We start from the raw sequence: 50,422 nt of genomic DNA on the forward strand, positions 1-50,422 counted from the left end.
TTAAAGACAGCAAAAACGCTCGGAACAGAATTGGAATTACAACATAGCTCATTCCTGCTTAAAGCAAATTTAATACAGAATCATATAATAAGCTGCTCCGTTTTCCAGGCGAGCAGCTTTTCTATTTGAAATTCACTTATCGTTTTCCTATAATTGAGTAAGAAAATGATAAATTTACTAATACATTCGAGGAATATACTTAACGTAAAATAGTACAAATGCTTCCATACAAATCACTGATACAACTCAATAGAGATTCAAATGTTTCTCTTTATGTTCAATTGTGTAATAGTTTTATTCCATTGATCACCAATGGTACTTTTAAACCTTCAGATATTCTGCCAAGCACAAGAGTATTGTCTGAACTCACGGGAATTAGCCGAAATACTGTGAAAGTCGAATACGAAGAACTTATGAGCCAGGGCTGGGCAGAATCTGTTGAGCGTAAAGGCATATTTGTACTCTCTAAGCTTCTGAACTCTCAGAAAAGAGAAAATACAATTCTATTTCAGATGTAGAAGAAAAAGCAGATTCGTTTATGTGGAAAAATCCTTTTGTCGAAAAAATTGTAGTTGAGGATTTTCAAAAATCAATTTTCACAATTGATGATGATTTCCCTGATGTTCGCCTCACACCAGTAGATCTGCTGATGCGTGAATATAGAAGTATATCCAAAAGATTCTATGGAAAGAACTTTTTTTATAAAGCAATGTAAAATGAGTAATGGCGAGGCCGTTTTTACTTTTCGCGATCTGGCAATTTCTGAGATTCCTTTTGTCACTGAAAGCTGGATCGAAGCATCATCAAAGAAAAAACAAAGAAATGAGCATGATAATGACATACTTAAAATTAGTGACGTTTATATTGAAGAAGTGAAAAGTACAGATATTATTGTTCTTGGTTCCCCTATGTATAATTGGTCCATACCGGGAACTTTGAAAGCATATTTAGATCAGATAATCAGAGTTAATGAAACCTGGAAAATTAATACTGATGATTCCAAAAAACCTTTGAAACAATTTGTTTTGAAGACTTTTTTTTTCTTGATTATGTCACAATTTTATATTCTCAGGTTTTAAAAATTTAATATTTTGTTCCATAACATAACTTTTAATTACCAGTCAATTTTAGACTATTTTGACAATAGAATTACAAATGATTCAGCAGAATCTTTTAATGCAAAAATAAAAGCGTTTAGATGTAAACTTAGAGAAGTGAGAAATGTAGATTTCTGTTTAATCAGATTAAATACTCTTTTTGCTTAATCTCTAACTATCCTTTTTCCAAATTTATCTTATGAATTTCGTCTCCATTTGAGTCAAAAAACGCAAAAAAATGTTTTTAACAACCAATTTATTAATTCCTTTTTACTACAGGCTAGTAGATTAGTTAAGTCAAATGCTCTAATTAGCGAGCATTATTGTACTGGTGTTTTATGATTTCCTATAATGGATTAAAAATTCTAATCGATAAGTTTACCATTATTAAAACAAAGCTGCTTTAGGAAGACGTTAATACAAGAATATTAATGTTATTTGTCTGGCAGGGTAATTATTAATCTTTTTATATTCCTTTTTTCTTGGTATGCCAATATATTTTGGTTAAATTGTATATCCAAAAAAATGATCTATGAAAAAGTTAGCTATTCTATTATTACTTATCTGTTTTTTTATTTCCTGTGAAAGTAAAAAAGAACTTGAACTCCAAAATAGGGAAAAAGCTGTGATTTTAAAAGAAGAGGAATTTAAAAAGAAAGAGGCTGACTATAAAACTTTATTATTGATGCGTGACAGTTTAGCTGCTTTAAAAAATACCATTAATGACAATAGTGACTTAATTAAGAGGTGGCCCGAATTCCTTAAAGGTTTTTGGAATAGTAAAACGCTATGCAGAGAATCTAACTGCAACCAATATGTAATAGGGGATCAGCGTAATGAATCCTGGGAATTTGTGTCTGATTCTACCGGAATTTATACCAATGTACTAAATAATAAAAAGCTGGTACGGGTATTTAAAGCAAAATACATCGAAGATAAAATAATGCTTGAATTCACCAGTGACAGTATTTCAAAGAACAGAGTAAAAATGAATGTTGTTCTTGATGATATTAAAGAAAATATTATTAAAGGAACACAAACCATAACCGGACAGGATAACTGTACTGCTAGATTCTCTGTAGAACTTACACTTGCCAAAAAATAATAATTTATGTTATTAAGTATACAACACGTTAGTCTTCCTATTGAAGATCCGGTGCTAAAATTTCTGATCGAGCTCATTATAATTTTATGTATTCCCCTTTTATTGAATAAAATAAAAGTGCCTCATTTGTTGGGGCTAATTATAGCCGGGGCAGTTATAGGTCCAAACGGATTCAATGTTCTTGCTAGGGACAGTAGTGTGGTTGTAACGGGAACCACAGGACTGTTATATATCATGTTTCTGGCAGGACTTGAGATTGATATGGGCGACTTTAAAAAAAACAAATGGAAGAGTATTACTTTTTCATTATATACTTTTACAGTACCATTTGTACTGGGGCTTATAGGTGGTTATTATGTATTGCATTTTTCGCTTTTAACCTCAGTATTGTTTGCCAGTCTTTTTTCCTCACATACCCTTATTGTGTATCCAATGATAAGCAAACTGGGAATAGCCAAAAAGCTGGCAGTAAATATTACAGTAGGCGGAACAATGATAACAGATGTACTTTCACTAGTAGTACTAGCTGTTGTAGTAGGCATGTCACAGGGTGAGGTAGGAACATCATTTTGGGTTAAACTCTCTGTTTCCATGTTGGTATTTGCCTTAATTGTTTTACTTGTTTTTCCTATCGTAGCACGCTGGTTTTTCAAGAATGTTGAAGATAAGATTTCGCAGTATATTTTTGTAATTGTCATGATCTATCTAGCAGCTTTACTGGCAGAATTGGCAGGAATAGAAGCTATTATTGGCGCATTTTTTGCGGGCCTTGCTCTAAACAGGCTTATACCTCACACTTCATCACTTATGAATAGGGTCGAATTTGTGGGAAATGCTATTTTTATTCCCTTTTTTCTTATCAGCGTTGGTATGCTAATTGATTTTAATGCTTTTATACAGAGTTGGGAAACCCTTGGAGTAGCTTCCATTATGTTGGTAGCTTCTATAGGTGGAAAATATGCAGCGGCTATCTTGACTAAAAAAACATTTAAATTTACAGATGATGAGGGCAGGCTTATCTTTGGAATGAGCGCCGCATCAGCGGCCGCTACACTGGCATCTGTAATGGTGGGGTATAATATTATCTTGTCTGAAAACGAAGCAGGAGAACCTATCAGGCTTTTAAATGAACATGTTCTTAATGGCAGTATTCTTTTGATATTGGTTTCCTGTACCATTTCATCATTCGTCTCAATGGCAAGCGCACAAAGAATTGCCGATACAGATAAAGAAGAAACGGTGGCGGGTACAGGTGATGAAGAAGAAAAAATTCTGCTCGCTCTTAATCATGAACATACCGTTGATAAAATGGTTAATCTGGGGCTGCTTATAAAAAATAAGACAAATATAGACAAGCTTTTTGCCCTTAATGTTATTAATGAGGACAAAAGCGAATCGTCTTCAAAAAATGCTGAAAAATTACTTGGTGCAGCCGTTAGTATGGCCGCTGCGGCAGACGTTAAACTAAATCCGATAACACGGCACGACAATGATGTAGTTGCAGGTATTAATAATGTAGTAAAGGAGCACAATATTACCGATCTGATTATTGGACTTGAACAAGACAAAGGTTTCTCCTCTTCCTTTATTTATAATCTTTATAACGGTTACCTGCAAAACAAGCAGATTAATGTGATTGTTTATCATGCAGTACAACCTGTGGCAACCATTAAAAAATATGCCGTTCTTATTCCTGGTAATGCAGAGCATGAACCTGGTTTTTTCCATTCCTTATTAAGGGTTTGGAATATAGGGAAAAATTCAGGGGCGAAAATGAGCTTTTATGCCAATGAGAAAACAATCAATGTATTGGAGAGTATCATTAGAAAGGCAAATATTGAAGCTGTTTTTAATACTGTAATAGCCTGGCAGGATGCTCAGAATGTAGCGTACAATCTCGAAGTAGATGAAGGTCTTATTATTTTGATGGCAGACAGAGGAATGAAATCTTATTTTCCCCAGATGCAGCACGTGCCTGAAATTTTAAATAAGAATCTGCATAATAACAATTACATACTAATTTATCCTTTTTCAAAAATAGATAATACTACAACTGAGAAAAGGTCCGTGAGTAATCTTGATGATTTTGCCGATATCGGGAAAATTATAAGAAAAATTTTTAAATAGCAAAAAGTTACATATTCATTTGGTATTGGCTGTTTAGTCAATACCAGTGAATTTTGCAATATAAGAACTATACTCATTGAAAAACTATCGATTTTAGCCTGTTTCTGTAGATTTCCAGTACATCTGATTTTGCAATAAAAACCATAGTGTTTTGCATTTTTTAATACCGGTAGGAAAACCTTATTGCTTTTTTAAATCTGTTCATTACGGTTTCTATGCTGTCAAAAAGCTGTATGCTGAAGAGGCTATACCATAATATCTTTTACAAGAAATATTTCGGTATTACAGTTCTATTTTTCTGACAAAAAAATGATCAATATAAAGGATTTCAGTGGTCGTATGATTTACAATAATTTCATGTAGAAGTGAAACTTATTATTCAACTTCAATCTTCTTTTTACATGGTTAATAAGCTTATTGTAAATAAATAATGATTTAAGCGATAAACAACTTATAATTTTGAAAGAATTTTATAAGTTTTGTGTAAAATTATTTATTTGTGCCCAACTACATTTATTCTCTAAATTTCTAAATAGATATTTCAAAAAATCAGTTCAGTTTAACCAAAAGACAAGGGGTTAAAAGTAATGTCTACACTTCAGTTTTAGTTGATAAACTTCGCATTGGTAAAATCGAAGTTATTGAGATGCCTTTAATTAATTATTTGAAACACTAAATCAAAGAACGCTTAATTACTAATAAAATAATCAAAATGCCTATATCTACTTGTACGATAAAAGATACACAGATTACCTGGATTGATGCTGTTGATCCTACCAGTGAGGAGCTCTCTAGTATTAGTAAAAAGTACAATCTAAATTCATACGCACTACTAGATTGCCTGGATCCGGATCATCTTCCAAAATTTGAGGAACACAATAATACCCACTTCCTAATTATAAGAGTTGTCAGTGAAAATAAGGAAAAATTGCAGACCGTCCAGAGTCTGAGTTGTAAAATTGCTGTTTTTTATAACGAATCCTTTATCATTACATTACATCGTACCACGCAGCCTTTAATTTCAACTATAAAAGAAACGTATGTCGATACTGGGAAAGTTAAAACAAGCACAGGCATTGTCATTCATATTGTTCGCGATGCACTGCATTCTTTTGAACAGCCCGCTATAAATCTATCAAATAAAATTGACGGTTATGAATCTAAATTATTTTTGAAAAAAAATATCCCTGCTGATATGATAGAGGCAATTTATTACCTAAAAAACAGGGCAGGATTATACAAAAAACTGCTTTTGTTGAGTAATGAAGTTGTAAATTCTATCAGGGCAGAAGGAGAAGAAGTACCGGCACTTAGAGATGTTCACGATCTGCATACTAAACTTTTGATGCTCAACGATCAGGTTCAGGAAGATGCAAAAGAGTTATTGAATATTTATTTGTCTTTATCTGCCAGGAAAACAAACGATGTTATGAAAGTGCTCACTGTGTTTTCTGTTTTTTTTATGCCACTTACATTTATAGCAGGGATCTACGGGATGAATTTCAAATTTATGCCTGAACTTAATTATTATTGGGCATATCCAATTACTTTAATTGTAATGGTTTTAGTTTCTATAATAATTTTTTTATGGTTTAAAAGAAAGAAATGGCTTTAGAATAGTATTTTATAAATTGAAAATTTACAGTTAAACAATAATAGAAACGTAATGAAAATGATGGAAAATAAAAAGAGAATTGCTATTTTAGGAGGAGGACCAAGCGGACTGTTTATGTATAAAAGATTGGTTGAATCAGGAAGCGCAAATTTTGAAATAGACATCTATGAACGAAAATCTACCCTTGGCGCAGGAATGCCTTATAGTCGAGAAGGAGCAAATGACGAACATGTAACCAATGTATCAGATAACGAAACGCCTGGAATTGCCACTTCAATTTCAGAATGGATTTTGACTGTACCATTAGATTTACTGGAAAGATTTGAAATTGATCCTGATAAATTTACTGAATATAAAGTAGTGCCAAGATTACTTTTTGGATATTATCTCGCCGACCAGTTTAAACTTTTACAGCAAAAAGGAGATGAAGCTGGAATAACAACACGAATTCACTATCAAAGCAATGTGGTGGATATTAGTTACAACGAACAAGACAATGAAGTATGGGTAGAAACAATTACTGAAAAAGATAAATTTGACCATGTAGTTATTTGTACAGGACACAACTGGCCACTGCGATATGAAGGAAAGGTCAAAGGGTATTATGACGCTCCATATCCGCCATCAAAGCTTTTGCTTAAACTCAATCACCCAGTAGCTATAAAAGGGTCGTCTTTAACCGCGATTGACGCCATAAGAACTCTTGCCAGAGAAAACGGTTCATTTAAAAAAGATGAAAATGGAAATATAAGTTTTCAAAGCCATGTAGAAAGCCCCGATTTTAAAATGATCATGCATTCCAGAAGTGGAATGCTACCTGCAGTAAGATTTCATCTCGAAGATTCTCATCTTAATAATAATTCGCTGCTGACGGAAAAAGAAATTGAATTGCACAGAAGAGAGAATGATGGTTTTCTCTCACTGGATTTTGTATTTCAAAAAGATTTTAAAGAAATATTCCGCGATAAAGATCCTGATTTTTACAATAGAATTAAAGATCTCAGTATTGAGGATTTTGTTTTGGAAATGATGGAACTCCGAGAACGTCTTGAACCATTTCAGCTTTTAAAAGCAGAATATATTCAGGCTGAGAAATCGATAAAAAGGCAGGAATCAGTGTATTGGAAAGAGATGCTGGCAGTTTTGAGCTTTGCTATGAATCATCCTGCAAAATACCTTTCGGCAGAAGATATGCAACGACTTCAAAAAGTACTTATGCCATTGATATCAATTGTAATTGCATTTGTTCCGCAAAAATCCTGTATCGAGTTACTGGCGCTTCACTACGCAGGAGTTCTGGATATTATTCCCGTTGGTGCAGAAAGTACCGTAGAACCGCAAAATGGTGGTGGAATCCGGTATAACTTCTTGGATCAGCATAACAAGCCACAATCCGTATTTTATGAAACTTTTATTGATTGTGTTGGTCAGCCACATCTATCTTACGCAGATTTCCCTTTTAAGAGTTTACTTTCACAAAAAGCAGTCAGTCCTGCAAAAATAAAATTCAAATCAAGTGAAAGAGGGCATCTTGCTTTTTTAGAAGGCAACGGCTCCGTAGAAAGTGACAGTACAGGAAGTTACTTTTTAAACGTATCGGGAATTGCAATAAATGATAATTTTCAAATTATTGACCAGTACGGAGCCTACAATGAAAACATATTTATTATGGCAGTTCCGTACATTGGAGGTTATAATCCGGATTATTCCGGACTGGATTTTTGCGAAGCGGTATCATTGCGTATTATAAATAGCATACAGGGAATAAATTAAAGTAAGAAATTGTACAGTAATATCTTTTTCCTACATATAGACATATTATCTTTTTTTTCAAAAAAAGCGAAAATAACTTTCTCTCGTTTAAAGTACTTCTCAGTGAAAATCTGAATTTTTAAAGATTAAAATAAAGATCCAGGAGCACAGATACCCTCAGTATTCGTTTAAACTAAGAGAATTTAATTTGAAATACCCCGTAAAATAAGAGTATATTTACTTACAAACAAATAACCGCTAGATGAAATTCCAACACATTTTACATGTTGATGATGATACTGACGATTGTGAAATGTTTCTTTTAGCGCTGCGAAAAGTGTCCGAAAAAGTGGGGTACACAGCGATCAATGATCCACTTTCGGCAGTAATACAACTCGAACAGAAGATAATCGTCCCTGACGTCATCTTACTTGATTTTAATATGCCACTGATGAATGGTATACAATTCTTGCAGCATATTAAAAAAAATATCGAACTCAGAGATATCCCAATTATAATGTTCTCTACTTCATCAGTAGATGAATTAAAAAACCGGACCAAAGATATGGGTGCCCATGATTATATTACTAAACCTATGGATTTTAATGGCCTGGTTGCCATATGTAATAAATTTTTAATTGGGTAAAATTTATGCAGACACTAGATAAGGAGAATAAAGACATGATAAATAGCAGGGACCAGATTTCTGACCACCGAAATGGAGAAATGGAACGCCTGACAAAAGCATTCGATTGGTCGAAGACCTCAATCGGATCGTCATTATATTGGCCGGCAAGCCTACATATCACAATAGATATCATGCTTTCTTCTAAATTCCCTATGTTTTTATGGTGGGGAGAAAAAAAAGTTCAGTTTTATAACGATGCTTACCGCCCAAGTCTTGGAGATCAGGGAAGACATCCGCTCGCACTTGGTCAGGAAGGGGAACCTTGCTGGGAAGAGATCTGGAAAACGATAGGCCCTTTAATTAATCAGGTATACACCGGGGGGGAAGCTACCTGGAGCGAAGACCAGCTGATTCCGATCTCCAGAAATGGAAAAATTGAGGATGTTTACTGGACATTTGGTTATAGTGCTGTGCGCGGTCTGGATAAACAAATTGAAGGAGTTTTGGTGATCTGTACCGAAACGACTAAAAAAGTACTGGCAATAAAGCAGATAGAAGAAAAGGAAGCGGAACTGCGCAATACTATACTTAAGGCACCAATTGGAATGTGCATTCTCACCGGTCCTGACCATGTTGTAGATATTGCCAATGAAAAAATGATTGAAGTGTGGGGAAAAACTGCTGAGGAAATAATGAACAAACCTATTTTCGAAGGCGTATTCGAGGCCCAGGACCAGGGGTTTGAAAAATTGCTTAAGCAGGTATATGAAACCGGCAAACCCCATGTTGCACATGAGATCCCAATTTTCCTGCCAAGGGACGGGAAACTGAAAAAAGTATATGTAAGCTTGATTTATGAGCCCTGCCGAAATGAGCATGATATTATAACTGGAGTATATGCGGTAGTTATTGACGTGACAGCTCGCGTGCTGGCGCAGGAACAAATTGAACAGATTGTAGAGGCACGAACGAAAGAGCTTAACGAGGTAAATTTAAAATTGCAAAAAACAAATGAAGAACTGGAGCAATTTGCTCATATTACATCACATGATCTGCAGGAGCCATTAAGGAAAATAAGTGTTTTTTCGCAGCTTTTGGAGCAGAAAGTTGGATTGATGGATAATGATTCGAGAACTTATCTGGGCAAGATAAATATTTGTTCTAACAGGATGGTTAATTTGATTCGCGATTTACTGGGCTACAGTGAAGTAGCAAAACAGGAAAGTTCTTATACAACTATTGACCTCAATGATGTAATTGGAGAGATCATATCTGACCTGGAGATTTTAATCCTGCAGAAAAAGGCTTTTATTGAACATGGAGTTCTGCCAACGATAGAGGCTGATCCTGTGCAGATGGCCCAATTGTTTGGAAACATTATCTCCAATTCATTAAAATACAGTAAAAGCGATGTTTTTCCAGTTATTACCATTAGCAGCAAAGAGGTAACATTACAAGAAATTGCCTTTAACTCAAATCTTATTGAGGGAAACACGTATTACAAAATTGAAATTGCTGATAATGGAATTGGATTCAGCCAACAATACAGCCAACAGATTTTTAGTATTTTTCAAAGACTTCACAATAAGACTGAATATGGGGGAACGGGTATTGGCCTGGCACTGTGCAAAAAAATAGTACAAAAGCATAGTGGAGATATTTTTGCAGAAGGAAAAACTGGCGAAGGTGCAAAATTTACCGTTATACTCCCTTTAAAACACAACTGAAGCAAAGTGCATAAAAAAAATTGTGGCTAACAGGTACTCTTATTTTATATTCTGAAAGACACCCCCAATTCGGCAAATTTATTATTATATCCATGCATAATTCCTGTTCCTGCCATAAAATCGAATTGCAGGTTTTTATTGGATAAAAACAAAACTCCTACATCCGCGCTGTTTTGCGCATGATGCTGTGAAACGGCCGTACCAAATGTTTCTACAAATAACTTTAATTTTTGGCTCAGGGAATGGTCGGCAGAAATTGAATAGATGTATTCAGGATCAGCTGATCGCGAAAGCCAGTGAACTCCTGCATTATATCCTAAATGAGTAGTTTTTGAAAGTGTATGCTGCGCCAGCAAACGAATCTCCGGACTGTAGTATTTATCTTTAAAAACTTTGTCTGCCATCCACGGAATACTCACACGACCTAAAATACCGATATCGGGAATAGCTACGCCTTTATGATCGAGAATGTGATATTTAAAACCCACTATAACTGGCGTAATACCAAAACCATGTTGTTGATTTTGATCGCTTATTTTTAAAACACTTTCAACTCTAATTTCTGTATTTTTAAAAATACCGTATCGCATCACGACTTGAGGAATTTCATAAGTCTTCTCGTTTTGCTGCCTTTCAAATGAAAATCCGTTTTCTACTTGCAGATGATGTGAAGTAACAGCATTGGGGCTTTCGGTTTCATTAGGGCGGTCAGTCTGCATTTGCTGTGCCGAAGCCATAAAGGGAAAGTAGAAAGTAACCATAAGGAAAGTGAATGATCTATAGAATATTTTCATGTTACATTTTGTTTTTATTTTAATCTGTTTTTTTTAAGGCTTGGCAGTCCTGATTAAATGGCAAAAAACGATCATATCATAATTCTGAGGATTCCTGGTATTGTAGAAAGAAACTTTTGATTGTAATTTTCCCTCTTGTGTTTGTACATTTCTTTGCATGGCGATAAGTTTGTTTAAGTCATTTAATATTAGATCATATTTACAATTTTGTAATTTTTTAACTTACCCAAAAGTAGCTTGCCAAGAGACAGTAAAATTATATGATTATTGAACTTTATTATACAATTATAATTTCTTATGTATTGATTTTTAAAGGTTTAAATGATGAAAGAATGCTGGAAAATTGTATAAGAAATTGGCACCCAGCAATGCTACATTTGAAATTCTAATTAAAAAATATCTATTATGAAAGATTCAAATACTAAAGCGTCCGCTAAAAAAGTAACGTCTGCAAAAAGCAGTTCAGCTTCTAAAAGTACAGTTGTTAAAAAAACAGCTGATAGTAAGTCAAAATCAGGTTCTTCTAAAACAACAGTGAAAGCTAAGGCATCAGCCGCAGAAGGATTGAGAGATTTGTTTGTTGATTCATTAAAAGATATCTACTGGGCTGAGAAAGCACTTGTAAAAGCACTACCAAAAATGGCAAAAAATGCTACTTCTCAAAATTTAATTGACGCCATCAACGATCACTTAGCAGTTACTCAAGGACAGGTCGCAAGATTGGAAGAAGTTTTTGCTTCAATTGGAGAAAAGGCAGCTGCAAAAAAATGTGACGCTATGGAAGGACTTATTAAAGAAGGCGAGGGTATTATGGAAGAAACTGAACCAGGTGCAGTTCGCGATGCTGGAATAATTGCTGCTTCGCAAAAAATCGAACACTATGAAATTGCTACTTATGGAACCTTGGCCTCGTTTGCGAAAACCCTTGGTGAAGATCAGGCTGTTTCATTATTGATTCAGACTTTAAACGAAGAGAAAGAGGCGGACATAACCTTAACCGAGGCAGCATATAACACTATCAATTTCGACGCTACTGAAGGCGATAAATGAAATATTTTTCTTTATAATAAGCCTGCAATCTCAAAATTGCAGGCTTTCTTTATTTATCACAAGATATAACGAGAGATTACATTTATGGTTATCTTCAGTTGTAAGTACTATTATACTAAAAAAGCCAAGTTAAAATTAATTTCAATTTTAATTCTATATAGAATTTCTATTTGTGTAATATTTATAAGAATAAGCAGATTCTGTAAATTTAATGGCTTAAATAAAAGTTACTTATTTTTCTATTAATTGTAAAAACAAAAAACATGAAAGTAGCAGTTATTCACCAACCCTGTTCCATGAAATATGATACAGTAGAAGATCCAAAAATAAGGATGATATTATCCTGAAGGTAGCCTCCACGGTTATTTGTGAACCGTACCTGTACATGCAAGGAGCGATGACTATTTTTAAGGTCAATTTTAAAAAGAATGATGAAATTGATATAATGAATTACTATATCTGTAAGGATTGTCCAAATGCCCTTCCATAAAATCAAAAATGGACGTGTATAGCTTCATATAATAAATAGATAAAGCGAAAAACGCTTATAACGTATCTTTTTAGATCTTATTATAAGCGCTTTTTTGTCTAAAAATAAATCTGATCAAAATAAGAGATGTTTTTCAGTACCCTCCCAAACGGCGCAGATTTTTTTATAATTGGTGAAAAAATAATTATTCGGCAGCGATTATATTAACGGCATTTAATGCAACATCGTTAAGTAAGCAGTCAGCCTCTTTTTCTTCAGCAAGGGTTTGTGTTAATAATTTTGCTGCATCATTCTCACCAAGTGTTTTAGCAAAGGCGACAAGTGTGCCGTAAGTAGCAATTTCATAGTGTTCGATTTTTTGCGAAGCAGCAATTATTCCAGCATCGCGAACAGCTCCGGGAACGGTTTCCTCGAGGATACTATCACCTTCCTTTAAAAGTCCTGCCATAGCTTCGCATTTTTTTCCTTCGGCCTTTTCTCCTACAAGTTCAAAGACCTGCTCCAGACGCGCCACTTGGTTTTGGGTAACCGCGTGATGTTCTTTAATAGCACTTGCCAGACTTGCAGAAGTTGCATTGGCTGCCATTTTTGGCAAAGCCCCCACCAAAGCATTCTCAGCCCAGTAAATGTCCTTTAAGCTGTCAATGAATAGCTCTTTTAGTTCTGTGGCAGCATCACTGGCCGGCTTTACAATCTCAGCACTGTTTTTTTTATTCGAATTAGAGCTGTTATTAGCAGCATTGATTTCATTTGGTTTTTCTGAATTTTTCATAAGGTTTGATTTTATGTATTAGTTATATAAGTTTTTTTCACGCTCCCAGATGCGGTGTTTCCCCATAGCTGTAATAAATTCTTGTGCAAATGCATCAGATCCTGCATCGCCTGCCAATATAATTCCTGGGTCATCATTAGTAATTTTTGATGCGAAAGGAGCTGCATTTAAGACCGTTATTGCCTGCCCATCTGCACCAATTACTTTGCAGTGTTTATAGGCATCGCTCAGGAATTCATTTACATCATCATTGTCAATTAACACTTTTATGCCCAAGCCATCAGCTACATAGACAGCGTCAAATAATACGGAAGATGCAGTAAGAAAACTAAAATCAACATGAATGGCCCCGTCGTTGTCTGTAAGCACCGAACCAAGATGCGGCGCAATAATACATCCTTTTGCATCTTGTTTTAAAAGCGCACTTTTAATATTCATGACACTTGTCTGTGAAACTCCATCTGCGCATATAATTGCTACTTTTCGCGAGGCAATAGTAGGGGAGTTAGTCGGGTTTTTCAGCATTGTCAGAGCATCCGAGAAGGCAACCGATTGATCCACAGTTTGAGGTTCTTGTTTACCTTCTGCTTCAGTTTCTGGTGATACACCACGATTTAATGGAGTTTCCAATACTGGTGGAACTGTCGCACCGAGTCCTATGGCCACTTTTTCTGCGAGTTCTGTATCAACTTGCGAGAGAAGTCCAAGCATTCTCAATCGGATAGCTGTCGTTTCCACTTTTCCAAGTTCAAAGCGAAGCGCCTTTACGATATGGCTCTTTTCTGTGGCGGTCTGACTATTGAAAAATAATTTGGCCTGGCCAAAATGATCGTTAAAGCTTTCGCTTCTTTCTCTTACTTTATGGGCATCGATACGTTCCTCAAAACTTGAAAAACCTCCTTCGGCAATCTTAGCCTGATAAGGACAGCCGCCTCCAAGGGAATTCGGGTGATAACTCACACGGCCCACGTTAATTTCCTGACGCATATGTCCCTCACGCTGATTATTGTGTACAGGGGCTACACTTCGGTTAATTGGAATTTCATGAAAGTTTGGGCTTCCAAGTCTGGATAACTGCGTATCGGTATAAGAAAACAATCTTCCCTGTAATAAGGGGTCATTAGAGAAATCAATTCCGGGAACGACATGTCCGGGATGAAAAGCGATTTGTTCTGTCTCTGCAAAGAAGTTATCAGGATTACGGTTCAGTACCATTCTCCCTACAATGGTTACAGGTACCAGTTCCTCGGGTACAAGCTTGGTTGGGTCAAGTAAATCAAATTCATATTTATTTTCATCAGCAGCGGGAATTATTTGCACTCCTAATTCCCATTCAGGGAAATTACCCATCTCGATGGCTTCCCATAAATCTTCCCTGTGAAAATCGGGATTTTTTCCTGAAATTTTTTGAGCTTCATCCCAAGCTACAGCATGCGTGCCTAATTTTGGTTTCCAATGGAATTTTACAAAAGTAGATTCGCCTGCTTCATTAATAAGTCTGAAGGTATGTACCCCGAACCCTTCCATCATACGATAGCTTCTTGGAATGGCACGATCAGACATTACCCACATGATCATGTGCATTGATTCGGGCATTAGTGAAATAAAATCCCAAAAAGTGTCATGCGCAGATGCAGCCTGCGGTATTTCATTGTGCGGTTCTGGTTTTACAGCGTGAATTAGATCGGGAAACTTTGATGCGTCCTGAATGAAAAACACTGGAATATTATTTCCCACCAGATCATAGATACCTTCCTGAGTGTAAAATTTCACCGAAAATCCGCGAACATCACGTGCTAAATCGGTAGAACCACGAGAGCCTGCAACGGTTGAGAATCTTGCAAATACGGGAGTTTTAAGTCCGGCTTGCTGCAAAAATCCCGCTTTAGTTAATTCCGGGATCGGGTTGGTTACTTCAAAAAAACCATGTGCTCCCGAACCTCGTGCGTGTACAATTCTTTCAGGGATTCTTTCGTGGTCAAAATGGGTAATTTTTTCCCTTAAAATAAAGTCCTCCAATAAAGAAGGCCCTCTTTCTCCTGCTTTCAAAGTGTTATTGTCATCGTTAATTCTGACACCCTGATCTGTGGTTAAAAACTTATTGGTGCTGTCAGATTTGTTGATAGACAGATCTCTCTGCTTTTCATCCTGCAAATTTTTCATATAAGTAATATTTAGTGGTTACAATTCAAAGCCTGAAACAGAAGTTCCTATAATTTCCAACTTCAGAGTATATGAAGATGAGCTCTTATATATTTATCAGGCAGTTCAAATTTACTTTAAACATAATGACCGCACTTACAGAATTACAGCGGGACATTATACAATTTTCAGTATGTAATATGTTTGATTGCAGTGTTTTATGAAATCTTTATGTCTCAATGAGAAAATAATATAATAATGAAAAGGAAAGTTGTAAAATGGTATCAAGCTACCTGGGTTAATTTTACTTTTGAAATGCAATTATAATATGTTTTTCATAATGGCTTTTTAGGATAAAGGGAAATTATTTATTAAACAATGATAATATGAATATGTTTAAGAAAGGACAAAATGTACAGCAGGAATTTGGCAATCAGATTATGAAAATTATTGGATTTGAGCCTGAACTTATTGAAAATGTAATTACTCAATGGGAAGATGAAGAGGGAACAATAGTGACGGGAAAATTTATGGAGTCACAACTGCTGCCGGCAGAGGAATAAAAAAAGAAGGTTTTACTATTATGCCGATCTAATAATTATTTAATGACCTTTAAAATGAATACAAAAATACATCCAAAGACCTTGCATTGCTATCAGAAAAAGGACATTGAAACTATTTTTGAGAAAATAGGGGAAACCAGCAAAAGTAAACTTTTGTACCAGCTGCCTACAGGAGCAGGCAAGACTGTTGTGTTTTCCGAAATCGCCAGACGATTTATAGACCAATACGGTAAAACGGCGGTTGTCCTTACCCATCGCAAAGAATTGTGCAGGCAGACTTCTGCTGTTTTAAAAAGTTTTGGTGTAAAGAACTGCATGATAAACAGTACTAGTGGTAATTTTAAAGCAGGCTGTGATTGTTATGTTGCCATGGTTGAGACGCTGCGCAACAGGATAAAGTCAAAAAAAATAAAGCCCCAGGTTGTAGGCCTTGTTATTATTGATGAAGCGCATCACAATTCCTTCAGGAAATTACTGGGAAGCTTTAAAAATGCAGTTGTTATTGGAGTTACCGCAACGCCGTTTAGCAGTGATATTTCCAAACCTATGAAACAGCATTATGATACACTGATAACAGGCGAAAGTATTGCTGTACTTATAAAGGAAGGATTTCTGGCCAAACCAAAATCTTTTGTTTATGAGGTAGAGCTCAATACATTAAAAACTGGCATACACGGTGATTATACCGTGAGTTCATCCAATGAATTGTATAGCTCTTCATCCATGCAGGAATTATTGCTAGAAGCGTACAGAGAAAATGCGCTGGGAAAAAAGACATTGATTTTCAATAATGGTATAGCTACTTCACAAGAGGTATTTGAGACTTTTACCCAGGCAGGAATTCCGATAAGACATCTGGATAACAAAACCCCTGATGACCGGCGCAAAGAAATCCTCAAGTGGTTTAAGAAAACAAAGGATGCTGTGCTTACCTCGGTGTCCATTCTTACCACCGGATTTGACGAACCTACCCTAGAGCATATTATACTTAACAGGGCTACTACATCCATTACGCTATATCATCAGATGGTAGGCCGCGGCTCGCGCAGGCTTCCTTCAAAGAAAACTTTTGGGATTACGGATCTTGGAAACAATATCCAGCGCTTTGGGGCATGGGATGCGCCGGTAGATTGGCAGTTTGTTTTTGAAAAACCGGACGTATTTGCAAAGCAGCTACAGTATCATGCCTCTGGTAATTCTGCCGTCCAGTCTCATGGCATGTCGGGCGAATTGCGTGCCAAGTTTCCTAAGACCCTTGAAATGACTTTTGATATTGAAGCGTCCTATCAAGAGGCTATTGATATGGATAAAAAACCCAAAACAGTCATACAGGAATCGATCAGGCAGCAAGCGAAAATGTGCATGGATAATGCCGATGCACTATCCGAGGCCATTGCACTTGCCCAAGGGCTTCAGCCTGAAATTCAGTGGAGGGTGAAACAATATGTGAAATGTCTTGACAATGCCAGCAGGAATTACAAAGAGTGGCTGCTCAAAGATTATCAAGACCGTCTTGAAGGGCTTATCGTCAAATTGTTTGCGAAGATAAAATCTAGAGCGGAAATCATGTAATTTAATGCTTGAGTAATGTAACTCATTGAATTTAAATGTAATGATCTTTGATCAATAAAAACAAGGAGATAAATTGGCAGAGCGAATTCTTTTGGGTATTTGCTATTATGATCCTTTCCATTTATCTGACGCAAGATCGGCTCCTTGCAGTCCAAACCCTTGGACGCTTCACATATGGAAATCCGCGAGTAAAGACATAATTGTACAGCTGTTTTTATTTGCCCTGTCTTTAAACTTCAGATTGATTTTAAACTACAAAAACCAAAAAATAATCATCCATATTGAAAAATTATAAACTTTTAAACTGACAACTTATGCATACTATTTCACCTTGGGCTGCGACCGTGCAAGCCGATTTAGAAAACGGCACTGTAATTTGGGAAAAGGAATTCAAGAATTATAATTTTCATGCGTTTAATACTGGTGATTCCATATGGATTCTCACCACGTGGCCTGATGGGGGCAAAATGGCATTTCGCGCTGCGTTCGGGTTGAACTGCTGTTTTGAAGTGACTAATTTACTCGATGACGGGGAACTTCTTGTTCTCAATCTGGAAACCAGGATTGGCAAATATGAAGTTTGTGTCAATTTCCCTGACAGTGAAGAAGTATTACTTCATTACACGACATCATTTAGCGCCAAGATGCCTCTGCTGATCCCTTTTTGGCCCCGCGATATTCTTGTGGTTACAAAACAGGGAAGTGTCGAAAACACCAGTGGAAACCTGCATATGCATCAAATGGGCTCTCGATCAGGTATACTCTTTGCAAGTACTACCAGACCCAGAACAGGTTCTGTTTTCTATTTTCAAAATCTGGGTTCTTTAAGCCCGTATTGTGAAGCAACAGAAACTTCATTAGAAGATACCGTTGGAGGGGCCTGGCCTGAAATAGGTTTTAAATTGCCCGTTACAAATCAGAAAGCGTTGCCTGCGGACAAGGCTTACATCATCTCTGATGCTTACGTGATTTTTTCTGATCAAATTATAGATAACGAGATACAGGAAACACAGGAGTTTTTAAACCATTTGGCCCATGTATACATGGCACTCCCTCATCCCGAGGTCTTTTATCATAACTGGCCGGATATTACCCAAAGCTGCCTAAGGGATCTACAGCAAAGCAAGGGATGCTGGACACAGACAAAAGGAAAATCGTATTTAAATGCGTACCTATGTGACTATGATACGCCGGGGGAAGTGATGGTGCAGTTGGCAGTGCTTATGCCCCTAAATGAATTGAAGGACTGGTATGGAAAAACAGATCCTATTTATAATGAATTACTCGATGGGATAGAAGGTTTTTATGATCCTAAGGTGAAGACCGTGAACCGGTGGCTTCCTGAACTTGCACACCAACTCGATAAATCAGAAGAACAAAAGCAGGAAATGGTTATGGACTCCTGGTACCTGCACCATCCCCTTATGAACCTTGCGAGGCTTGCTTTGAATGGTGAGAAAAAAGCGGAAGAACTCGTTTTGAAATCTGTTGATTTCGCCATAAAAGTTGCCCATCACTTTGACTACCAGTGGCCGGTATTTTATAAAATGGATACATTGGAAGTGATCAAAAAAGAAACTGAGCCAGGAAAGGGCGGAGAGAAAGATGTGCCGGGGTCTTATGCACATTTAATGCTGCTTATATACCGGCTTACCAACAACAAACGTTACCTAAGGGAGGCTGAAAAATCAGTAAAAAAATTGGCAGGCTGTGGGTTTGATATTCTTTACCAGGCCAATAACACTGCTTTTTCTGCAGGGGCTCTTTTAGAATTGTACAAGCTTACGGGTAAACAGGAGTATCTTGATTTGAGTTATGCCTGTCTGGCCTGTCTTTTTAAAAATATGCAGATCTGGGACTGCCAGTACGGATTTGGTAAAAATTACCCCAATTATTTTTCCGTATTTCCCCTCAATAATGCGCCTTATACGGCTGCGTATGAAGAGATGGAGGTGTACGCGGGTCTTTCAGAATATCTTTTACAATCCGAGACGGTTGATCTACCGTCTTCTTTAAAAATTTTAATACCTGAATTTTTAAAATATGCGATAAGCAGGTTTCCTTTTTACTATCCCCCTAAGCTGCCCGAGGAAATGATATCGGACGAAGTTAAAACCGGCGAGATAGGAAAAGAGCTTTGGATTCCCCTGGAAGATCTCTATAACGGATGGGAAAAAAGCGGACAAGTGGGACAGGAGGTTTACGGCGCCGGGGTAGGGTTTGGAGTTTTAACCAGACAATATCATAAGGTGAAAGGTGAGGAGTTTCTGTTATTTTCAGATTACCCGTTAATCCATATAAAAAAGTCAAACAAGACACTCACATTTAAAATTTTAGGAAGTGCTTCTCTGGAGTGTAATTTAAAGATTTTAATTCCCAACAAAGTAAAATTAAAAATCAAAGCATTAGTAGACAAAAATATTATAGCTCCTACTTCTGAAAATACAGAAATAATTTCGTACAATATTACGGGGGGCAGTACAGTTAAAATAATGTGGTGATCTTTTTTATAAGAAGGTCTTTATGTGTTGATAAACAAGTTAGTACATTTTAAATTTGTAAGCACTGGTTAAAATTATATAATGTTCTGCAAACATGCAGTATTATCTTTGAGATACTATTAACTGAAAAAAGAAACTATGAAAACGCTGATTAGAAATACATTGCTTACCCTTATTTTAGTGACGGCTGTGTCCTGTAAAAAAAATGATCCCACTCCCCAAGATCCTTATCAGACAGGAAGTGATTCTATTGCAACCACTATCGATACTGTAGGACCAAATTCTGATACAACAACCGTACGGGGTGCGGGAACAACCGGCGCAACGGGGGAAGGTTCAACTGGTTCTGGATCCGCAGGTACTGTGCAAAAAGGAACCGCTACAGTCAAAACTGATTCGACAAGTACTAAGAAAGGCAAGTAAGATCCTGCCTTTTTTTTTAAACCTGCGGCAGTTTCTACCCACTGCAGGTTTTTAAATGCATTATCAGAAAGCAATATAAACATTAAAAGACAGCCTCTTTACTATTATCTTAAAGAACATAGATTAGATGTCTTGAATAATAGATACTGCATACCATACCAAAAATTAAATATAAAGCTATGAGAGCACTGCTTATAGGAGCCACAGGCTCTACTGGGAAATTTTTACTGAATGAACTGATACAAGATGATGACTATAGTTCAGTATCGATCTTTGTTAGAAAACCTACCGGAAGATCTCATCCAAAGCTTAAAGAATATGTGATCGATTTTTCCAATATAGAACAGTACAGCGAACATATTACCGGAGACGTCCTTTTTAGTTGTTTGGGAACGACCCTTATGGACGCGGGTTCAAAAGAAAAACAATGGGAGATCGATTTTGGTATCCCGGCAACTTTTGCAGCTATTGCAAGGAAAAACAGAGTAAATTCCTTTGTACTTGTTTCCTCATCGGATGCTTCGGCAAAGAGTATGGTTTTCTACTCCAGGATCAAGGGAGAACTTGAAATTGCTATTGCCGGGCTGAACTTTGGGCAATTTATTATTTTCAAACCAGGGCCACTTCTTCGCGGGGGCACAGACAGAGCAGGGGAGAAACTTGTGGTCAAAGTACTTAACCTAGTTAATGCCATAGGACTGCTAAGAAAATACAAACCGCTTCCCACCGAAGTGCTGGCTATGAAACTGGCCAAGTCACCATGGAAATTACCACAGGGAACTTCAGTTGTGAAATTGGAAAAAATCGCAGATTTTTAACACGATTATCTTATGCCGAAAGGATAAATGGGAGTACTTTTACTGTTTTAGGACTGGTCTTGCACAACAGCATTTGGCGCGATTCGCTGCACCCTTTTTATGGCCTGTTCCCTTGAAAGGGTGCTTGGAAAAATGGCGCTGGTAGCAATGACCTTTCCATGAGAAGATCTCAGGTGGAAATAAGGTTCCCAATCAGTGCTTATCTTTTTTTGATATTTATCGGGCTGCTTTGCATGGGTGCGAAAACTTTCGATTGCTTTTTTACAGCTGATTTTGGTTGTGTACTCTTCGGAGCTCAGCAACACAGCGCCTGCCTTGGATTTTAGCTGTACCTGAAATTTACCGGCTGTTTTTCTTATAATTACAAATTTTCCCATCTCTTTTTACGATTTATGGTTGCTTGTCATCAGCTTGAAAAGAAGCTACTAATTTATAAATTCTTACTGGAAAATAGGAAAAAATTCACAAATAATAATTTAAAACTATTTTTCAAACAGTCTGCAAGGCGAGTTTTGTGTTTTATAATTATGGAAAAAAAAGCCTGAATCGTGTAACCAAGGTAATTCGAAGGCTGTTATGTTTGAATATGTATAACAAACTGGGCGCGGAAGGAACTACCAAAAACGCAATACTTCTGTCAGTACTGATTCAATAAGCAGTGCTAAAAGCACCAAGGGTAAATAATTTTGCCCTGGTAGGTTGATTATTTAATGTTTTTTCTGCCTGTAGCGCCTGATATCGCTACAGGCTTTTTTTTTTTTTGTAACTAGTCAATCGTTTTAAAACCGGTAAAACAAAAATCCTAAGATCCATGGTGTCCCCTTGGCACAACAGTCCACTATACACTTAAATTCATGGACAACTGCCTAGTGAGGAGAAATGATCCATTACCCTTACTTAAAAATACTTTCAGCCCTGCCGAGTGCTTTTTTCATGTCAATACCTTTCTGCAGGGCGCCTTTGAAAATATCCCCTTCACTTTTGATACGTTCCAATGCGTTTCTAATGGTAAAATCTTGCATAGTTAGCCCTTTTTTGACTTCTTCCCAATGCAAGGGCATGGATACAGTTGCCCCGGGTTTGGGACGAAGGGAGTACGGACAAGCAATGGTGGCACCCGGACGGTTCTGAAGAAAGTCCAGGTACATTTTGCCCTGTCTGTTTTTGATCTGGCGTTCCATTGAGGTAAAATCGGGCAGCTGCTCATGTACAACAGACACGATGAGTTTTCCGAACATCTGGGACTGGTCGTAGGAATATTTTGCTCCAAGTGGAATATAAATATGCATTCCGGTTGATCCCGAGGTTTTCACAAATCCAGGTATGTCTAAGGCATCCAGTACTTTTTTTACCTCCTGTGCTGCCTGGAGCACCTGATCAAAGGTATTTTTATCCGGGTCAAGATCAATAACACAATAGTCGGGATTATCAGGGTGCTCTATGGTACTGAACCACGGGTTGATTTCGATACAGCCCAGGGAGGCCATATACAAAAGGGTGGCCTGGTCACCCCCGACAAGAAACTCCTTGTCCTGGTTCTCACTGGTAGTATAAGGAAAAGTCCTTGCCCAGTCGGGGGCTTTGCCCTTTACATCTTTCTGGTAAAAACTCGGTGAGTGTATACCGCCTGGAAACCTGTTGAGCGAAAGGGGACGGTCTTTTAGATAAGGCAGGATGTAGTCGGCAACCTGATAATAGTAATTTAACATATCGCGTTTGGTATAGCCGTCCTCAGGCCAGTATACCTTGCTCAGATTGGTGAACTTCAGCTCGTGGCCTTTAATTTTTTTTACCTGCGTTTCTTCCGTTGGATTGAGCAGGGATTTTCTTCCAGTGTTCTTTGGAGACCGGACCAAATGATTTTCATCTGAGGTGTTGGAATGCCCGTCAGCTACTATGGCCTGTGTTTTTGATGCGGTCTCCCGTACGACTTGCTTTGCTTTTTTGTCGGAGCGCATACCCTGGAAGGAAGGGTGCCGGAAAACCCCATCTGTGGTCACCTCGGCAAAACTCACCTCGCAGACCAAAGAGGGCTTTAACCAGGTTGCCGTGGCGTGTGGAGGATTGGGACGGAATCTGGAGGGTTTGTTGATATCGGGAGTTTTGGCAAAAGGTATTGTATCGGTAATCAGGGGAGTGAATTCCTGCATCATTTCATTCTGTAGCTTGTCACTGAATCCCGTACCGACCTTTCCGACATATTCCAGTACTCCGTTCTGGTATACACCCAGCAGCAGGGAACTGAACTGTTTTGAGGAGTTGTCATTTTTGGTGTATCCGGCGATTACTACTTCCTGTCTGCGGTTCACTTTAATTTTCAGCCATTCCTTATTGCGGGCGCCGGGGCTGTAAACCGAGGTCATCCTTTTGGCCATGATGCCTTCGAGTCCCATTTTTTTTGCCGCGTCAAAAAAGTCCAGCCCATTTGAAGTAAAGACTTGGCTCAGGCGGATGCGATCGTCATCACCGGGCAGTATTTCCTTTAAGATGGCCTGTCTTTGGGATAATGGCAGTGCGGTAATATCTCTGCCGTTGTACCAGAGCAGATCAAAAACATAATAGGCGAGATGACCGTCCGCTTCACTTCTCCAGTTTTGCAGGGCGCTGAAATTGGCTTTTCCGTCTCTTCCGATTACTAAGATCTCCCCGTCGAGTACTGCATCAATGGACCATTTTTCCATGGTGGCGGTTATGGGGTAATATTTTGCGGCAAAGGATTTGTTATTGCGCGAGGCAATGGCTACCAAGCCATTTTGGACATAGGCCAGTGCGCGGTAGCCGTCCCATTTGACTTCATACGACCAGTAGGGATCATCAAAAGGTTCATTGACCAGTGTGGCCAGCATAGGTTTGATAGCGGAAGGCATTTTGCTTTTTATGCCTTTTTCCAGTAGTGTATGGCTATTTTTCGGCGTAACGGTTTTTGTTTTCATTACCTTTTTATTTTAATTAAGGCAAATCCTTTGGGTGTCAGAGCTGTACTTTACGGCAATTGTGCGAGCCTTTAAAAAATCTAGTGCGCAGCAATTACTTTTTTTTGGTGTGCCTACCCTAATGGCAATGTATTTGGTAGGGAAGCGCACCGAGCATTGCAGCCTTTTTTTATCTAAGCTTGAAATTGCTACAGGAATATGTAAGGCTATTTATTCCAAGGCAGGATTGCGGCGTGATCAAGATTAGCTGTTTCTCGATGCGCTGCCTGTACTTGCTGCACCTCCTTAATTATTATTACCGCCTTTCTCATTGCGGTCGGGATCCATACCGGCATCATCCTCACGCTCCTGATCCCAGTCCCCTGTATTGGCATCCTGTTGTGGATTACCGTCATTGGAAAGGGTTTGAAGCTGGTTGTGGTACGGGCATTTTTGAAGTTCTTTACTGCTGTAATTGTGTGTATTTCCCATGGTAAGTTTTTTTTAGTTAATACCTTTAAAATTAAGGTAATAGTTGTGTTTTGTCTTACAATAAAAAACGATTTTGTTATCAAATTTACACGAAGTACCTAAAAAGCGAAAGTGTTAAAAAGACGGTAATCAGGCCAGAATTTAATTGCCGAATTTCCACCATTTATTTCCCTTTTTATCATTTTGAATTTCCTTTTCGTTATCGGGCAGGGTAGCTGCAGGGCTGTGCCACTCTTTTTCTTCTTTTGGATCTGTTTGCTTATCCTGCTTCGCAAAGGGATCCCCTAAAGAGCCTAAATGGGATTTCAGATCTTCCGCCATGGCGGGCCCATCACCCTGAGCGGGAGCTTCGGCATGCTGGTCACCTTCGATTTTGGTTAAAAAGCCAAAAGAGAAATCAATGGGTTTTTCTTTACCAATTTCAAAAAAATCGATCCTGTATTCATTTTTGTCAAAATTGACTTGGATGACTTTTCCCTTTTTAAAGACCTCGTGCATAACGGTATCCCCAACTTTGAAAGCCTGAGCATCCCCATCGGGTACACTTGTTTTGCCAGCTTGATTATTTTGTATGATTTCGGGGCTTAATTTACCCTTGCGCACGTAGAATTCCTCCTTGATTTCAAAGAGGAATCTGGAAGGATATTTATTGAGCCCTGTGGTGAAATTAAACCCTTCGGAATCGGTGATATAGAATCTTTTCTCCGCGCGGGTAACTGCCACGTAGGTAAGCCTTCTTTCTTCCTCGATGGCCCTTTTTCTTCTTTCCTTTATCGACAGCGCGCTGGGAATCACCCCTTCGGTAAATCCGCAGAGAAAAACATAGGGAAATTCAAGGCCTTTGGAAATATGGATGGTCATGAGTTTAACCTTGTCCTGATTTTCATTCTGTGTGTCCAGATCGGTATACAAAGATACTTCCTGAAGGTATTCTTCCACATTAATCCCCTCATTGTTTTCCTTTTCCAACAGCAGCATCGAGCTTACGAGTTCCTTGATGTTTTCCAGACGGTCCTGGTCACCGTCTTTTCGGTACAATTCGGCCAGGCCGCTTTTCTCGAGGATGTCCTTGACCAGGTCCGAGATGGATTTGGTTTTGGAAATTGCTTGTAGTTCTTCAATGATTTTTAAAAACTCTACAGCGCCTTTTTTTGCCAGTTCGGTATCTGAAATATTCCTTTGCAGCGCCTTGAGCAAAGATAAATTCTGTTCGCGGGCCAGATAGCTTAATCGCCCGAGAAACTTTTTGCCAAGGCCCCTTGCCGGATGGTTGAAAATGCGTAAAAATGAAATATTGTCCCCGATGACCATGAGCCTTAAAAAAGACAAAACATCCTTTATTTCCTTTCTTTCAAAGAACTTGATGCCTCCAAAAATGGAATAGGGGATATTGGCCTTGATCAGTGCCTGTTCGATATTTCTGGAAATATGGTTGGCACGGTACAGGATGGTAATATCAGAATAGGCGGCCTTTTCGGTTTTCAGGATCTCCCTGATTTCACCCGCGACCCACTGGGTTTCCTCAAAATCATTTTTGCCATGAAAATGGACCACCTCAAACCCGGCGGGCTTATCGGTGACCATATCCTTGGCCACCCTTACGGTATTGTTTTTTATAATGTGGTTGCCCACCTGAAGTATATTGGGGGTCGAGCGGTAGTTCTGGTTCATGATGATTGTCTGGCAGTCCGGAAACATTTTATCAAAATCCACCAGGTATTCGGGTTTGGCGCCGCGCCATTCGTAGATGGTCTGGTCGGGATCTCCCACCACAAATAGATTTTGGTGGACACGAGAGAGCATTTCGACAAGCTCAAACTGGCTGTCGGAACTGTCCTGCGCCTCATCGACCTGAATGTAGTGCATGTTTTTCTGCCATTTCAAAAGTACGTCCTGAAATGAGTTTAAAATATAGACCGTGAAATGAATAAGGTCATCAAAATCCAGGGCATAATTTCGTTTCTGTTTGTCCAGGTACCGGTGAAAGACCCTGAGAGATAAATTTTCGGTTTGCTGATCCTCAAAGCTTTTGTTACCGAGTATATATGCAAGGTAATCAGACGTGCTTTTTGATTTGGAGATAAACTGAAGGACCTGCTTGAAGGTCAGGTGGCGGGAGTTGATCTCCAGTTCGCTAAAGACATCGCGCAGAATAGTCTTCTGGTCCTCGGTATCAAGGATGATGAAATTTTTGGGATAATGAATTTTATTTATTTCCTCGCGCAGAAAACGCACGCAAAAACCATGATAGGTAGTGATAAGACTTAGATCGCGGGTATCCCCGACAAGGGCTTTTACCCTTTTTTTCATTTCCTGTGCGGCCTTATTGGTAAAGGTGACGCAGAGAATATTCGAGGAATTGATTCCCAGCCTGTTTACAATATAGGCAAAACGGGAGGTCAGCGCCTTTGTTTTTCCTGATCCCGCCCCCGCAATAACGCGGACATACCCTTCAGTTCAGTTGTGGTAACGGCCTGAAGCTGTTTTGCATTTAGGTTTTCTAAATTCGGGTCGGTCATTTTAATTTTTATTAAGCTGTTTATTTCCTGGCGGCCTGCCTGCAAATTTATGCAATTATTTCCAAGGCGTGGCAGGGAAAGTCCAAACTGCAGGGTCCATAAAAAAAGTTTCGCCGGCATATTGGTCTTCAGAATTGCGGATCCCGTCTCAAAAGAATCCTGAAAAGAATTTAGTAACAGTTACATTAAAAATTCTTTTCACAATTCCTGAACCGGGATCTTTATAACGACCTTTTTTTGTTCTACGGTTGATCAAAAGACTCAAGCCATCGGATTATTCGATTTCATCCTTATCTGCTGTTTCCTCATCGAGGGTCTTTCTGTTGGCATCATTAACCCATTGTTGCTTATCATCCTTAGCATTCGGACTGCTGTTGTCAGTTCTTTGGGATGAATCATCCGTATGGTTGTGAATGCTGCGGGAATCATCCTGGTGCTGATTGATTGCGGGATCTTTTTCTCCATAGTTTCAGACATTATGGAATCTTCTGCTGTGTGCGTGATACGTATGTTCCTGCTGATCATAAGTATCGAAAATTTCTCTTGACATAATGTATAATTTTAGAGTGTTATTTTTCAGTTAAAGGCTGGAGAGCTTCGATGGATCTGTGGCCTCATCGATGCTTTTTCCCCCGATATTGCTATTTTTGTTCTTTGTTTTATCGTGAGTTTCCTTGCTGATCGTAATGATTCAGGCATCCGGCTTCCCCTGTGCTGGTCCCGGGCTGCATAGCTGCTGAGGCGCTCTTGGCATTTTGATTGGTATCATCCTGATCCCTTTGGAATCTTTGCTAACTATTTTCCATGATCTTCTGTTTTAAGTTTTTTCCTTGTGATTTTTCAAAAGCTCACGGGCCTGCTTGAGTCCCGTGGCGATTGCGATTCCTTCTTCGGCACCGTCTTGAAGTAGCGCATTGGCTATTTCCACAGCTTTTTCCCTGACACCCGCGGGCTGGTTCTTATAAGATGGGGGATAGTCCCCGTCATACCAGGGCATGATCAGTTGTTTTCTGCCAGGTATTCCCTGACATGTTCCACATTGGTACCTGCAGCCCTTACGGCCGTTTTTAATACTTCCTGGGGCACATTGAACTTTTCAGACCAATACTGCACCTCATACGATTCATTGATATTGATTTGTGAATCGTCCGCTTTTCCTGTTTTTGATTTATCGTCCATGATTTTACTTTTAAGGGTTCTAACCAAAGTTACTGCGCCAGCAGGCAAAACTGTTATATTATAAAATACGATTTTTACAGGATTGTCATGGTAGAGAACGCATTAGGTAAAATTCCGGACGATGAATTATTTTTCCCATACCTGACAAAAGGTGAGATTGATCCTGGGTAGTAAAACCCGATGCGGGTTTACTCTTCGACGCGTCTTGGGATATCCAGGAGTTCCACTGGCCAGTTGGGATGGACTTTCTTGAACTCCTGTTGGTTTCCTCCCTACCAGGTAATCATTCTCGATAGCGCGGAATACGAAATTGGCGTGCAACTCTGCATGGACCTTCAACTTATGCCCGTAGAGGACAGATCGGTACAGTGGCCCGAGGACAAAAGCCCATACCAGCCCGTTGCCAAACTCTCCTTCCCGCCACAGGACACTTTTAGTCCCGAGAGAAGGGTTTATGCTGAGGATGTATTGAGTTTCGATCCGTTTCACTGCCTGTACGCGCACCGCCCGTTGGGAAATATCGTGAGGGTGAGAAAACTTGCCTATGAAACCTCGAGCCGCTACAGGCACCATATGAATGCCCAGGCCAGGAGATAGCCTGCCAGTATTGACAAGCCGCCTGATTAATAGTAACAGATTGTCTCTATTAAAAACTTACTCAATATAATTGATTTTTGATTTTGCAAATTCATCCAGGATGTATTGCACCGATGGCTCGAGATCTGCTGCTATGAAATCGGATTCCAAAATGTAATTGTCCACAAAATCATAGACTGTTTTCTCGGTTTCGCTGAGTCTTTTTATGTTATCCGTACCGGGGGAAGCACTAAAGGTATTTTCAAGATGTCTTTTTAGCTTTTCTTCGAATTGCTGGATTAATTCTTTCATGACTATCGTTTTAAGTTTGTAAATTCAATTAAAGGTACATTCAAAAAAAGCCTTTTAGGTTCCAAATCTAAAAGGCTTTTTTTATTTATAAAGTCCGGACCCCAATTCGCGGGACTATGATTCCAGATAGATCTTCAGGTTTTCGATGTCGTTCTTTACGATTTTCTCAAAATAAGGGTTCAGTAGTTTTGCGGCACCTTCACCGGCAAGTCCCATAGGGGCACGATAGGAAATGGTCACTTCTATTTCGGTATTTTTTCCTTTGGCTTTGAAGAGCACCTTGCCAAAATTTTTAACCGAGGCGTCTGGTAGGGACTGCCAGCTTAGGAGTTTTTCCTTTTGATCCTTAATGATATCTGCATTCCAGGTAAGTGTGCCAATACCGGCAGGACCTTTGGCAGTCCACTCGGATTTGGTATCACTTATGGTCTTAACGGACTGCAGGTGGTTCATGAATTTAGGCAGGTTCTCCAGATTGCGCCAAAAGGCGTATACTTCGCTGATGGGCTTGTTGATTACGGCGCTAGTTCGGATATTTACATTAGAGGGTTTGTCATTTTTCAAGTGGTCCAACGCGTTGTACACCGGGCAGTACCCGCTGAGACCTCTGGCGAGCATCGCCCCACCGGAGCTGATTTTAGCCAGGCTTTTGCTTTCCTGTGAAAGTCCTTTATAGAGCAGGTACGACCCGCTGGTAATCATTAGTATTCTCTCCAATGCCGAGACATTGGCCGTGCTGTTGGATGCTGATTTAGTTGCCATATCGTATGTTTTTTATCATTAATTTATTTGAGAGTGTGAAATAGTATATTTTGATCTGTCTGCCCTGGATTCAGTCAGTTGCGAAATCTTCCGATTCGCTGTAATTCTCATCAAAGTTTTCTTCGGGATTCACCGTAGTGTCTTCCTGCTTTGGGTGATTAGCATTGTGGTTGTTTGTTGTATCGTATTTTTTGTTGTCGTCAGTTATCATGTCCTATTGTTTAAAATTATTAATTATCAGGTTCCGAATTATGGCGCCATGATTCAGAGTGTTTGAATCCACGACTAATTCAAAATTAAGAACAAGGGGCGTATTTGTTCTTATAGAATTTTATCTAAGAGTTCTTTAATTATCAGTTCCTTATGAGTTTTACGCTTTTATAAAACGACGGTAAAAAAACGCAAAAACCGAAATTTCTTTAAGCTTTTCCGCTTTGGGATCATGGCATTTTTTCCTTTTTCATGCGCGAGGGGATCTGGCACAGTTTTTTTTCCATCAGATTTAAAGTGGTCCTATGGTATGGTGAGGCATTTTTTTTATCTCAAGGCAATGCGTTGTTTTCATTTTGGAAAGGGAAATCTCTGTGGTTTCCATGAATTTGTCCCCTATTCGGGCAGAAAAGACAAGGTTTTTTTCTTATAATATTTGAATGAAAAGGATCTGTTTTTTTAATTGTTCTTATTTTTTATGATGGAACCCAATAGTGCTGTTCTGATTTTTAGTAGTTTTAGGGCAGTAAATAATCAGGAAAGAGACTTGTTTTGGAAGGTGAATTAACACGATCCTTTGGCCTGTGAGAAGCAAAGGCATGGAAATGCAATAGAAAAAAAACATAAAAAACGTAAAAAATAATTTTTCTTTTAGTATATTGTTTTACAGAATCACACAATACCCAATACCATGGATAAAACTATAAAGCTTAGAGTGAAAAAGGCAATTGACAACAACGGGGAGCTTAAGGTATTAAAATTAAAAGGGACTTTGATTTCCAAGGGATTTACCCACATCATTCACATTGCCGACGAGAATGAGGATTTTTATCTCAATTCATTTTCCACTTCACCCGATCATAAAAAAGAGGCGGAAGATTTCGTACAGGATTATATTTCCAGCCACGACCTGGCAGATACCATTACCCTTGTTAGTACCGCGAAATAATTACCTAAAGGGAGAATATAAAAGAAATCAAATCTACAATTCTAAACCATTACCGCATCTTAAACCATTAGGGAAATTCAATTAAGGAACACTTAAGTTCACTGCTTTTTATGGGATCAGAAAAACATATCAAACTCTCGGAGCTCAACAGAAAAATCAGTGATGCTCTCTCGGACCGCTTCAAGGGGCAGACTTTTTGGGTAGTGGCCGATATTACCAATCATTCCTATAAGGCCGACAAAAGGATCCATTACTTTGAACTGGTAGAAAAAGGGAGTACATCCAACAGCATTGTAGCCAAAATTATAGGCAAGGCCTGGGGGACGGGGTCGATGCATCTGTCTGATTTTGAAAAAAATACAGGCCAGAGCTTCACCAATAATATTAATGTGTTGGTCCTGGTTAGTGTGGATTATCATCCCCTGTTTGGACTCTCGCTGAGTGTACTGGATATCGATACCAATTTTACTTTGGGTATCCTGGAACAGCAAAGAAATGCCACCCTTAAAAGGCTGGTGCAGGAAAATGTTTTTATTTCAAAGGAAGGTGAGCAGTATAGTACCACCAACAATCAGTTAAGACTACCGGCAGTTATTCAAAAGGTGGCAGTGCTCTCGGGAATCAATTCTGCAGGTCATGAGGATTTCAGACATACCCTTGAGCACAACGATTTCGGTTATGTCTTTCAAATTGATGATTACCCGACTATCGTGCAGGGAGATAATAATGCAAAGCTTTTCCTTTGTAAACTTATTGAAATCTACACTACCGGAATACAATACGACGCCGTGGTGATCACAAGGGGTGGGGGGGCGCAGTCTGATTTTCTGATCTTTGACAATTATAATATCGGAAGGGCGGTGGCCAAGTTTCCAATTCCAGTCATCACAGGGATCGGGCATCAGAAAAACGTGAGTATAACCGACCTTATGGCCCATACCCAGACCAAGACTCCTACCAAGGCCGCTGAGTTTATCATTGCCCACAACCGCGGTTTTGAACAGAAGATCCTTTTGCTTCAGAAGAATATCGTCATTAAATCACAGCAGCTCTTTCTGGTGAATTACCAGAGCCTTTCTAGTTTAAAGAGTACTATTTCCAATAGTGCCAGGGAGCTTATTACAGGGCATAAAGATGCTCTAAATACGATTAATCAAAACACGATCAACAGCTCTAAAACCATCCTGTACCAGCAGCACAAAATGCTGCTGAGCCTGTCCCATCAAGTTTCAGCAAAGCCCAGGATTATTCTTTACAACAGGATCAACGATATTGACAATACAATCCGTAACCTGAAAACATTCACTAGTGGCTACCTTCGCAACCAGAAAGGCTATTTGGGACATTACGCTGCGAGTATTCGGATGATGTCCCCGGAGAACATCCTTAAAAAGGGCTATGCTATTGTGAAAATAAACGATCAAATCATCAGTAATGCCAATACTATAACAGTGGGGGACAACATTGATGTGATACTCTCTGATATAATTTTTAAAACCACCGTCAAGCAAAAAACAAAATACAATGGAAGAGACACTGACTTATGAAGCTGCTTACAAAGAGCTTGAAGCAATTGCAAAGGAAATAGAGAATGAAACCATTTCGGTTGATGTACTGGCCACAAAGGTTAAGAGGGCTGCCGAGCTTATTACTTTTTGCCAGACCAAACTCAAATCAACTGAAAGTGAGGTCAACAAGATTATCAGCCAGATGGAGAATCCGTCCAAATGAAAATCTCAAGAATAATAATTTAATTGTTTTGGACGTTATTTGAATATATAATCCGATACAAAATAGGATATGCAGCGCAAAGCCAGTATCCGGCCTTATATGCCTAAGACCTAAAGCCCATTAAAGATATCTTTAACGGGCTTTTATTTGTATATTATATTTATTACAATGTAATGGAATACTTTTATTTGCGTTTGTGCGGCAAGACAAGGAATACTTCTGAGGTGCTGGTAAAAATCCTTAAGATGCCACCAGGGGGACACATCTCAAGGGAATCGTTAAAATTGTGTATCCCTATGCAAGAGCTGTTTTAAAAAACCTTCGTATTACTAATTTTTGCCCATAGTTTTCAGTCCACTCAGGCGGGGATCGGTTTCAAAAGTTTTGTTTCTTCTTGATTCATGGACAAAAGTAAGTGAAATGAATGTTTGTTAAGTCTCAGACTACTTTAATACCTTAGAATTGTAATCATTTTTTACATGTATTCGAGCATGGCTCTCTAGCAGGGCATTAGACCGTCCGAGGTAATAAGTGAAGTGCAGATTAATTCCAAAATAAAATTAGTTTGATTTGGAAAACCATAAAAATTGAAATGATTTTTAAATTTCCTCTTGTGCACAAAAATACAAGCAGCACAAATTCTATAAAATTACTATTAGTGGTATCCAATATTCCCAACGCACAAAATTTTTCTTGTCATAATATATGGCAATTCTGCAAAACATCTCTATTGTTCTGATGAGGTAGTAGGAAGGAATGTTTTCTCTTGTCAATGTTGCTTTGATAGAGAAAATGTACGCTTTTACAAAAAGTTATGGCCTGAATTAATACTAAGTTTGTTGATGATTGAAGATTATTTATTTAACTAAATTTTTATTAATTGTTTTTATATTACTTTTGGATATTGTAAAGCCAATCCAACATGATAAATACTTAAAACTCAGGCATTTCTGCTAAAGAATTAAAAGAAGTAACGCCGGTAAAAATTGTTTTGGCTGAGGATGATAAAGATGATCAGGAATTATTTATGGAAGCTCTTAGTGCAACAAAAATTCCTGCAGAGGTCACTACTGTAGAAAACGGGAAAGAATTGGTTGACACCTTAAAAGAGGGGTCCGAAGGGAAACCTGATATTATTTTCATCGATATAAATATGCCCATTAAAGGGGGTAAGGAGGCATTGGCAGAAATAAAGAGCGATGAAAAGCTTAAGGAAATCCCTGCAGTTATGCTCTCCACTTCCAATCACCCTGTAGATATTGAGGATACTTTTAATAAAGGAGCAAACCTTTATATACAAAAACCGAGTTCGTTTACCGGTTTTGTTCTCATTCTCAAAAAAGTATTCATTCTCCACTGGACCAAAGCGTTACTGAATCCTGTTAAAAATATATTTTTTGTTTCTGAAAAGAATATATCTCAGAAGGATTAAATAATTAGTGTTTTTGTTTGCTTATTTTACTGAGATCTACTTTGTCAGGGAAATCCCTTATATCTACTTTACTATCTTCGTGTCAATCTTAATATTTTTCCATCCATCATCTAAACCTTGCCCTTTAATATAGGTTACCTGATGTGATTCACCTTTCATATTATCATCAGTACAGACAGCAAACTAGATTTTACAGGAAAAGCGCTTTATACGATCACAAAACACAAAAGAACATCAGGCGATAACGAGCTTACTATAAAAGAAGAATTTACCTATTCACCGCAAGATCGTTTACTAACCCATACCCATCAGATTAATGCAGGAATTGTACAATTATTGACGTCAAACAGCTATGATCAATTAGGACAACTGGAGAGTAAAAATGTGGGAGACAGTGGCGGAAATGCAAGACAAAAAGTAGATTTTAGCTATAACATAAGGGGCTGGCTTACCGGTATCAACGATACGGATAATTTACAGCCCGACTCAGATCCGGTAGACTTATTTGCCTTTAAGATTAATTATAGCAACCCATCCGGTAACTCAGCTGTGGATGCTCTCTACAATGGAAACATAGCAGAAACATTCTGGAAAACCGCATCAGATTATGCATTGCGCTCCTACGGATACAACTATGACAACCTTAACCGACTAAAGAACGCCATTTATCGAAAACCTAACGATGCTATTCCTGTATCGGGCGCTTACAATGAAAGCTTAAGCTATGATAAGAATGGTAATATTAAATATCTACAAAGATATGGCGATAGTGATGCGCCTTCTATTGTCTTTAAGATTGATGATTTGACTTATGGTTATCAAGATGAGAATTCTAATCAATTGGTAAACGTTACAGAAGGCCTTACCGGAAATGACAATGCCGGTTTTATAGACGCCAATAAAACAGGCGATGATTATGCTTATGATGCTAATGGTAATATGATTAGTGATAAAAACAAAAACATTACTAAAATAGAGTACAACCATCTTAATTTGCCTAAGAAAATTATTTTTGGAACAACTGGTTCGATTGAGTATATTTACAATGCAGTAGGGCAGAAACTCGAGAAAATTGTAACGGATAATAGTGTTGTAAACAGTACAAATTATCTGGGTGGTTTTCAGTACAAGGATAATGTTTTAGAGTTTTTTCCAACGGCTGAAGGGTATGTGAAAAATGAGAGCGGAGCCTTATCGTATGTGTTCCAGTATAAAGATCATTTAGGCAATGTTCGTGTGAGTTATGCTAAAAACCCGCAAAGCCAAGTTCTTGAAATTATCGAAGAGAATAATTATTATCCATTTGGTTTGAAGCATAAGGGATATAATGATTATTTACCAACTGCTAATAAGTATAAGTACAACGGCAAAGAGTTGCAAGACGAGCTGGGGCTTAACATGTATGACTACGGATGGAGAAATTATATGCCTGACCTCGGTCGTTGGACACAGATAGACCCTTTGTTTAATGACCTTAAATTTGCTCACGATATTAATGATGTTGACGAAGATGACCAAGAAGCGGTTTATATGTCTATTATTAATGACTTAGAAGTAGGTGGGGGGATATATAATACCGATAATTTAAATCCTTATGGTTATGGATATAATAACCCTGTAAGTTTTAATGACCCTGATGGTAGATGTGTTCAATGTATATGGGGAGCAGTAATTGGAGCTGCTGTAGACTACGGATTACAAGTTGCTGTTAATTATGCAGAAGGTAAAAAAGGTTCTGATGCTTGGACAGATGTTAGTTTAGCTTCTATTGCCGTTTCAGCTGGTGCAGGAGCTTTGAGTGGAGGTATCTCGTTATTAAATCAATATAAGAATGCTAGTAGAGGGATAAAATTAGCCGTTGATGTTACTACTGATACAGGAGTTAGTGTAGCAAGTCAAGCGATTAAAGATGGTAAAGTTTCAGTAGCGAATACACTTATTGACGTTGGTGCTGGAAGATTAGCGGCTGGTGTTGCAGGTAAAATAGAAAAAAAAGCGCTAAATTCTTCAACAGGTAAAAAACTAACAGCGGCAGTTAATACTGAAAAGAATATAGCTCGCGGAAAATCTAATGTAGCTTCTAAAGCGAAAGCAAATGTAAGTGGAGCAACAAAGAAATTGGAAAGTTATGTTGGAAAAAGAGCTGCTGTATCAGCAGCTGTTTCATCTGGGACTGCATCGACAGCAGCAAATAAAATAAAAGAAAAAGTAGAGAAGAAATGATAAAAAAAATAAAAAAATATATTAATGAAAACACTGATGTAGTAAATATACTGCTTGGAGTAATATTATTTACAATTGCAGGTTTTGTTTATTTTGATTTCGAAATTATGTTTAAAGTATTTATAGGAGTCATTTTATTTGGTATAGCCATAGGACTAATCTCCTTTGTAATAAGGATACTTTCGAAATAGAAATTACTTTAATTAAGGTAGTGTTTCAAAGTTAGTGATAAATAATTATAAATTTTAAAGGATAGAAGAGATGCTTAGCCATCTTTTTTTATGCTCAATGAAAATCTTAAACAGGTATTTATACGGTAGCCTTTTCATTATTAAAAGAATTATTTTGCAACTTAATTACTGATACAGATTATGGAAAACCGTAAACGAAAAGTAAAATGTTTTGTATGTTTGATCTTGAAGTTAATAAATGGCATAAAGCTTTATAAAATTAGATTAGTTGAGGCCATTTTATAGCTGGAATAACTAAGTTATGCGATATTTTACAAAAAACAGGAAAACCAACCAAAAACTAAAAATTAATCATTTAAACTAAAACATGTCAAATTTTTATTGTGAATACTGCGGAATTAAAGGTTCCAGTATCTCGAGTTTAACAGCTAATTCTTGCCATCGCCATCCACTAGGTGCGAGTAAAGGAAACCATAAACTCTATGAGGGAAGTGAAAAATCGCAGTACAGTTGTAAATACTGTGGTACATTAGCAACCACAATTATTGGATTAACTGGTAACACATGCCATCGTCATCCTCTAGGAACCAACAAAGGAAAACATAATCCCGTTTTATAAAAAAAATAATGAATACAATTAAATCAATTTTTCATCAAATATCAAAAATAGATGGAATTAGTTCAATTTATGTTGATCCAATACCAAAAGAAATATTAGAGCGAGTTAAAAAAAATCATAAATTATCTAAATATACAGATTTACTTTTTTGTTGTGAAGACTGGATTTATGATTCATCTGATTCTTTAGCTATAACATCACAAGAATTATCAATATTTTTTAATAATCATTTAAATACCTATTGTTGGTCTGATTTTGATTCGGTTGAATACAAATATGAAGATTCAAGCTTTTATTTTATTTTCAATTTGAATAATAAAAATACAGGCTTAAGAATTGCCCCAAATTTTTTCGGAATATTTGAAATGGCATATCCTGATGCCCCTCTTTGTGTTTCTTTTCTTCATTTATTCAATCTATTTGTAAAACAAGCTCATGAAATAAATAAAACATACGAGCTAATTCTTGAAAAACTTTCAACCTTAGAAGAACAAATGTCGGAATTGGATGAAATCGAAATACAAAAGCTTGTTGTAAAAACAATTGAAATTTATGACAATTATGTAAATGCTACAGATGAAAAAGTAAGTGATTCTAGATTAGGATATTATTTAGTAATGGCATTATGTTTAAAAAAAGAAAATTCTGAGGCTTTAAAAATAATTAATAATTTGCTTGAAAATTATGAAAATGAAATAAATTTAGAATTTTGGTATAGAGTCAAAGCTGAAATTTTACAAGAATTGAATATTGATTATGACTCCATATTGTATCACAAAAAAGCGTACAATTTATGTTCTGACACTATTGAAAAATTAAAATATAAAGATGAAATTAATGAAATTCAAAATCGATTTAATGAGAATTTCATTAATCTACCATACCAAAAGAGAAAACTAATTTTTATTAGCGATGAACTTGAATGTACACCTGAAGAAACTTTTATAGTTTTAGACAGAAATAGTCTTCCAGAAAAAATAAATTTCTACAATAATACACTTAGAAAAGAAGAACTATATATATTACATCCATATATAAAAAATATTTACATGCCTTATTCCGATTATGAAATGATTCTTTTTAGAGATAAATTTGAAGAGTTTTCATATTTCATACAGTGTTTAGGCGCTAAATCAATGACTATATCAGTTGCAAAAGGAACTAAAAACAGCAAAGCAAGTTTAACAAACTTATCGTCTTCTAAATCTAAAAATGAGACCCTAAATGGAACAATTGGAGTTAAAGGTTTAGAGTTTAATGTAGATAATAACCAAATTAAAAACAAAGAAACAAATAAAAATAATTTAACTGATGAAATAAAAGAAAGTGAAACTTCTTATTATAGAACCCAAATTTTTGAACCAACAAAAAAACCATATTTACCCTCAGAGATGATTTGGTTTGAAAATGAATCAACTTGGCAAAGATTATACAAACAAAGAATTACTGGAAACATAACAAATCATCACGACATTTTAAACTCAAAAAGTAGTCATTCAATTTCAAAAAAAGAGGAAGAAACTTTAAAAGAAGCATTTGTGAAATATATGGAAGTTGGCGCGAGTTATAAAGTTTTCAGTGCAAAGGGAAGTTCGAACGTAGAGAAGAATAAGAATATTACAGAACTTTTAGAAAGCACTTTTAATCAAAATGATACTATTCATTGGGAAATTGAAATTGAATTTGAACCAATTATGAACTTGTCAAATGAAACTATTGAGACAGATCCTGAAAATACTTCTACTTTTATTAATGAAGAAGAATATTTAGAAGAAGTCAAATTTATGCTCGAAGATGATGGTGTAATTGATGAAAAAGAAAGAAGTAGTTTAGAAAGATTTAGAGTAAAAAAAGGCATATCTAAAGAAAGAGCTACTGAGTTAGAAAGCTATTTAACTTCTTTGGCAAATTTAAATAAAAATGAAACAGAATATTTAGATGAATATCATGAAATGTTAATCGATGGAGAAATAACTGAAAAGCAAAGAAGAATTTTAAAAAGAAGAGCAATTCAGTATGATATTTCTGAGCAAAAGGTAATCGAATTGGAAAATCGATAATTGCAAAAAAACATCGCATAACCGCCGTTTGGGAATATGGCGGGTTTAGGCTTAATTTAAAGATGGTTTTGTACCTGAAAAATTAGTCATAAACCGAAAGTTTAAGCTTCTTTAAGCCGCCACATCGCCAAGCGGCCAAACGTTATGGTGCATTTTAAAAGAAATATACGTATGAAAGAAATATTTACAAGAAATGATGATTATGATAAAACGGCTTTTCTTAATTGGCGGACTTCAAAACAACAAGATGTTGAAAATTTAATTGTTCTTGCTGAAGGTTATTTATTATCAGCTATTCAGCTAACAAAATGTTGCTTAGTAGATAATTCTGATAAAAAGGCTGATATACTAATCTTTCCAATTCTAAATAATGCTAATCACGGCATTGAGTTATACCTAAAAGCGCTTATTTGGACTTTAAACAAACTTCAAAAATCAATTAAAAAAATTGAAGGAAGCCATAATATCAAACAAATGCTTGATCTTGTAAAAGGAAAATTTTGGATTATAAAGATATGACTGGTTAAAGAACTTTAACGAGAAAAATATTAACCTGATTCAATACATAGATGAATTATTTACTTTGATTTCGACTTAGGGAAAAGGCGACAATATGGATTTTTCAAGATATCCAATAACAAATAAATACGAAAACCACTTTTATATTGAAAGGTTAGATAATGGGTGGCACGGTCCGACCGAAATACCCAAACCTACCGAATCCTAAGAAAAAATTAATATGAAAGAACTAATTGACACGTTAAATCTTCCTAAACAAATATTAGACAAAACTGAAAAGCTGTTTAGTACATTATTTGGAGAAGGTTTTAAAGAAATAGGTGGTATTTTTGGAGATACAATGCGAGTAAAACGATTGGAAAATCAGATAAAAATACTTGATAAGCTAGTCAAATTATGGAAAAAAAATGGTTTGAAACCACATCAAATCAACTTAAAAACTCTTGTTCCTTTGTTAGAAAAATCTTCATTAGAAGAAGAAGACCTTAAAACTAAATGGGCAAACTTAATTACTAATATTGCTTCTTCTAAAGGAAATGGAATGGAGCCAAAATTAGTAAATACTTTATCTAGTTTATCATCATTTGAAGCTAAAATTTTAGATTATCTACAAACTAAATTTAACTTTAAAAGGGAACAAAATTTTCAAAATTCTAAAACATCATATAGAAAATATAAAACACTTGAAGAAATAAAACCGGACAATATTCTCTTTCTATTTAACGATGTAAAAAAATAACTTAACTTAAGAGTTAACTTCCATTTATATTGATAATTTGGAATCATTAGGACTAATTCGTAACGAAGATCCTCAAATTAATATTGAAGATGGATTTTCTGACGCAGAAATAGTTGAAGATAAAGAGAAAAATAAAGAGCAATCTATCGATTTAAATTTAGACTTATCTACTAGCTATACAAAATCCGATGATTTTTACTTTACCGCATATGGTTTATATTCTATCAATCAATGTAAAACCATTTAAAAAAAACGACGCACAACAGCTACAACGGATTTGGGCAATATGAATAATGGAAAGGTGATTTTGTATTTGGAAGATTTGCTTTACCTATTCATAATCACTCGAGATGCAAATCCGAAACTATGAATTAATTTAATCCCAAATCCGCTGTAGTAATAGAATGTTATTAGCCATTTTAAGAAAAAATCCCAAAAACAACTATGATACCTGATACTATATTTGACATATTTAAAAGTATAATCTCTCTTCTTATTACTTTATTCCGAAAGAATAAAAAAATTAGAAACTATGTCGTTATTGGATTATCGTTTTATATCACATTGATTACATTAATACAAGTCTTTATCTCGGAAAAAATAGATAAAGAAGTCTTACAATTTCTTGGTGCATTAGGAAGCTTCTCTGTTTTTTTACTTCTAATTGCACTTATATCGTATACACCATATACTATAGATAAAGATGGTTTAAAGGTAGAGCTTGACAATATAAAACAAGAACGAGAAAAAATAATTGAACGAATTTCGAAGAAAGATAATACTGTAATTGATACAATTCAACTCAGCTTAAATCAAATTACAGAATATTATACAATTAATTTGAGCCAAGCAAGAAGTAGCTACAGATGGAGTATAACTGCTTGTTATAGGACTTATAACTCTAATTGCAGGTGCTTGGTTGATATTTTTTCAAACAACTCCAAATATAACGGTTGGTATTATAACAGGAATTTCAGGAATCCTTATTGAATTTATCGGAGCATCAAATATTTATATTTACAATAAAAGTTTATCCCAATTAAACCTATATTTCAGAGAATTAATAAACATACAAGACACAATGTTAGCAATTGAACTTTGTGAAAAAATAGATAACTCTAGTCCTAAAAAAATTGAAATAACCGAGAAAATTATTCTAAGCCTAATGGGACGAAGCTCAATAAGAGAAAGTTTATTTGTTGATTTTAAAAATAAAAGCAAAATTAAAAAGACTCCCTAATGAATAAATTTTGGAAACAATAAAAAACAGTTGATAATAGAATAATTAATTCATGGATTTAGGTAATTGACTTAATAGAGAGTTGGTTTTGTATTGAAATGATTTGGAAATCTGAAGAATGGGCTTGATTTAGACCCAGAGGCGCTGTAGTACCAGGACGTCAGGCTGTGAAAAAACCTCTTTTTTCGATTTAAATCTTCAAAATTTGCTATACTGCAATTCAAATAAAGCCTTCTGAGAAGGCTCTTTTTCAGGCTGCTAATTTGGTCTGATAAAAATTGTTAGCTCTATTTAGCTTTAAATAAGTCGTTTCCAGTAAAAACAAGACTTTTGCTTTGTAGGGTGAGTTCCAATTTTGGAGTTTTGCAATAAGTTCGGGAACGCCCAGTATATTAATACTGCGTTTAATGTTATAGACTAACATAATTAGACTATGTTCTCCGTTTACTTTTTCTAATCCCGTTAAGTTGGTGTGGTTGTAACCCCATTGCCGTTTTATAGTACCAAAGATATGCTCGTTGATTTCCTGTCGCTTTCGATAGAGTTGAGCATTTGCGTGGTAGCGTTTATTGTTTTCTTCTACGGCATCGGCATATTGGCTACGGTCTATATCCCGACCAGCCACCCTGCTGGTACATAACTGCTTCACGGGACATTCCCTGCATTTGGATGTTCGGTATCTCTTGAATTCATAACTATCTTTATCGGTTTTCTTGTGCCAGTGACCTGTAGTTTTAAGTGTTTCACCCTGTGGACAAGTGTAGGTGTCATTGGTTTGGTCGTATTTGAACTTCGAGATCAAATAACCCTCAGCTATCCTTTCTTTATTTTTTCCTTGTTCGGGCTGTGCTACAATTGTAGTGATGTTCGCTTTTTTGCAGATTTCTATTTGTTTGCCATTATGATAGCCTTTGTCAACTAAAGCAGTATATGTTTCTATACCTAAATTCTCTTTTGCTTCAATAGCAATGGCAGATAAAGCACTGCGGTCGTTCTTGTTGATGGTATGGGTGGCTACCACAAGATTGTGTTTGGCATCTACTGCAGCTTGGACATTAAAAGATATTTCAACTACTTGTCCTTGTACTAATAAGGCTCTGGCATCGCTATCAGTAGTGCTTATTTGAGGTTCGCCGCTTGCTTTTAATTTTTCTTCCAGCAAATCATAGCGAAGCTTGTTTTAAGCGCTCTATCTTTTGTTGGATATTTTTGATTTCTGTAGAATTCTCCTTGGTATCATTTTCCTCCAAAGCATTTAGGTATTCTTGTGTTTTGATTTCAATATATACTAAATGTTGATCTATTTTTTTTTGATTGAAATTAGCTTTCTTACTATTGTGCGCTCGGCTTTTAGTTCCATCAATAGCAATGGTTTCACAGCCTATTAAATCGGCGTCTTTTGAAAAGACAACATAGAGTTTAAACAAGTTCTTTAATGCTAATGGATTATTCTTTCTGAAGTCTGATATACTGTGATAATTGGGACGAATATCTTCTAATAACCACTGCATTTCAATGTTTCTATAACATTCTTTTTCTAGTTTACGACTACTTCTCAAACCATTTAGATATCCATACAAATACTGGACTGTTATAACTTGGACGTCCCTCTTTATTAAGTGTTTGAACTGAAAAACCAAGTTTTGATAAGTCTAAAAAAGAGACAAAAGCTTCGATAAAACGTACCGGATTATCCGGACTTATAGTGTCCTCTAAACTTGAAATACGCATCTGGTGGCGAGAAATTCCTGAGATATATTGCATTCTTAAAAATATGAAAATTCCTGCTTTAATACAACTTTTTTGCTATATTTGATCAAACACAAACGGAAGTTTTTTAACTTACTGACGTTAGCGGTCAGGCTGAAAAAAAAAACAGACAAATGAAAAGAAATTTAGTAATTATGGGATTATATCGACAATGTTAAGTGTACTTGGATGCTCGCCAAACGGGAAAAAAAATGACAAAAAAATCACTCAATCAATTGAAGAATTTAATAACAAAAAAATCTATACAAAACTAAGTGAAGAAATAATTGACAATACTTCTGACGATAAATTATTACAATTAGTTTTTGACAACTTATCGCAAAAGAATTTTGAAGATTATGAAAATGAATTTGCAAATGTGATGAGTTGGAACAAATCAAAACAAGCAATTTATATGATTTGGACTTTAGAATCAGAAGTTAATAATGGTGGATATAATCAATTTTACTTTAATTCGAGTGGACAGTTTTATAAATATTTGCCAGATGCTTTAAAATTAGTTGGAGCGAATAAATATGCCGAATTGACGAAACGAGGTAATGAAATTTTTGAAAAAGAAAATCCAAAAATCACACAACATCAAGACGGAACAATAGAAGGTTTTAGTAAATCTTATGAAGACAATCCATTAAATAAGTTTGACGAAGAATTTTATAAACTTTACGAGACTGAAAATTTACAACAATTACAAGTAGATTTTATTATAAAGCATAAAACTGAATTTATCGACAACTGAGACGTAAAAAAAGCCCGAATCGCTAACAACTTCGCGAGATTGGCTGTTTTGGCTGAATTTAAAGATGGTTTTATATTTGGAAAATTTGTGTTTAATCGAAAAATCCCGCATCTTTAATCCCTAACCTCGACAAGTACCAGACCGTCAAGAAGTGAAAAAAACTCTTCAAACTTGGAAAGTATGTGGAGGGCTGCCAAAGAAAAATCTCAAATATGAGATTCTAAAGAGGTTGATTTTAGTTTTTTAACAGACTGACGTTAGCTGATATTTTGGGACACTCACTAAATCAAAAAAAAAACTTACTTTTGACATAAATTAAATCAAAAATGAATAATAAATATACCACTTACATCAGTCGAATTTATCTTGAAAACATTAAATGTTTTAAAGGTGTAAATGACTTTAATTTACTTGATGAAAATGGCAAAATTGTTCAATGGACTGTTATTTTAGGAAATAACAATTCTGGAAAAACTAATATTTTAAAATCAATCGCAGATTTAGAGCCTAGGCTTTTGAAATTTGGCGAAGAAAACAAAGGAGATGTTGAAAAAAATTGCGCACCATTAAATTTAATGAGAAGTGTTGATTATGAAAAAACTAACTCGTTAAAAGATGATAAAATAGATCGTTTTATTGGTTGTGATATTTTGTATAAAAAAAGAAGTTCAAGCAAATTACATTTTAATGGAAACTTTTCTCTTTTTGAAAAAGAAAAGAGAAGAGAAAATAACAATAGACCAAATTGGGGATTTAAGCCATTTAAAATGTGGACAGGTGGTGAATATGATATTTTAAGAAATCTGCAAATTTATGGATATGGGGTTACGAGAAGAACAGGGAATAAAGGATTAATCGGTAAGGAAAACAATTATAATTCCTCTACTCTATTTAATCCAGAAATGAGTTTAATAAACATTGAAGATTGGCTACTTCAACTTGATTATGCAAATAAAAATAATCAAAAAGTAGCAACAGAAAACCTGAAAAAGCTTAAATTGCTGATTAAGAGTGGTATATTTCCAGATATCTTTGACTTCAAATTTGATTCATCAGAAAATTTAAAAAATAATATTCTATTTAAAACAAAAAGTGGTTGGACAAAATTAGAAGATTTAGGGTATGGTTATCAAACTACTCTATCTTGGATTATAGACTTATGCAAAAAAATGTTTGAGAGATATCCTCGTTCTATAAATCCATTATCAGAACCAGCTGTTGTTTTGATAGATGAAATTGATTTACATCTACATCCTAGTTGGCAAAAAAATGTAGTTAAATTCCTGTCTGAAATTTTTCCAGCAACACAATTTATTGTTACTAGTCATAGTCCATTAGTAATACAATCTCTTGAAAAATTAAATTTATTCATATTAGATAATAGTGAAAATGGTGTTTTAATAAAAAAATCATCAAAGACTACTTTTAAAGGCTGGTCAATTGAAGAAATACTTGAAGATGTAATGAATTTACAAAATGGGAATTATTCAGACACTTACAATAGTTTTTTTAATGAATTTGATAAAGCATTAGATTTAAATGATTATAAAACTGCTCTTTCTATTTACAATAAACTTGATGCAATATTACATCCAAATAGTTCAGACAGAAAAATATTAAAACTTCAACTTTCACAATTGATTGGCAATGATAAAGCTTGATTTACCAAATAAACCCGTAAAACTTACTGATGAATTAATTGCTGAACTTACTGCTAAATATTTATTAGATAATGATGATGTTTGGAATAAAACATTCATTAGAAAATCGGTATTAGAATTTTCATATAATAAATGTTGCTATACTGAATGCAGATTAAACTCTGAAAGCAAATATATGGAAGTTGACCATTTTTTTCCAAAAGTACACTTTCCAAATGATGTTTTAACTTGGGGAAATTTATTACCCTCTTGTAAAAAATCCAACACAACCAAAGGTGAACTTAATACTCAATTATACCCAATAATAAATCCAACAATTGATAATCCTAAAGAGCATCTAAAAATTATTGGATTTAGATTTTATGATAAATCGGAAATTGGAAGACGAACGATCGATTATACTGCATTAAACGACAGACAACACTTCGTTAATAAGAGATATGATATAGGTATAAAGATAATTGAAATTGTAGAAGATATTAACCAAAATTTAGCGGATTTAATTGTTGATATAAAAAATAATCATCAAAGAATTATTCGTTTGGTAAATAAATATAAAAACCTATTAAAAGAAGCTGATAGAAAAGAAGAATTTTCAGCGACAGTTGCAACAACTATTTTAACTGATAATAATAACCAAATAATTATCAATGTTCTTAAAGAAAATAATTTTTGGGATATCGAATTAGAAGAACTAATATTAGAATTAAATTTTTGTTCTTTATACGAATAAAATAAAAACATCAGCTAATAGCTAGAGTTCGAGTAGATGTGTAGCATAGCTATGTCTTAAAGTATGTACCTGGACTTTTTTTTTCACTCCAGTAGCCGCAGCCACTTGCTTGATTGCCCATTGTACCCCGCGTTGCGAATAACGATTGTCAAAATCGCCTCCAGCTCCATTAGGCAAAGGTTGTCCATTGAAGAGGTAGTCTTTTGCCTTTGCAGATTCGATGTACTTTTTGAGCCCTTGAATTAAATGTTCTGAAAGCGGAACGTAACGGTCTTTTTTGCCTTTGCCTTGAACTACTTTGAGTTGTTTACGATCAAAATCTAAATCCTGCAAACGTACACTACGTGCTTCCATACAACGAAGTCCGCAACCATAAAGTAAGCCAATGAGGATTCGGTGCTTGAGTAAAGTGGCACTTTGAAGCATTGCCCAAACTTCTTCCTTGCTTAACACCACCGGAAGTTTTTTCTCGTATTTTATCGAAGGTAATCGCAGAAACTCATACGGAAATCCCTCGGATTTAAGCAGAAATCGCAGTCCGTAAACAGTGTGCTTGAAATACGATTGTGAAGGTGATTTTGACTTTTTCTGAAGAAAGAATAAGTAATCATGAACCTGTTCGGGATCAAGTTCCGTGGGGATTTTTCCGAAATGGAGCAAATAGCAGCAACATGAAAGGAATAATTACTAAAAGTACTCTGACTTCTGCCCAAAACTGAAACAGGGCGCTCAAAACGGTCAAGTAGTTCGGTAAATCCAGGAACTTCCCGTTTGGCTTGGTTGATAAGTTTGTTTTCTCTTAACTCTTCTGGATTCTTTTTTTTGTTACCATAATATTTGAATTTTAAGTATATTCGTAAGGTTACAAAATAACAGTGAGTGCTACCGAAGGTTTAGTTCAACCGTTACTACAACGGATTTAGGAATTAGCTTAATAGGAAGTTTGCTTTGCTTTGTATTTGGGATGATTTACTTCTGCTGTTCGCTATCGCTTAGGTGGCAAATCAGAAGAACGGTTCTTAATTATTACAAAGCCTGCACTATGATTTATTAAATAGTCAGATTGATTGGTGGATTGAATCTTTACAAAATCTAAATATTAACGTAAGTAATTTAACAATTGAAGAACTTGTTAGATTACATCATAGTCATGGAAGCATGCCAAAAGTACATTTTAAATATATTATCTCGTATGTTTTCTAAAGTAGAATGGCACAAAGTTAAGTGAAATTACATTTATAAAAGATAAAAGAAGTTGGTCGTAATTGACTACAAAACTGATAAATCACATGGAAATTACATTTTCGTACATAAGAAATAGAATTAGAGAACACCGAAAAGAAGATTTAATTGATAATTGTTACAGATTACTAGATCACTATCGAGATGAATTTGGGCCAATTTGGTTTATATTTCTTTTAATGAAATGGACGTATTTATATGGAGGTGAAAAATATCCTTTAAAAGCTTTAACTAGTCAGAAATTCAATGTTATTCTTCAACATATCACAGATTTTAATTCTGAGCATATAAGCAATTATATAAAAAATCGTAGATTAGATATAGCTATGCATATATTTTATTCGCAACAATTCTATTTACAAACAATAGTAAGAAAAGAGGTTTTTTCAGTACAATTAAATCTTTACGAAACTTTAAGTGGAAAATATGATATAGAAAAATCTTTTAAAGAAAAAACTGGTCTTTCGATTTTTGATTTTCTATATATAATGCAAATAATTTGGTTATATGTAAATTCACGAAAACATGATGACACAAATTTAAATTTTGAAGATTATTTGGAAATAGATTTTTTAAACGTTTGCGCGGAATTAACAAGCAATGAAAAAATATCAAATTTTCTTGAATTGGTTGTTCTTGATCCCATGCAATCTCACCAGAAAATTAATGAATATAAACGAAAGGTTAAGATAGAAGATCTGCAACATTTGGAAACAACTTTTTTTACAATTTATCCTTTTCAACTATACAATGGAAAAGTGCGTTTAGTACACGAAAGAGTTTTAAATTATAGCATAAACTATTTTATTTATGATTATCTAAAATCTAATGATGAAAATTTCACAACAGAGTTTGGAAATAGATTTGAAAAATATATTCAATTAGGAATAATAGAAAGCAATTTCTCCTTCATCAATGAAAATCAATTGAAAAAAAAGTTAGGTCTTAATTCAAATCTAATTGATTTTTATTTAGAAGATTTTAATGTTTTTATTGAATGCAAAGCTATTGAACTGCAACCTACACCTCTCGTAAATCCAACAGATGAGATAATCTTTAATTCTTTGAAAGAATCCATATTAAAGGCATACTTCAAACAGCTTTTAAATGTCTCAAAAAAAATTAATTCTAAAAAAGAAAATTGGGGATTAATAATTACCTATAAAGAATTATACTGGAGTCAATTTAGTGAGTTATTTGAAATTGGAAAAGATAAATTTGAGAACTCTATTGACAGTCATTTTTTACCTCCTGAAAACGTTTTTATTCTTGATATATTTTCATGGAATTCATTACTTCAAATAATTAAAGATAGAAATATAACGCTAATTGAAATATTAGAAAAAGCTAGGCTTAATAATTCGAAACCCGAAACTAGAAAACAAACATTTTCAATGCATTTAGATGAATACAATCCTGAATCTGTAAACTTTAAATTTCTTGAAAAAGAATTGAAAAAATTAGAAATCACAAAAAAATAAACATTATTATAATAGTCGTTTGGCAAGGTTGGAGTTTTATGCCGAATTTATAGTCAGTTTTGTATAAGTTAAATTTGTGTTTATCCGAAGATTAGGCTTCTTTAATCACAAACTGCTTTTAGCGAAAGAGCACTAGCAGTTATTAAAAAAAATCGAATTAATATAAACAATTATGGAAACAATTAGAGTTAACGTTTTACCGCAAAATGAAATAAGAATAATAAAAGAAATTATTATAGTCTCTGATCAAGAAAATAGAGATACTTCTTTAGGTAGTATTTTTTATGAACGTTATTTTAGTTCCGAATATAAAATTGAAGAAATTGAAGAAGAAAATAGAGACTTTACTTATTATCTTAATTATCCAAAACAAGAATATTTTCCAATAGACGATTTAGACGGAATAATTTTGCAGTCTATAAAGAATAGTTTTCCAAAATCAAGTATTAGAAATTTTATCTATTTCTCTACTGGTGATGTTGAGAGACTAGAGAATCTAAAAAATCGTCCGATAGAGAAAACTACTATAATGTTTTCACCTTTATTAATTTCTCAAAACTATCAAACTCTTTCAAATAGTAGTCAACAATTTTATCGTCCAGAAATCAATATTTACCGAGACTCTAAAAAGCAAGATGTTGAAAACATAGCTTTTTTCGGAAATTTTGACTTAAATGACAGAACAATTTTATCCAGATTAAGAGACATTAATTTCATTTAGGAATAAAAGCTAACATTTGCTACAAGAGATTTTACAATAGACTTAATAGAAATGTGGCTTTGTATTTTGGATGATTTGGCAAATTAAAATAATGGCCTTACTTTATTCCAAAACCCGTTGGATATGATGATTTTAAGGGGTAGGTATTTCGGTCGGACCGTGCCACCCATTTCGGTTGAAATGGTGCCACTTTGAAAGAGATTACAATAATACAAAAAAGTTTGTTCAGTTTAAAAA

General features: G+C 35.8%; 45 protein-coding genes and 2 pseudogenes. 31 read left to right on the forward strand and 16 right to left on the reverse strand.

The window, feature by feature from the left end; genetic code table 11:
* Window positions 1–218: 218 nt before the first annotated feature.
* From ACQKCJ_RS15570 to ACQKCJ_RS15610, 9 genes are all read left to right on the forward strand, one after another.
* A complete protein-coding gene (locus tag ACQKCJ_RS15570) occupies window positions 219–518 on the forward strand; it encodes a GntR family transcriptional regulator (RefSeq protein ID WP_427402362.1) in 300 nt (99 codons plus the stop codon).
* Between the two features lie 165 nt (window positions 519–683).
* Window positions 684–1,079 (forward strand): NAD(P)H-dependent oxidoreductase, encoded by a 396-nt coding sequence (locus tag ACQKCJ_RS15575; RefSeq protein WP_427402363.1) that lies wholly within the window; start codon window positions 684–686, stop codon window positions 1,077–1,079.
* A gap of 12 nt (window positions 1,080–1,091) precedes the next feature.
* A complete protein-coding gene (locus ACQKCJ_RS15580; RefSeq protein ID WP_427402364.1) occupies window positions 1,092–1,265 on the forward strand; it encodes a transposase in 174 nt (57 codons plus the stop codon).
* A 364-nt stretch (window positions 1,266–1,629) separates the two neighbouring features.
* Complete coding sequence (locus ACQKCJ_RS15585; protein WP_427402365.1) at window positions 1,630–2,202, forward strand: hypothetical protein; 573 nt, start codon at window positions 1,630–1,632, stop codon at window positions 2,200–2,202.
* A gap of 6 nt (window positions 2,203–2,208) precedes the next feature.
* A complete protein-coding gene (locus ACQKCJ_RS15590) occupies window positions 2,209–4,329 on the forward strand; it encodes a cation:proton antiporter (RefSeq protein WP_427402366.1) in 2,121 nt (706 codons plus the stop codon).
* A gap of 712 nt (window positions 4,330–5,041) precedes the next feature.
* Window positions 5,042–5,944, forward strand: a complete 903-nt coding sequence (locus ACQKCJ_RS15595) for a CorA family divalent cation transporter (protein ID WP_427402367.1) — start codon at window positions 5,042–5,044, stop codon at window positions 5,942–5,944.
* 57 nt (window positions 5,945–6,001) lie between these two features.
* The gene (locus ACQKCJ_RS15600) at window positions 6,002–7,717 is read left to right on the forward strand and encodes an FAD/NAD(P)-binding protein (protein WP_427402368.1); all 1,716 of its coding nucleotides are present in this window, start codon (window positions 6,002–6,004) and stop codon (window positions 7,715–7,717) included.
* A 241-nt stretch (window positions 7,718–7,958) separates the two neighbouring features.
* On the forward strand, window positions 7,959–8,342 hold the full coding sequence (locus ACQKCJ_RS15605) for a response regulator (RefSeq protein WP_271336213.1): 384 nt from the start codon (window positions 7,959–7,961) through the stop codon (window positions 8,340–8,342).
* Window positions 8,343–8,347: 5 nt separating this feature from the next.
* Window positions 8,348–10,051: a sensor histidine kinase gene (locus ACQKCJ_RS15610; RefSeq protein ID WP_427402369.1), complete on the forward strand. Its 1,704-nt coding sequence runs from the start codon at window positions 8,348–8,350 to the stop codon at window positions 10,049–10,051.
* Between the two features lie 44 nt (window positions 10,052–10,095).
* Here the strand turns inward: ACQKCJ_RS15610 and ACQKCJ_RS15615 are convergent, their stop codons facing one another.
* Window positions 10,096–10,845 carry a transporter gene (locus tag ACQKCJ_RS15615; RefSeq protein WP_427402370.1) on the reverse strand — a complete coding sequence of 250 codons (750 nt, stop codon included), beginning with the start codon at window positions 10,843–10,845 and terminating at the stop codon, window positions 10,096–10,098.
* A 405-nt stretch (window positions 10,846–11,250) separates the two neighbouring features.
* Here ACQKCJ_RS15615 and ACQKCJ_RS15620 point away from each other — a divergent pair, with 405 nt between their 5' ends.
* On the forward strand, window positions 11,251–11,895 hold the full coding sequence (locus tag ACQKCJ_RS15620; RefSeq protein WP_271336216.1) for a ferritin-like domain-containing protein: 645 nt from the start codon (window positions 11,251–11,253) through the stop codon (window positions 11,893–11,895).
* Window positions 11,896–12,569: 674 nt separating this feature from the next.
* Here the strand turns inward: ACQKCJ_RS15620 and ACQKCJ_RS15625 are convergent.
* Both ACQKCJ_RS15625 and ACQKCJ_RS15630 read right to left on the reverse strand, forming a co-directional pair.
* Window positions 12,570–13,157 carry a ferritin-like domain-containing protein gene (locus tag ACQKCJ_RS15625; RefSeq protein WP_271336936.1) on the reverse strand — a complete coding sequence of 196 codons (588 nt, stop codon included), beginning with the start codon at window positions 13,155–13,157 and terminating at the stop codon, window positions 12,570–12,572.
* A gap of 18 nt (window positions 13,158–13,175) precedes the next feature.
* A complete protein-coding gene (locus tag ACQKCJ_RS15630; RefSeq protein WP_427402371.1) occupies window positions 13,176–15,320 on the reverse strand; it encodes a catalase in 2,145 nt (714 codons plus the stop codon).
* Between the two features lie 365 nt (window positions 15,321–15,685).
* On the opposite strand from ACQKCJ_RS15630, the gene ACQKCJ_RS15635 reads away from it, so the two are divergent.
* The 5 genes from ACQKCJ_RS15635 (at window position 15,686) to ACQKCJ_RS15655 (ending at window position 21,176) form a co-directional block, all read left to right on the forward strand.
* Window positions 15,686–15,862 (forward strand): hypothetical protein, encoded by a 177-nt coding sequence (locus tag ACQKCJ_RS15635; RefSeq protein ID WP_271336934.1) that lies wholly within the window; start codon window positions 15,686–15,688, stop codon window positions 15,860–15,862.
* 54 nt (window positions 15,863–15,916) lie between these two features.
* Entirely contained in the window at window positions 15,917–17,434 is a 1,518-nt protein-coding gene (locus ACQKCJ_RS15640; RefSeq protein ID WP_427402372.1) for a DEAD/DEAH box helicase, read from the forward strand.
* A gap of 314 nt (window positions 17,435–17,748) precedes the next feature.
* Window positions 17,749–19,935: a hypothetical protein gene (locus tag ACQKCJ_RS15645; protein WP_427402373.1), complete on the forward strand. Its 2,187-nt coding sequence runs from the start codon at window positions 17,749–17,751 to the stop codon at window positions 19,933–19,935.
* A gap of 138 nt (window positions 19,936–20,073) precedes the next feature.
* Window positions 20,074–20,358, forward strand: coding sequence for a hypothetical protein (locus tag ACQKCJ_RS15650; RefSeq protein ID WP_427402374.1), 285 nt, complete (start codon window positions 20,074–20,076; stop codon window positions 20,356–20,358).
* A gap of 179 nt (window positions 20,359–20,537) precedes the next feature.
* Entirely contained in the window at window positions 20,538–21,176 is a 639-nt protein-coding gene (locus tag ACQKCJ_RS15655; RefSeq protein ID WP_271336930.1) for an NAD(P)H-binding protein, read from the forward strand.
* A gap of 47 nt (window positions 21,177–21,223) precedes the next feature.
* On the opposite strand, the gene ACQKCJ_RS15660 is transcribed toward ACQKCJ_RS15655, so the two are convergent.
* The 10 genes and pseudogenes from ACQKCJ_RS15660 to ACQKCJ_RS15705 all read right to left on the reverse strand — a co-directional run bounded on the left by ACQKCJ_RS15660 (window position 21,224) and on the right by ACQKCJ_RS15705 (window position 30,139).
* Entirely contained in the window at window positions 21,224–21,553 is a 330-nt protein-coding gene (locus ACQKCJ_RS15660) for a YegP family protein (protein ID WP_427402375.1), read from the reverse strand.
* A 516-nt stretch (window positions 21,554–22,069) separates the two neighbouring features.
* Complete coding sequence (ligD, locus tag ACQKCJ_RS15665) at window positions 22,070–24,109, reverse strand: DNA ligase D (protein ID WP_427402376.1); 2,040 nt, start codon at window positions 24,107–24,109, stop codon at window positions 22,070–22,072.
* 285 nt (window positions 24,110–24,394) lie between these two features.
* Window positions 24,395–24,580, reverse strand: a complete 186-nt coding sequence (locus ACQKCJ_RS15670; RefSeq protein WP_427402377.1) for a hypothetical protein — start codon at window positions 24,578–24,580, stop codon at window positions 24,395–24,397.
* A 141-nt stretch (window positions 24,581–24,721) separates the two neighbouring features.
* Window positions 24,722–26,278, reverse strand: coding sequence for a 3'-5' exonuclease (locus ACQKCJ_RS15675; RefSeq protein ID WP_427402398.1), 1,557 nt, complete (start codon window positions 26,276–26,278; stop codon window positions 24,722–24,724).
* Window positions 26,279–26,281: 3 nt separating this feature from the next.
* Window positions 26,282–27,022: pseudogene (locus tag ACQKCJ_RS15680) on the reverse strand (ATP-dependent helicase); the annotation flags it as partial.
* Between the two features lie 894 nt (window positions 27,023–27,916).
* Window positions 27,917–28,096, reverse strand: coding sequence for a hypothetical protein (locus ACQKCJ_RS15685; protein WP_427402378.1), 180 nt, complete (start codon window positions 28,094–28,096; stop codon window positions 27,917–27,919).
* A gap of 2 nt (window positions 28,097–28,098) precedes the next feature.
* Window positions 28,099–28,278 (reverse strand): DUF3606 domain-containing protein, encoded by a 180-nt coding sequence (locus tag ACQKCJ_RS15690; RefSeq protein ID WP_271336925.1) that lies wholly within the window; start codon window positions 28,276–28,278, stop codon window positions 28,099–28,101.
* A gap of 654 nt (window positions 28,279–28,932) precedes the next feature.
* Window positions 28,933–29,166, reverse strand: a complete 234-nt coding sequence (locus tag ACQKCJ_RS15695; RefSeq protein WP_271336924.1) for a hypothetical protein — start codon at window positions 29,164–29,166, stop codon at window positions 28,933–28,935.
* Window positions 29,167–29,280: 114 nt separating this feature from the next.
* The gene (locus ACQKCJ_RS15700; protein WP_427402379.1) at window positions 29,281–29,928 is read right to left on the reverse strand and encodes an SRPBCC family protein; all 648 of its coding nucleotides are present in this window, start codon (window positions 29,926–29,928) and stop codon (window positions 29,281–29,283) included.
* A 70-nt stretch (window positions 29,929–29,998) separates the two neighbouring features.
* Window positions 29,999–30,139: a hypothetical protein gene (locus tag ACQKCJ_RS15705; protein WP_271336922.1), complete on the reverse strand. Its 141-nt coding sequence runs from the start codon at window positions 30,137–30,139 to the stop codon at window positions 29,999–30,001.
* Window positions 30,140–30,829: 690 nt separating this feature from the next.
* Between ACQKCJ_RS15705 and ACQKCJ_RS15710 the strand changes: the two genes are divergently transcribed.
* The 11 genes and pseudogenes from ACQKCJ_RS15710 (at window position 30,830) to ACQKCJ_RS15760 (ending at window position 41,841) form a co-directional block, all read left to right on the forward strand.
* Window positions 30,830–31,087 (forward strand): hypothetical protein, encoded by a 258-nt coding sequence (locus tag ACQKCJ_RS15710; protein ID WP_427402380.1) that lies wholly within the window; start codon window positions 30,830–30,832, stop codon window positions 31,085–31,087.
* Between the two features lie 110 nt (window positions 31,088–31,197).
* On the forward strand, window positions 31,198–32,634 hold the full coding sequence (gene xseA / locus ACQKCJ_RS15715; protein ID WP_427402381.1) for an exodeoxyribonuclease VII large subunit: 1,437 nt from the start codon (window positions 31,198–31,200) through the stop codon (window positions 32,632–32,634).
* Window positions 32,612–32,818, forward strand: a complete 207-nt coding sequence (gene xseB, locus ACQKCJ_RS15720) for an exodeoxyribonuclease VII small subunit (RefSeq protein WP_271336918.1) — start codon at window positions 32,612–32,614, stop codon at window positions 32,816–32,818. Before xseA ends, xseB begins: the two co-directional genes overlap by 23 nt.
* A gap of 991 nt (window positions 32,819–33,809) precedes the next feature.
* The gene (locus ACQKCJ_RS15725) at window positions 33,810–34,250 is read left to right on the forward strand and encodes a response regulator (RefSeq protein WP_427402382.1); all 441 of its coding nucleotides are present in this window, start codon (window positions 33,810–33,812) and stop codon (window positions 34,248–34,250) included.
* A gap of 336 nt (window positions 34,251–34,586) precedes the next feature.
* Window positions 34,587–36,473, forward strand: coding sequence for an RHS repeat-associated core domain-containing protein (locus ACQKCJ_RS15730; RefSeq protein ID WP_427402383.1), 1,887 nt, complete (start codon window positions 34,587–34,589; stop codon window positions 36,471–36,473).
* Window positions 36,474–37,291: 818 nt separating this feature from the next.
* Window positions 37,292–39,343 (forward strand): hypothetical protein, encoded by a 2,052-nt coding sequence (locus ACQKCJ_RS15735; RefSeq protein ID WP_427402384.1) that lies wholly within the window; start codon window positions 37,292–37,294, stop codon window positions 39,341–39,343.
* 171 nt (window positions 39,344–39,514) lie between these two features.
* Entirely contained in the window at window positions 39,515–39,862 is a 348-nt protein-coding gene (locus tag ACQKCJ_RS15740; protein ID WP_427402385.1) for a hypothetical protein, read from the forward strand.
* A gap of 220 nt (window positions 39,863–40,082) precedes the next feature.
* Complete coding sequence (locus ACQKCJ_RS15745; RefSeq protein WP_427402386.1) at window positions 40,083–40,601, forward strand: hypothetical protein; 519 nt, start codon at window positions 40,083–40,085, stop codon at window positions 40,599–40,601.
* A 37-nt stretch (window positions 40,602–40,638) separates the two neighbouring features.
* Entirely contained in the window at window positions 40,639–40,848 is a 210-nt protein-coding gene (locus ACQKCJ_RS15750) for a hypothetical protein (protein ID WP_427402387.1), read from the forward strand.
* 648 nt (window positions 40,849–41,496) lie between these two features.
* Window positions 41,497–41,631: pseudogene (locus tag ACQKCJ_RS15755) on the forward strand (TRADD-N-associated membrane domain-containing protein); the annotation flags it as partial.
* Window positions 41,632–41,682: 51 nt separating this feature from the next.
* Window positions 41,683–41,841, forward strand: a complete 159-nt coding sequence (locus ACQKCJ_RS15760) for a hypothetical protein (protein WP_427402388.1) — start codon at window positions 41,683–41,685, stop codon at window positions 41,839–41,841.
* 250 nt (window positions 41,842–42,091) lie between these two features.
* Here ACQKCJ_RS15760 and ACQKCJ_RS15765 read toward each other — a convergent pair whose 3' ends face one another.
* Entirely contained in the window at window positions 42,092–43,003 is a 912-nt protein-coding gene (locus ACQKCJ_RS15765; RefSeq protein WP_427402389.1) for a transposase, read from the reverse strand.
* A 1-nt stretch (window position 43,004) separates the two neighbouring features.
* Window positions 43,005–43,481, reverse strand: coding sequence for a transposase (locus ACQKCJ_RS15770; RefSeq protein ID WP_427402390.1), 477 nt, complete (start codon window positions 43,479–43,481; stop codon window positions 43,005–43,007).
* A gap of 281 nt (window positions 43,482–43,762) precedes the next feature.
* Here ACQKCJ_RS15770 and ACQKCJ_RS15775 point away from each other — a divergent pair, with 281 nt between their 5' ends.
* From ACQKCJ_RS15775 to ACQKCJ_RS15785, 3 genes are all read left to right on the forward strand, one after another.
* Window positions 43,763–44,347 (forward strand): DMP19 family protein, encoded by a 585-nt coding sequence (locus tag ACQKCJ_RS15775; RefSeq protein WP_427402391.1) that lies wholly within the window; start codon window positions 43,763–43,765, stop codon window positions 44,345–44,347.
* Window positions 44,348–44,673: 326 nt separating this feature from the next.
* Window positions 44,674–46,008 carry an AAA family ATPase gene (locus ACQKCJ_RS15780; RefSeq protein ID WP_427402392.1) on the forward strand — a complete coding sequence of 445 codons (1,335 nt, stop codon included), beginning with the start codon at window positions 44,674–44,676 and terminating at the stop codon, window positions 46,006–46,008.
* Window positions 45,995–46,741 (forward strand): HNH endonuclease, encoded by a 747-nt coding sequence (locus tag ACQKCJ_RS15785; RefSeq protein ID WP_427402393.1) that lies wholly within the window; start codon window positions 45,995–45,997, stop codon window positions 46,739–46,741. Before ACQKCJ_RS15780 ends, ACQKCJ_RS15785 begins: the two co-directional genes overlap by 14 nt.
* 21 nt (window positions 46,742–46,762) lie before the next feature.
* Here ACQKCJ_RS15785 and ACQKCJ_RS15790 read toward each other — a convergent pair whose 3' ends face one another.
* Window positions 46,763–47,401, reverse strand: coding sequence for a tyrosine-type recombinase/integrase (locus tag ACQKCJ_RS15790; RefSeq protein WP_427402394.1), 639 nt, complete (start codon window positions 47,399–47,401; stop codon window positions 46,763–46,765).
* Between the two features lie 629 nt (window positions 47,402–48,030).
* Between ACQKCJ_RS15790 and gapS1 the strand changes: the two genes are divergently transcribed.
* A complete protein-coding gene (gene gapS1, locus ACQKCJ_RS15795) occupies window positions 48,031–49,464 on the forward strand; it encodes a GapS1 family protein (RefSeq protein ID WP_427402395.1) in 1,434 nt (477 codons plus the stop codon).
* A gap of 172 nt (window positions 49,465–49,636) precedes the next feature.
* Window positions 49,637–50,185 (forward strand): hypothetical protein, encoded by a 549-nt coding sequence (locus tag ACQKCJ_RS15800; protein ID WP_427402396.1) that lies wholly within the window; start codon window positions 49,637–49,639, stop codon window positions 50,183–50,185.
* Window positions 50,186–50,422 lie beyond the last annotated feature (237 nt).

The sequence above is a fragment of the Flavobacterium sp. NPDC079362 genome (assembly GCF_050267765.1).
Taxonomy (GTDB): domain Bacteria; phylum Bacteroidota; class Bacteroidia; order Flavobacteriales; family Flavobacteriaceae; genus Flavobacterium; species Flavobacterium azizsancarii.

Excerpts from the sequence above, each read along its gene's own strand:
- ACQKCJ_RS15570 (WP_427402362.1), top strand. The coding sequence starts at position 219 with ATGCTTCCATACAAATCACTGATACAACTCAATAGAGATTCAAATGTT.
- ACQKCJ_RS15575 (WP_427402363.1), top strand. The coding sequence starts at position 684 with ATGGAAAGAACTTTTTTTATAAAGCAATGTAAAATGAGTAATGGCGAG.
- ACQKCJ_RS15585 (WP_427402365.1), top strand. The coding sequence starts at position 1,630 with ATGAAAAAGTTAGCTATTCTATTATTACTTATCTGTTTTTTTATTTCC.
- ACQKCJ_RS15590 (WP_427402366.1), top strand. The coding sequence starts at position 2,209 with ATGTTATTAAGTATACAACACGTTAGTCTTCCTATTGAAGATCCGGTG.
- ACQKCJ_RS15595 (WP_427402367.1), top strand. The coding sequence starts at position 5,042 with ATGCCTATATCTACTTGTACGATAAAAGATACACAGATTACCTGGATT.
- ACQKCJ_RS15600 (WP_427402368.1), top strand. The coding sequence starts at position 6,002 with ATGATGGAAAATAAAAAGAGAATTGCTATTTTAGGAGGAGGACCAAGC.
- ACQKCJ_RS15605 (WP_271336213.1), top strand. The coding sequence starts at position 7,959 with ATGAAATTCCAACACATTTTACATGTTGATGATGATACTGACGATTGT.
- ACQKCJ_RS15610 (WP_427402369.1), top strand. The coding sequence starts at position 8,348 with ATGCAGACACTAGATAAGGAGAATAAAGACATGATAAATAGCAGGGAC.
- ACQKCJ_RS15615 (WP_427402370.1), bottom strand. The coding sequence starts at position 10,845 with ATGAAAATATTCTATAGATCATTCACTTTCCTTATGGTTACTTTCTAC.
- ACQKCJ_RS15620 (WP_271336216.1), top strand. The coding sequence starts at position 11,251 with ATGAAAGATTCAAATACTAAAGCGTCCGCTAAAAAAGTAACGTCTGCA.
- ACQKCJ_RS15625 (WP_271336936.1), bottom strand. The coding sequence starts at position 13,157 with ATGAAAAATTCAGAAAAACCAAATGAAATCAATGCTGCTAATAACAGC.
- ACQKCJ_RS15630 (WP_427402371.1), bottom strand. The coding sequence starts at position 15,320 with ATGAAAAATTTGCAGGATGAAAAGCAGAGAGATCTGTCTATCAACAAA.
- ACQKCJ_RS15635 (WP_271336934.1), top strand. The coding sequence starts at position 15,686 with ATGAATATGTTTAAGAAAGGACAAAATGTACAGCAGGAATTTGGCAAT.
- ACQKCJ_RS15640 (WP_427402372.1), top strand. The coding sequence starts at position 15,917 with ATGAATACAAAAATACATCCAAAGACCTTGCATTGCTATCAGAAAAAG.
- ACQKCJ_RS15645 (WP_427402373.1), top strand. The coding sequence starts at position 17,749 with ATGCATACTATTTCACCTTGGGCTGCGACCGTGCAAGCCGATTTAGAA.
- ACQKCJ_RS15650 (WP_427402374.1), top strand. The coding sequence starts at position 20,074 with ATGAAAACGCTGATTAGAAATACATTGCTTACCCTTATTTTAGTGACG.
- ACQKCJ_RS15655 (WP_271336930.1), top strand. The coding sequence starts at position 20,538 with ATGAGAGCACTGCTTATAGGAGCCACAGGCTCTACTGGGAAATTTTTA.
- ACQKCJ_RS15660 (WP_427402375.1), bottom strand. The coding sequence starts at position 21,553 with ATGGGAAAATTTGTAATTATAAGAAAAACAGCCGGTAAATTTCAGGTA.
- ligD (WP_427402376.1), bottom strand. The coding sequence starts at position 24,109 with ATGAAAACAAAAACCGTTACGCCGAAAAATAGCCATACACTACTGGAA.
- ACQKCJ_RS15670 (WP_427402377.1), bottom strand. The coding sequence starts at position 24,580 with ATGGGAAATACACACAATTACAGCAGTAAAGAACTTCAAAAATGCCCG.
- ACQKCJ_RS15675 (WP_427402398.1), bottom strand. The coding sequence starts at position 26,278 with ATGTTTCCGGACTGCCAGACAATCATCATGAACCAGAACTACCGCTCG.
- ACQKCJ_RS15685 (WP_427402378.1), bottom strand. The coding sequence starts at position 28,096 with ATGCCCTGGTATGACGGGGACTATCCCCCATCTTATAAGAACCAGCCC.
- ACQKCJ_RS15690 (WP_271336925.1), bottom strand. The coding sequence starts at position 28,278 with ATGGACGATAAATCAAAAACAGGAAAAGCGGACGATTCACAAATCAAT.
- ACQKCJ_RS15695 (WP_271336924.1), bottom strand. The coding sequence starts at position 29,166 with ATGAAAGAATTAATCCAGCAATTCGAAGAAAAGCTAAAAAGACATCTT.
- ACQKCJ_RS15700 (WP_427402379.1), bottom strand. The coding sequence starts at position 29,928 with ATGGCAACTAAATCAGCATCCAACAGCACGGCCAATGTCTCGGCATTG.
- ACQKCJ_RS15705 (WP_271336922.1), bottom strand. The coding sequence starts at position 30,139 with ATGATAACTGACGACAACAAAAAATACGATACAACAAACAACCACAAT.
- ACQKCJ_RS15710 (WP_427402380.1), top strand. The coding sequence starts at position 30,830 with ATGGATAAAACTATAAAGCTTAGAGTGAAAAAGGCAATTGACAACAAC.
- xseA (WP_427402381.1), top strand. The coding sequence starts at position 31,198 with ATGGGATCAGAAAAACATATCAAACTCTCGGAGCTCAACAGAAAAATC.
- xseB (WP_271336918.1), top strand. The coding sequence starts at position 32,612 with ATGGAAGAGACACTGACTTATGAAGCTGCTTACAAAGAGCTTGAAGCA.
- ACQKCJ_RS15735 (WP_427402384.1), top strand. The coding sequence starts at position 37,292 with ATGAATACAATTAAATCAATTTTTCATCAAATATCAAAAATAGATGGA.
- ACQKCJ_RS15740 (WP_427402385.1), top strand. The coding sequence starts at position 39,515 with ATGAAAGAAATATTTACAAGAAATGATGATTATGATAAAACGGCTTTT.
- ACQKCJ_RS15745 (WP_427402386.1), top strand. The coding sequence starts at position 40,083 with ATGAAAGAACTAATTGACACGTTAAATCTTCCTAAACAAATATTAGAC.
- ACQKCJ_RS15760 (WP_427402388.1), top strand. The coding sequence starts at position 41,683 with ATGTTAGCAATTGAACTTTGTGAAAAAATAGATAACTCTAGTCCTAAA.
- ACQKCJ_RS15775 (WP_427402391.1), top strand. The coding sequence starts at position 43,763 with ATGTTAAGTGTACTTGGATGCTCGCCAAACGGGAAAAAAAATGACAAA.
- ACQKCJ_RS15780 (WP_427402392.1), top strand. The coding sequence starts at position 44,674 with ATGAATAATAAATATACCACTTACATCAGTCGAATTTATCTTGAAAAC.
- ACQKCJ_RS15785 (WP_427402393.1), top strand. The coding sequence starts at position 45,995 with ATGATAAAGCTTGATTTACCAAATAAACCCGTAAAACTTACTGATGAA.
- gapS1 (WP_427402395.1), top strand. The coding sequence starts at position 48,031 with ATGGAAATTACATTTTCGTACATAAGAAATAGAATTAGAGAACACCGA.
- ACQKCJ_RS15800 (WP_427402396.1), top strand. The coding sequence starts at position 49,637 with ATGGAAACAATTAGAGTTAACGTTTTACCGCAAAATGAAATAAGAATA.